General features: G+C 51.0%; 52 protein-coding genes, 1 other RNA gene and 2 pseudogenes (2 of these 55 cut by a window edge). 47 read left to right on the top strand and 8 right to left on the bottom strand.

Features of this window, described 5'->3' with window-relative positions; genetic code table 11:
* From ACM67B_RS00280 to ACM67B_RS00300, 5 genes are all read left to right on the top strand, one after another.
* Positions 1-581: the 3' portion of an electron transfer flavoprotein subunit beta/FixA family protein gene (locus ACM67B_RS00280; RefSeq protein WP_416189686.1), read on the top strand. Its footprint begins 169 nt before the window's first position; the window shows 581 of its 750 coding nt (coding positions 170-750); the start codon falls outside the window, past its left edge; it ends in the stop codon at positions 579-581.
* Positions 582-593: 12 nt separating this feature from the next.
* The gene (locus tag ACM67B_RS00285) at positions 594-1,529 is read left to right on the top strand and encodes an electron transfer flavoprotein subunit alpha/FixB family protein (RefSeq protein WP_416189687.1); all 936 of its coding nucleotides are present in this window, start codon (positions 594-596) and stop codon (positions 1,527-1,529) included.
* 68 nt (positions 1,530-1,597) lie between these two features.
* On the top strand, positions 1,598-2,212 hold the full coding sequence (locus tag ACM67B_RS00290) for an IMPACT family protein (protein ID WP_416189688.1): 615 nt from the start codon (positions 1,598-1,600) through the stop codon (positions 2,210-2,212).
* 144 nt (positions 2,213-2,356) lie between these two features.
* Positions 2,357-3,628, top strand: coding sequence for a phosphoribosylamine--glycine ligase (gene purD, locus ACM67B_RS00295; RefSeq protein WP_416189689.1), 1,272 nt, complete (start codon positions 2,357-2,359; stop codon positions 3,626-3,628).
* 206 nt (positions 3,629-3,834) lie between these two features.
* Positions 3,835-4,407, top strand: coding sequence for an L-threonylcarbamoyladenylate synthase (locus ACM67B_RS00300; RefSeq protein ID WP_416189690.1), 573 nt, complete (start codon positions 3,835-3,837; stop codon positions 4,405-4,407).
* Positions 4,408-4,496: 89 nt separating this feature from the next.
* Here the strand turns inward: ACM67B_RS00300 and ACM67B_RS00305 are convergent, their stop codons facing one another.
* The gene (locus tag ACM67B_RS00305) at positions 4,497-4,934 is read right to left on the bottom strand and encodes a surface-adhesin E family protein (RefSeq protein WP_416189691.1); all 438 of its coding nucleotides are present in this window, start codon (positions 4,932-4,934) and stop codon (positions 4,497-4,499) included.
* Between the two features lie 159 nt (positions 4,935-5,093).
* On the opposite strand from ACM67B_RS00305, the pseudogene recQ reads away from it, so the two are divergent.
* From recQ to ACM67B_RS00325, 4 genes and pseudogenes are all read left to right on the top strand, one after another.
* Positions 5,094-6,885: pseudogene (recQ, locus tag ACM67B_RS00310) on the top strand (DNA helicase RecQ); the annotation flags it as partial.
* Positions 6,886-6,962: 77 nt separating this feature from the next.
* A complete protein-coding gene (locus tag ACM67B_RS00315) occupies positions 6,963-7,412 on the top strand; it encodes an HRDC domain-containing protein (RefSeq protein WP_416190567.1) in 450 nt (149 codons plus the stop codon).
* Between the two features lie 122 nt (positions 7,413-7,534).
* Positions 7,535-9,694: an ATP-dependent DNA helicase DinG gene (dinG, locus tag ACM67B_RS00320; protein ID WP_416189692.1), complete on the top strand. Its 2,160-nt coding sequence runs from the start codon at positions 7,535-7,537 to the stop codon at positions 9,692-9,694.
* A 100-nt stretch (positions 9,695-9,794) separates the two neighbouring features.
* Positions 9,795-10,562: pseudogene (locus ACM67B_RS00325) on the top strand (DpnI domain-containing protein).
* 154 nt (positions 10,563-10,716) lie between these two features.
* On the opposite strand, the gene ACM67B_RS00330 reads toward ACM67B_RS00325, so the two are convergent.
* Together ACM67B_RS00330 and bioH are read right to left on the bottom strand one after the other, a co-directional pair.
* Entirely contained in the window at positions 10,717-11,505 is a 789-nt protein-coding gene (locus tag ACM67B_RS00330) for a methyltransferase (RefSeq protein WP_416190568.1), read from the bottom strand.
* Between the two features lies 1 nt (position 11,506).
* On the bottom strand, positions 11,507-12,250 hold the full coding sequence (bioH, locus tag ACM67B_RS00335) for a pimeloyl-ACP methyl ester esterase BioH (protein ID WP_416189693.1): 744 nt from the start codon (positions 12,248-12,250) through the stop codon (positions 11,507-11,509).
* On the opposite strand from bioH, the gene ACM67B_RS00340 reads away from it, so the two are divergent.
* The 12 genes from ACM67B_RS00340 to purB all read left to right on the top strand — a co-directional run bounded on the left by ACM67B_RS00340 (position 12,249) and on the right by purB (position 23,582).
* Positions 12,249-12,974 carry a ComF family protein gene (locus ACM67B_RS00340; RefSeq protein ID WP_416189694.1) on the top strand — a complete coding sequence of 242 codons (726 nt, stop codon included), beginning with the start codon at positions 12,249-12,251 and terminating at the stop codon, positions 12,972-12,974. The two genes, bioH and ACM67B_RS00340, sit on opposite strands and share 2 nt — an antisense overlap.
* 64 nt (positions 12,975-13,038) lie before the next feature.
* Positions 13,039-13,503: a tRNA (uridine(34)/cytosine(34)/5-carboxymethylaminomethyluridine(34)-2'-O)-methyltransferase TrmL gene (gene trmL / locus ACM67B_RS00345; RefSeq protein ID WP_416189695.1), complete on the top strand. Its 465-nt coding sequence runs from the start codon at positions 13,039-13,041 to the stop codon at positions 13,501-13,503.
* A gap of 173 nt (positions 13,504-13,676) precedes the next feature.
* Positions 13,677-14,525, top strand: coding sequence for a septal ring lytic transglycosylase RlpA family protein (locus ACM67B_RS00350; protein WP_416189696.1), 849 nt, complete (start codon positions 13,677-13,679; stop codon positions 14,523-14,525).
* A gap of 51 nt (positions 14,526-14,576) precedes the next feature.
* Entirely contained in the window at positions 14,577-14,963 is a 387-nt protein-coding gene (locus ACM67B_RS00355) for a hypothetical protein (protein WP_416189697.1), read from the top strand.
* 188 nt (positions 14,964-15,151) lie between these two features.
* Positions 15,152-15,736 carry a Holliday junction branch migration protein RuvA gene (gene ruvA, locus ACM67B_RS00360; protein ID WP_416189698.1) on the top strand — a complete coding sequence of 195 codons (585 nt, stop codon included), beginning with the start codon at positions 15,152-15,154 and terminating at the stop codon, positions 15,734-15,736.
* A gap of 80 nt (positions 15,737-15,816) precedes the next feature.
* Positions 15,817-16,173 (top strand): helix-turn-helix domain-containing protein, encoded by a 357-nt coding sequence (locus ACM67B_RS00365; protein ID WP_416188879.1) that lies wholly within the window; start codon positions 15,817-15,819, stop codon positions 16,171-16,173.
* A gap of 23 nt (positions 16,174-16,196) precedes the next feature.
* Complete coding sequence (locus tag ACM67B_RS00370) at positions 16,197-16,970, top strand: IS3 family transposase (RefSeq protein ID WP_416188878.1); 774 nt, start codon at positions 16,197-16,199, stop codon at positions 16,968-16,970.
* A 243-nt stretch (positions 16,971-17,213) separates the two neighbouring features.
* Entirely contained in the window at positions 17,214-19,070 is a 1,857-nt protein-coding gene (locus tag ACM67B_RS00375; RefSeq protein ID WP_416189699.1) for an ABC transporter ATP-binding protein, read from the top strand.
* Positions 19,071-19,197: 127 nt separating this feature from the next.
* Positions 19,198-20,106 carry a patatin-like phospholipase family protein gene (locus ACM67B_RS00380; RefSeq protein WP_416189700.1) on the top strand — a complete coding sequence of 303 codons (909 nt, stop codon included), beginning with the start codon at positions 19,198-19,200 and terminating at the stop codon, positions 20,104-20,106.
* Between the two features lie 120 nt (positions 20,107-20,226).
* Positions 20,227-21,330, top strand: coding sequence for a peptide chain release factor 2 (gene prfB, locus ACM67B_RS00385; RefSeq protein WP_095502835.1), 1,104 nt, complete (start codon positions 20,227-20,229; stop codon positions 21,328-21,330).
* A 51-nt stretch (positions 21,331-21,381) separates the two neighbouring features.
* The gene (locus ACM67B_RS00390; protein ID WP_229436916.1) at positions 21,382-21,984 is read left to right on the top strand and encodes a YdcF family protein; all 603 of its coding nucleotides are present in this window, start codon (positions 21,382-21,384) and stop codon (positions 21,982-21,984) included.
* 227 nt (positions 21,985-22,211) lie between these two features.
* Positions 22,212-23,582 (top strand): adenylosuccinate lyase, encoded by a 1,371-nt coding sequence (gene purB, locus ACM67B_RS00395; protein WP_416189701.1) that lies wholly within the window; start codon positions 22,212-22,214, stop codon positions 23,580-23,582.
* 71 nt (positions 23,583-23,653) lie between these two features.
* Here the strand turns inward: purB and ACM67B_RS00400 are convergent, their stop codons facing one another.
* Positions 23,654-24,739, bottom strand: coding sequence for a hypothetical protein (locus ACM67B_RS00400; RefSeq protein WP_416189702.1), 1,086 nt, complete (start codon positions 24,737-24,739; stop codon positions 23,654-23,656).
* Between the two features lie 443 nt (positions 24,740-25,182).
* On the opposite strand from ACM67B_RS00400, the gene rsgA reads away from it, so the two are divergent.
* From rsgA to rnpB, 4 genes are all read left to right on the top strand, one after another.
* Positions 25,183-26,049, top strand: a complete 867-nt coding sequence (rsgA, locus tag ACM67B_RS00405; RefSeq protein ID WP_416189703.1) for a ribosome small subunit-dependent GTPase A — start codon at positions 25,183-25,185, stop codon at positions 26,047-26,049.
* 103 nt (positions 26,050-26,152) lie between these two features.
* Positions 26,153-26,380: an exodeoxyribonuclease VII small subunit gene (locus ACM67B_RS00410; RefSeq protein ID WP_095503528.1), complete on the top strand. Its 228-nt coding sequence runs from the start codon at positions 26,153-26,155 to the stop codon at positions 26,378-26,380.
* Positions 26,364-27,260, top strand: coding sequence for a polyprenyl synthetase family protein (locus ACM67B_RS00415; protein WP_416189704.1), 897 nt, complete (start codon positions 26,364-26,366; stop codon positions 27,258-27,260). The genes ACM67B_RS00410 and ACM67B_RS00415 overlap by 17 nt, the downstream gene beginning before the upstream one ends.
* An 86-nt stretch (positions 27,261-27,346) precedes the next feature.
* Positions 27,347-27,791: RNase P RNA component class A (gene rnpB, locus ACM67B_RS00420), an RNA gene on the top strand.
* A gap of 73 nt (positions 27,792-27,864) precedes the next feature.
* On the opposite strand, the gene sstT is transcribed toward rnpB, so the two are convergent.
* A complete protein-coding gene (gene sstT, locus ACM67B_RS00425) occupies positions 27,865-29,085 on the bottom strand; it encodes a serine/threonine transporter SstT (RefSeq protein ID WP_416190484.1) in 1,221 nt (406 codons plus the stop codon).
* Positions 29,086-29,434: 349 nt separating this feature from the next.
* On the opposite strand from sstT, the gene ACM67B_RS00430 reads away from it, so the two are divergent.
* The 6 genes from ACM67B_RS00430 (at position 29,435) to ACM67B_RS00455 (ending at position 39,141) form a co-directional block, all read left to right on the top strand.
* Positions 29,435-31,285, top strand: a complete 1,851-nt coding sequence (locus tag ACM67B_RS00430) for an autotransporter assembly complex protein TamA (protein ID WP_416189705.1) — start codon at positions 29,435-29,437, stop codon at positions 31,283-31,285.
* A gap of 80 nt (positions 31,286-31,365) precedes the next feature.
* Entirely contained in the window at positions 31,366-31,827 is a 462-nt protein-coding gene (locus tag ACM67B_RS00435; protein WP_416189706.1) for a YybH family protein, read from the top strand.
* 125 nt (positions 31,828-31,952) lie between these two features.
* Positions 31,953-36,122, top strand: a complete 4,170-nt coding sequence (locus ACM67B_RS00440; protein WP_416189707.1) for a translocation/assembly module TamB domain-containing protein — start codon at positions 31,953-31,955, stop codon at positions 36,120-36,122.
* 224 nt (positions 36,123-36,346) lie between these two features.
* Positions 36,347-37,237 (top strand): homocysteine S-methyltransferase family protein, encoded by an 891-nt coding sequence (locus tag ACM67B_RS00445; protein WP_416189708.1) that lies wholly within the window; start codon positions 36,347-36,349, stop codon positions 37,235-37,237.
* Between the two features lie 68 nt (positions 37,238-37,305).
* Positions 37,306-37,476, top strand: a complete 171-nt coding sequence (locus ACM67B_RS00450; RefSeq protein ID WP_416189709.1) for a hypothetical protein — start codon at positions 37,306-37,308, stop codon at positions 37,474-37,476.
* A 60-nt stretch (positions 37,477-37,536) separates the two neighbouring features.
* A complete protein-coding gene (locus tag ACM67B_RS00455; protein ID WP_416189710.1) occupies positions 37,537-39,141 on the top strand; it encodes a tannase/feruloyl esterase family alpha/beta hydrolase in 1,605 nt (534 codons plus the stop codon).
* Between the two features lie 229 nt (positions 39,142-39,370).
* On the opposite strand, the gene ACM67B_RS00460 is transcribed toward ACM67B_RS00455, so the two are convergent.
* Complete coding sequence (locus ACM67B_RS00460; RefSeq protein WP_416189711.1) at positions 39,371-40,000, bottom strand: tellurite resistance TerB family protein; 630 nt, start codon at positions 39,998-40,000, stop codon at positions 39,371-39,373.
* Positions 40,001-40,220: 220 nt separating this feature from the next.
* Here ACM67B_RS00460 and ACM67B_RS00465 point away from each other — a divergent pair, with 220 nt between their 5' ends.
* The gene (locus ACM67B_RS00465) at positions 40,221-41,651 is read left to right on the top strand and encodes a basic amino acid/polyamine antiporter (RefSeq protein WP_416189712.1); all 1,431 of its coding nucleotides are present in this window, start codon (positions 40,221-40,223) and stop codon (positions 41,649-41,651) included.
* Positions 41,652-41,756: 105 nt separating this feature from the next.
* Here the strand turns inward: ACM67B_RS00465 and ACM67B_RS00470 are convergent, their stop codons facing one another.
* Positions 41,757-43,619: a ribonuclease catalytic domain-containing protein gene (locus ACM67B_RS00470; RefSeq protein ID WP_416189713.1), complete on the bottom strand. Its 1,863-nt coding sequence runs from the start codon at positions 43,617-43,619 to the stop codon at positions 41,757-41,759.
* Positions 43,620-43,797: 178 nt separating this feature from the next.
* Between ACM67B_RS00470 and ACM67B_RS00475 the strand changes: the two genes are divergently transcribed.
* On the top strand, positions 43,798-44,715 hold the full coding sequence (locus ACM67B_RS00475; RefSeq protein WP_416189714.1) for a hypothetical protein: 918 nt from the start codon (positions 43,798-43,800) through the stop codon (positions 44,713-44,715).
* 62 nt (positions 44,716-44,777) lie between these two features.
* On the opposite strand, the gene truC is transcribed toward ACM67B_RS00475, so the two are convergent.
* Positions 44,778-45,482: a tRNA pseudouridine(65) synthase TruC gene (gene truC, locus ACM67B_RS00480; RefSeq protein ID WP_416190485.1), complete on the bottom strand. Its 705-nt coding sequence runs from the start codon at positions 45,480-45,482 to the stop codon at positions 44,778-44,780.
* Between the two features lie 138 nt (positions 45,483-45,620).
* Between truC and ACM67B_RS00485 the strand changes: the two genes are divergently transcribed.
* The 14 genes from ACM67B_RS00485 to nuoI form a co-directional block, all read left to right on the top strand.
* The gene (locus ACM67B_RS00485; RefSeq protein WP_416189715.1) at positions 45,621-46,352 is read left to right on the top strand and encodes a TIGR00730 family Rossman fold protein; all 732 of its coding nucleotides are present in this window, start codon (positions 45,621-45,623) and stop codon (positions 46,350-46,352) included.
* A gap of 109 nt (positions 46,353-46,461) precedes the next feature.
* On the top strand, positions 46,462-46,818 hold the full coding sequence (locus tag ACM67B_RS00490) for a helix-turn-helix domain-containing protein (protein WP_416188879.1): 357 nt from the start codon (positions 46,462-46,464) through the stop codon (positions 46,816-46,818).
* A gap of 23 nt (positions 46,819-46,841) precedes the next feature.
* Positions 46,842-47,615, top strand: a complete 774-nt coding sequence (locus tag ACM67B_RS00495; protein ID WP_416188878.1) for an IS3 family transposase — start codon at positions 46,842-46,844, stop codon at positions 47,613-47,615.
* Positions 47,616-48,035: 420 nt separating this feature from the next.
* A complete protein-coding gene (locus tag ACM67B_RS00500) occupies positions 48,036-48,392 on the top strand; it encodes an NADH-quinone oxidoreductase subunit A (protein WP_095503515.1) in 357 nt (118 codons plus the stop codon).
* The gene (locus tag ACM67B_RS00505; protein ID WP_066075530.1) at positions 48,383-48,862 is read left to right on the top strand and encodes a NuoB/complex I 20 kDa subunit family protein; all 480 of its coding nucleotides are present in this window, start codon (positions 48,383-48,385) and stop codon (positions 48,860-48,862) included. Before ACM67B_RS00500 ends, ACM67B_RS00505 begins: the two co-directional genes overlap by 10 nt.
* Positions 48,863-48,871: 9 nt before the next feature.
* Positions 48,872-49,462 (top strand): NADH-quinone oxidoreductase subunit C, encoded by a 591-nt coding sequence (locus ACM67B_RS00510; RefSeq protein WP_416189716.1) that lies wholly within the window; start codon positions 48,872-48,874, stop codon positions 49,460-49,462.
* Positions 49,463-49,529: 67 nt separating this feature from the next.
* Positions 49,530-50,714, top strand: a complete 1,185-nt coding sequence (gene nuoD, locus ACM67B_RS00515; protein ID WP_416190486.1) for an NADH dehydrogenase (quinone) subunit D — start codon at positions 49,530-49,532, stop codon at positions 50,712-50,714.
* Positions 50,714-51,187 carry an NADH-quinone oxidoreductase subunit NuoE gene (gene nuoE / locus ACM67B_RS00520; protein WP_416189717.1) on the top strand — a complete coding sequence of 158 codons (474 nt, stop codon included), beginning with the start codon at positions 50,714-50,716 and terminating at the stop codon, positions 51,185-51,187. The genes nuoD and nuoE overlap by 1 nt, the downstream gene beginning before the upstream one ends.
* Positions 51,188-51,236: 49 nt before the next feature.
* Positions 51,237-51,668 (top strand): hypothetical protein, encoded by a 432-nt coding sequence (locus tag ACM67B_RS00525; RefSeq protein WP_416189718.1) that lies wholly within the window; start codon positions 51,237-51,239, stop codon positions 51,666-51,668.
* Positions 51,669-51,835: 167 nt separating this feature from the next.
* Positions 51,836-53,131: an NADH-quinone oxidoreductase subunit NuoF gene (gene nuoF, locus ACM67B_RS00530; RefSeq protein ID WP_416189719.1), complete on the top strand. Its 1,296-nt coding sequence runs from the start codon at positions 51,836-51,838 to the stop codon at positions 53,129-53,131.
* A gap of 307 nt (positions 53,132-53,438) precedes the next feature.
* Entirely contained in the window at positions 53,439-53,753 is a 315-nt protein-coding gene (locus tag ACM67B_RS00535) for a GIY-YIG nuclease family protein (protein ID WP_416189720.1), read from the top strand.
* A 271-nt stretch (positions 53,754-54,024) separates the two neighbouring features.
* On the top strand, positions 54,025-56,286 hold the full coding sequence (gene nuoG / locus ACM67B_RS00540; protein WP_416189721.1) for an NADH-quinone oxidoreductase subunit NuoG: 2,262 nt from the start codon (positions 54,025-54,027) through the stop codon (positions 56,284-56,286).
* A 2-nt stretch (positions 56,287-56,288) separates the two neighbouring features.
* Entirely contained in the window at positions 56,289-57,365 is a 1,077-nt protein-coding gene (nuoH, locus tag ACM67B_RS00545; protein WP_416189722.1) for an NADH-quinone oxidoreductase subunit NuoH, read from the top strand.
* Between the two features lie 117 nt (positions 57,366-57,482).
* Positions 57,483-57,671: the 5' portion of an NADH-quinone oxidoreductase subunit NuoI gene (gene nuoI / locus ACM67B_RS00550; protein WP_095503506.1), read on the top strand. The gene runs 291 nt beyond the window's last position; 189 of the gene's 480 nt are visible here — the first part of the coding sequence; its start codon is at positions 57,483-57,485; its stop codon lies beyond the right edge, outside the window.

Genomic DNA, 57,671 nt, shown 5'->3' on the forward strand with positions numbered 1-57,671 from the left:
AGATTGTGACTGTGTCTATCGGTGAAAAAAAATGCGAAGATACCTTGCGCACAGCCTTGGCAATGGGTGCAGACCGCGCAATTCACATCGAAGCCGATGTCAAGCTCGAGCCTTTGGCTGTGGCCAAATTATTGAAAACCGTTGCCGATAAAGAAAACCCACAAATTGTGTTGCTGGGTAAGCAGGCGATTGATGACGATGCTAATCAAACCGCGCAAATGCTGGCTGCTTTGTTGAATGCGCCGCAAGCAACATTTGCCTCTAAAGTAGAATTAAACGACAACGAAGTCATCGTGACCCGCGAAATTGATGGCGGCGAAGAAGTGATTGCATTGAACCTGCCTGCAGTGATCAGCGCCGATTTGCGTTTGAATGAGCCGCGCTTTGTGAAATTACCTAATATTATGGCGGCCAAGAAAAAGCCGCTGGAAAAAGTCGCTTTGGCCGATTTAGGCGTGGATACTGTCGCACGCGTCAATGTGGTGAAAGTATTGGAGCCTAAAGCACGTCAAGCTGGGGTGAAAGTTGCCAGCGTGGCCGAATTGGTTGAGAAATTGAAAAACGAAGCTAAAGTGATTTAAGGGAGCGGAACGATGAGCGTATTAGTGATTGCTGAACACAACAACCAGCATTTGAATCCTGCTACCCTGCATGCGATTAAAGCGGCTGAAAAATTAGGTGAAGTTCATGTGTTGGTGGCCGGCAACAGTGCTGCCGTAGTGGTGGAAGAAACCAAGCAAGTAGCCGGTGTCGCTAAGGTATTGGTTGCCGAAGCCGTGCATTATGCTGAAGGCTTGGCTGAAGAGTTAACGCCATTGGTGGTAAAACTGGCTGCCGATTACCGCTATGTTGTCGCAACGGCCACCGCATTCGGTAAAAACCTGTTGCCGCGAGTGGCTGCGGTTTTGGATGTGCCGCAAATTTCCGATTTGACGGAGATTGTGGATAACCAAACTTTTGTGCGTCCGATTTATGCCGGTAATGCTTTTGAAATGGTACAAACGCCGTCTGAAAAATTGGTGCTGACTTTCCGTGCCACGGCTTTTGAAGCTGCGGCTGTCACCGGTGGTAATGCAGAAGTGGTGAATGTTGCCGCGTTTGAAGCGCAAAATATCAGCCGCTTTGTGAAACGCGAATTGGCGCAATCCGACCGCCCTGACTTGACTCAAGCCAATGTTGTAGTAGCCGGTGGCCGTGCATTGGGCAGCGCGGAAAACTTCAAACAAATTTTGACCCCATTGGCAGATGTATTGGGTGCAGCGATTGGTGCATCGCGCTCTGCAGTTGAAGCCGAATATGCGCCGAATGATTTGCAAGTCGGCCAAACCGGTAAAGTGGTTGCGCCTCAGCTGTATATTGCGATTGGTGTATCTGGTGCGATTCAACACGTTGCCGGCATGCAAGACAGTAAAGTGATTGTGGCGATTAATAAAGATGCTGATGCGCCGATTTTCAATGTAGCAGATTACGGTATTGTCGGCGATTTATTTGAAGTTGTGCCGCAATTAACTGAAGCATTAAAAAACTAAAGCGTTTCACGTGAAACATTTCCAGACGGCCTGACGAAAAGGCCGTCTGAAATTTTTCCAGAGTAATCATGACTGTTACCACTTATTCCACCATTGTCGCACCTGTTCAGGCTGAGCTCAAAGACAAAGGCAGCCGATTTATTGCCTATGTGTATCCGATACACAGCGTGGCTCAGGTTAAGCAATATGTCGACGCTTTGCGTGAAGAGCATCACAAAGCGCGGCATTGGTGTTACGCTTACCGCTTGGGTGTGGATGGTTTGCAGTTTCGTGCCAATGATGATGGCGAACCATCCGGCAGCGCAGGCCGGCCGATCCTTGGTCAAATCGATTCAGCAGGCTTGACTGATGTTTTGGTGGTGGTGGTGCGTTATTTTGGCGGCACATTATTGGGCGTACCAGGCTTAATTCAGGCTTATAAAAATTCAACCGCCGAAGCCTTAGCCATTGCCGAAATCATTGAAAAAAACATCGAAAAAACGGTTTGGATTCGTTGTGAGTATCCAGTGTTGAATGATGCAATTCGGATTGTCAAGCAGCATCAGGGCTATATCGTCGAACAAGATTTGCAATTAGATTGTAAATTAACCGTGCGCCTACCGTTGGCGAGTTACGAAGCATGTGTGGCTGCATGGCAGCACACGCGGCAAATTGAAGTTAATTTAGAAGAAGAAGCATTTTAGCCTGCCGTCTGAATTATTTCAGACGGCCTATTTTGTTTTAATTAAGTTTAAAACCATAGTGATTTAACGCTGTTTAAGTATGTGAATATAGGCTATAATTTCGCTTTAATCTGATTCAGAAATCAATGTTTTAAAGGAGAAAGCATGAAATTGCTGGTTATTGGCAGTGGTGGTCGCGAGCATGCATTGGCGTGGAAGTTGGCGCAATCCGAGCGCGTAGAAACCGTATTTGTGGCACCCGGTAACGCAGGCACGGCGATTGAACCGAAGCTGCAAAATATCGCTTTAACCGCGCATGCTGATTTGATTGATTTCTGTAATAAAGAAAACATTGCGTTTACTGTAGTAGGTCCGGAAGCGCCATTGGCCGCAGGTGTGGTAAACGATTTTCGCGCACAAGGTCTGAAAATTTTCGGCCCTACTCAATATTCGGCGCAATTGGAAAGCTCCAAAGACTTTGCCAAAGCGTTTATGGCTAAATACGGCATTCCGACCGCGCAATACCAAACCTTTGAAAACGCGGAAGCCGCGCATGATTACATTAATCAAAAAGGCGCGCCGATTGTGATTAAAGCCGATGGTTTGGCTGCCGGTAAAGGCGTAATTGTCGCCCTCACCTTAGATGAAGCGCATGCCGCCATTGATGATATGCTGCTCGGCAACAAAATGGGCAATGCCGGCGCGCGCGTGGTGATTGAAGATTTCCTGCAAGGCGAAGAAGCCAGCTTTATCGTGATGGTGGATGGTGAAAACGTTTTACCAATGGCCACCAGCCAAGACCACAAACGATTGCTGGATAACGACCAAGGCCCAAATACCGGCGGTATGGGCGCATATAGTCCGGCACCGGTGGTCACTCAAGCCGTGTACGAGCGCGCCATGAATGAAATTATTTTGCCGACCGTAAAAGGTATGCAGTCTGAAGGCCATCCGTTTACCGGCTTTTTATATGCCGGCTTGATGATTGATGAAAACGGTGCGCCTTATACCATCGAATTCAATTGCCGTTTTGGTGATCCGGAAACGCAACCGATTATGAGCCGCTTGGATACTGATTTGGTTGGTTTGGTTGAAGCGGCGATTGACGGTAAATTAAATGAAGTCAGCGCCGAGTGGAATCCGCAAACCGCTGTCGGTGTGGTTTTGGCCGCAGAAAACTATCCGGAAACGCCGAAAAAAGGTGATGTGATTTCCGGTTTGGACGAAGCCAACCAAATTGGTAAAGTGTTCCATGCCGGTACATCTATGAACCAACAAAACCAAGTTGTGACCAATGGCGGCCGTGTATTGTGTGTGGTTGGTTTGGGTGACGATGTGGTGGCAGCCAAAGCCAAGGCTTATGCAGCTTTGGAAAAAGTCAGCTTCAACGGCATGCAATACCGCAAAGACATTGCGGATAAAGCAATTAACCGCTAATCTGTATTTTATAAAGGCGGAGACCTTTGCAAAATCCTAGATTTGAGCACAGTTCAAAGTTGTAGCGAGGAGAAAGTGAAGACATATCATCAAGATAGGTAAGCTTTCGAGCAGCGTACAATGAAGAAATGTGCCAAAGATAGGGGTTTTGCAAAGGTCTCAGGCCGTCTGATCACTCAGACGGCCTTAATTATTTAGAAAAGATCATGAAACCGTTTCCCCGAATCTTATCTGCCAGCCAACAAAGAAAGCTCAGTGCCCATTTGAAATCAGGTGGTGTGGTGGCGTATCCGACCGAATCTTGTTACGGTTTGGGTTGTTTGCCGAAACATCCGCAAGGATTGAAGCGGGTGGTTCATCTGAAAAAAAGGCCACAGCATAAGGGTATGATTGTGATTGGCAGCGATTTAGACCAGTTGCAACCTTTGATTAAAAGGCCGTCTGAAAGCATGCGAGCTTTATTGCAGCAAACTTGGCCGGCAGCGAAAACGTTTTTATTGCCGTCTGAAAAAAGCGTGTTGCCATTATTGCGCGGTAAAGGCAGGGAAAAACTGGCTGTGCGCGTGCCCGATCATGCCGCTGCACGTCGATTATGTCACGCTTTGAATACAGCTTTGGTTTCTACATCGTGTAACCGTGCCGGAAAACGCGCCTGTAAAAGCGAGCGCGAAGTCAGAAGACAATTTGGTCGAAAAGTGTGGATTATCGGCGGTTTAATCGGTCGTCAGAAAACACCCAGCCAAATTATTGATGGTGAAACGGGTAAACGTTTGCGCTAATAAGTTTTAAAAATCAGCTAATTATGAAAAAGCCGTCTGAAAACATGATGTTTTCAGACGGCTTTTTAATTTGTGGATAATTTTGTGGATTAAAGTTTTTTACCACACACCAATTCATATTGTTTTTCAGTAATCGAGCCGCTCATCACGCTCATCGGGCGCAAATTGGTGGCGGTGTAGCGTTGGTTGGTGACTATTTGGCCGCGGTCATTCAGCAATTGTAAAGCCGTCAGGCGGTAGGTTTTATTGCCGCAATGTATTTCCCAATCGGCCAATGCTGTTTTATACGCCGGCGTGTTGACGAATCTTTCTTCACTGGGTTTGGAAATCACTTTACGGTCACGGAATGTCACCAACTGCCCATTTTTTTGGATGCTGCTTTTATCCACCGTCACTTTAATGTTGCCGTTAGAGGTAGTACCGATATTTTGCCAATTGCCGCTGCTTGAACCATCGGATGACGCACAGGCAGCCAAAATCAATGCCAAAGAAGCAGCCATACCCAAGCGATACCATTGCATATTCATGTTTATCCTCATGTTTAAATCAATCAGCGCTATTATGCGTGAAGAATTAAGGTGAAGTAAACTGGCTTTGCAAACCTTACCTTCAGGCAGTATAAATGAAGCCATGCATACGGCGGATAAAACAGTTAAAATAAAGCTTTTCAGTCAAACGGACGCATCATGAGCCAGCCCACAGCCCGACAAATTTTGCACGAAATATTCGGTTATCCCGAATTTCGTGGCAATCAGGAAGCGGTGGTTAATACCTTGGCTCAAGGCGAAAGCCTGATGGTGCTGATGCCCACCGGCGGCGGAAAATCGTTGTGCTACCAGATTCCGGCTTTGATGCGCGAAGGTGTGGCCATTGTGGTGTCACCTTTGATTGCACTGATGAATGATCAAGTCGCAGCCCTGCATGCTGCCGGTATTGAAGCGGCCAGCGTCAACAGCAGCACCAGCGGCGATGAAGCGCGTGAAATTGCCGATAAATTGGCGGCAGGCCGTCTGAAACTGCTATATGTTGCCCCCGAACGCTTGGTTACCGACCGCTTTTTGCGTTTTCTCGATCAACAAAAAATCAGCCTGTTTGCCATTGATGAAGCCCATTGCGTGAGCCAGTGGGGGCATGATTTCCGACCCGAATATCAGCAGCTGGGCATGTTGGCGCAACGTTATCCACAGGTGCCACGCATTGCCTTAACCGCTACCGCCGATGCCGCCACACGCGCCGATATCAAGCATTATCTTCAGCTCGAGCAATCGCCCGAATACATCGCCAGCTTCGACCGCCCGAATATCTATTACCAAGTCATCGAAAAAAACAACGGCAAAAAGCAGCTGCTTGATTTTATCCACAAGCAAATGAGCGGCCAAAGCGGCATTGTGTATTGCCTAAGCCGCAAAAAAGTCGAAGATGTGGCGCAGTTTTTGTGCGACAACGGTTTAGAAGCCATTCCTTATCATGCCGGATTAAGCATGGACGTGCGCGAAGCCAATCAACGCCGTTTTACTCGCGAAGACAATGTGATTGTGGTGGCGACGGTGGCTTTCGGCATGGGAATTGATAAGCCCGATGTGCGCTTTGTCGCCCATCTCGATATGCCGCAAAGCATTGAGCATTTTTACCAAGAATCCGGCCGTGCGGGGCGGGACGGTCTGCCTGCCGCAAGTTGGTTGTGTTACGGCTTGAATGACTGGGTGTTATTGCGTGAACGCATTGCCGAAGGCAACAGCGACGAAGCGCAAAAGCAAGTTGAAATGCAAAAGCTCGATGCCATGCTGTCGGTGTGCGAGACCACTGAGTGCCGTCGCGTACTGCTGCTGCGTCATTTCGGTGAAACTTCGCAACCATGTGGCCATTGCGACAACTGCCTGCATCCGCCGACCCGTTTTGATGGTACGGTGTTGGTGCAAAAACTATTAAGCTGCGTGTATCGTGTCGGCCAAAGCTTTGCGGCTGGATACGTTACCAACGTGTTGCGCGGTAAAAGCGATGAATGGATTCAGCGCAATCAGCATGATCAATTATCCACATTCGGCATCGGCGATAACCTTACTGACAAAGAATGGCGCAGTGTGATCCGCCAGTGCATCAGCTTGGGCTATCTCACCGTCAATACCCAGCAATTTCAATCTTTACAGCTCACCGACGATGCCCGCAAAGTATTAAAAGGCGAAGCCGAAGTATGGTTACGCCCGCTCAAACGCGACAAAGCCGCTACGCAGAAACCGAAAGAAGAATGGCTGCGTACCGAGCGCGAAGAACGCATCTGGCAGGCGCTGCGTAAATGGCGCATGGAAAAAGCCAAAGCGGCGGAAGTGCCGGCTTATGTTATCTGTGGCGACAAAACGTTGCGCGATGTCGTGGAAAAGCTGCCGCAAAATCTAACCGAATTGCACGAAATCTACGGCTTGGGCGAAGCAAAAATCAACAGTTTCGGCTTGGAAATCTTGGAAGTCTGCCAAGCAGCCGTTAATGAGCAAGGCACGCCGTCTGAAAACACAAATGAAAACATTTCAGACGGCCTGACCAGTGAACGCGATAAAATCATGTGGCAAACTCTCACCGCATGGCGCGACAAACAAGCCCAAACCGAAGGCGTGGCCTTAAGCAAAATCTTAAGCGACGACACCCTGCTTGACCTGATCCGCCTCACCCCGGAAACCGATTTAGACTTACAAGGCATACACGGCTTGGGCGAAGTCAGAATCGGCCGCTACGCCACCGACATCTTATCGGCCTGTTATCCCTTCGCTGATTCACTGGACGATGAAGCAGTCAGTATGCGCAAACTTATGCGCGAATTGCTCGAATGGTGCAATAAAACTGCCCGCGTTGAAGACATCGAGCCACACCAAATTTTCAGCAAAGTAACCCTGCGTGCCATTGCCGCGAAACAACCGCAAACCATGGCAGATTTGGCGGAAATTCATGGGGTAAACGAAGAGAAGCTGGAGAAATATGGGGAAACGATATTAGAGATTGTGGGTGAGTTTTAAATCAATCAAAGAGGCCGTCTGAAAATAATAGATTTCAGACGGTCTCATCACTTATCCACAACCCTTGACTCACAAAAATGCTAAAATAACACCTTATTTTCCAAACCTTTTCAGACGGCCTCATGCTCACCGATTTAGAAAAAAACGCCATTCGCGACCACTACCAAAACATCAGCAAAAGCCTGCCGCATTTCCGTCCGCGCGCCTCGCAGAGGGAGATGATTGCGGCCATTGCCAATGCCTTTTCGCGCACGCAAACGCGTGAAGAGGGCGGCGAGGCACCGCAGCGCGAAGGCGAGAGCATTGCCGTGATTGAAGGGCCGACCGGCGTGGGCAAATCGCTGGCCTACCTGTTGGCCGGCGGCATCATGGCGCAAACGCGCGGCAAGCGGCTGATTGTGTCGAGCGCGACCGTGGCCTTGCAAGAGCAGCTGGTTGAGCGCGATTTGCCGTTTTTAGTGGAAAAAAGCGGTTTGGAACTCAGCTTTGCCTTGGCCAAAGGGCGAGGCCGCTATCTTTGCCCCTACAAACTCTACCAACTCACCCAAGGCAATGCGCAGCAAAACCTGCTTGGTTTTGAAGCGCCAACCGTGTTGTGGGACAGCAAACCCAAGCCCGAAGAAATCCAGCTTTTGCGCGAAATGGCCGATGAATTCGGCGCGCGCCGCTTTAATGGCGACCGCGATACATGGCCGGAAAAAATCGATGATGTGATTTGGTTTAAAGTCACCAACGACCGCCACGGCTGCCTGAAAGCAGCTTGCCCCAACCGCGCCGAATGCCCGTTTTATCTGGCACGCGATACGCTGGAAACAGTCGATGTTGTCGTTGCCAACCATGATTTACTGCTGGCCGACATCAGCATGGGGGGCGGCGTGATTCTGCCTGCGCCGGAAAACAGTTTCTACTGCATAGACGAAGCGCATCACCTGCCGAAAAAAGCCTTAAGCCAGTTTGCCGCCGAGCATTCATGGAACACCGCCGTGTGGACTTTGGAAAAACTGCCGCAAATCACCAATAAAATCGCCGCCCTCACCAACAAAACCGAGCTGGCGAACTTAGCCGACGAAGCCGCCGTGTCGCTGCTCGACAGCCTGCACGAATGGCAATTCCACCTTGCCGAAGAACCCAAACTCGGCCTCAACGCCGGCGAATACGACAGCGACACCGGCCGCAAAAGCAGCGAACCGATGTGGCTGTGGGAAGACGGCAAAATCCCCGAAGATTTGGAATTGTTGGTGTCCAACACCGGCGTGGCCGCGCGCAGCCTGCTGAAACACGTTTACGGCCTTAACGATGCCCTATCCGCCAGCCGCCGCGACAAAGAGCAAGACGGCGCATTGGTCGACCGCCTAAGCAGCGAATTCGGCCTGTTTGTCGCCCGCATCGAACAAATCGGTGCCGTGTGGGATTTGTTTTCCACCGTGCCGAAAGAAAAAGAAGAGCCGTTGGCCAAATGGATTACCCGCCGCGTAGACGACAAAAACGACTACATTTTCAACGCCAGCCCCATCAGCAGCGCCAGCCACCTTGCCAACAGCCTGTGGCGCCGCGCCGCCGGTGCCGTGTTGACTTCGGCCACCCTGCAATCTTTGGGCAATTTCAACCTGCTGCTGCGCCAAACCGGCCTGATTTGGTTCCCGCAAACAACCACCCTCGCGCTGCAAAGCCCGTTTGACTTTGAAGCACAGGGCGAGCTTTACATCCCGCCGATTTACGCCAGCCCGAAAGACCCCCATGCCCACACCGCCGCTATCGTCGAATGGCTGCCCAAGCTGATTGCCGCCGACCAAGCCATCGGCACGTTGGTGTTGTTTTCCTCGCGAAAACAAATGCAAGATGTCGCCCTACGCCTGCCCGAAGAATACCTGCCCCTGCTCTTGATACAGGGCGAATTGCCCAAAACCGTGCTGCTGCAACGCCATTACCAAGCCTTGAATGAAGGCAAAGCCAGCATCATCTTCGGCCTCGACAGCTTTGCCGAAGGCCTTGATTTACCCGGTGAAGCCTGCGTACAGGTCATCATCGCCAAACTGCCGTTTTCCATGCCCGACAACCCGATTGAGAAAACCCAAAACCGCTGGATCGAACAGCGCGGCGGCAACCCCTTTATCGAAATCACCGTGCCCGAAGCCAGCATTAAACTCGTCCAAGCTGTCGGCCGCCTGATCCGCACCGAACAAGACTACGGCCGCGTCACCATTCTCGACAACCGCGTGAAAACCCAACGATACGGCCAGCAGCTTTTGGCTTGTTTGCCGCCGTTTAAGCGGATTGGGTAGCTGTTGGGTCGAAGAAAGGCCGTCTGAAAAGTTAAGATTTACAGGCATCTATTTAGTTAACTTATTAAACTTTCAAATTTTAAAAAGAAAAAACATCATAATGAATTTACGGTTTAATACAGATTTAATCGCAGGTTATCATAGCTCAAGTCAAATTATTAGGCGGTTGTCAGAAGACTGGCTGGCACATAACGGTTATTGTCCGAATTGTGGCAAGCATCCTATACAACCGTTTCCTAACAACACAAAAGTGGGTGACTTTTTTTGTTCGGAGTGTAATGAACAATTTGAATTGAAGAGCAAAAACGGTCTTTCGATGGGTAATAAAATCCCCGACGGTGCCTATAACAGCATGATTGATCGTATATAGGCTCAAAACAATCCGAATTTTTTGTTCTTAGCCTATAAAAAAATTGATTATTCTGTGCAGCAACTTATTTTAGTTCCCAAACATTTTGTAAGCGTAGATATGATTGTCCCGCGTACAAAACCATTGAAAGGCCGCGCAAACTACCTAATGTGTGATATGGACATCAGCAGATTACCTGAAAGCGGTAAAATTCTGTTGATTGATCAAGCCCGAGTGATCGATTCTGAAAAAGTATGCCAACAATGGCAATCTCATTTGTTTATGCGTCAGCAACAAAGTAAGAATAAAGGATGGCTACTTGCCATTATGAAGTGTATCGATCAATTACCTGACCAATTCGATTTGCAGCAAATGTATGCATTTGAACAAATATTATCGTGGCAATTTCCTGAAAATCAGCATATTAAAGAGAAAATCCGCCAACAACTACAAATTTTGCGCGACAATGGTGTTATTGAATTTTGGGCTCGGGGAAAATATCAAAAAATGAAGCCTTAAGTGTTTAAAAGCCCAATAAATTTATAGCCGTAATAATTATGTTTCAATAATCTATATTATAAGGTATAGTTTTTGCTACTACTTCTGAATGAGAAAGGCCGTCTGAAACAAATCGTTTCAGACGGCCTTTTATCATTCAAAACCAATCAACAACCTACCCCTTAGGATAAAACTGTACCAAACTTTCCCCCTGCGGCAAGGCCAGTTTTTTCACTGCGTGGCCGTACACTGTTTCCAGCGTGATGTTCAGACGGCCTTCTTCAGCAAAAATCCGGTTCACACAATCTTTGGCGGTTTGCGGATGGGTGAATTGTAGTGCCTGCCAAATGCCTAAGGTGTCCATGTCCTGCCAAAAGGTGGCGGCTTGGTGGTAGCTCAAATCGAGTTTGGCGGTGTCCATCACGGGGTCGTAGAAGCCGTTGTCGGCGAGCATATCGCCGATGTCGTGCATATCCATAAAGATTGGTGCGGCGCAGGCAATACCGGCGGCGTTCAGACGGCCTATCAGCTCAGCTAAGGTGTCGCGGCCGAAGTGGGTGAAAAACAGCAAACCGTCGGTTTTCAAGGCGTTTGCCCAGTTTTGGAAGATGACGGGCAGCGCTTCGGTGGCGGTGGGTAGGCTGAGGTTGGCCCACAGCATATCGGCGGCGGCTTCGGGCAAAGCTTGGCTTAAAGGTTGGCAATATTGCTCAATCTGTTTGCCGGTGAGCTTTTGCCAGAAACCGCTTTTGCGCTCGGCTGCGGCCGTCTGAAGAAAATCGGCGCGCGGGTCGTATTCGCTGAAGACGGCTTTGGGGTAACGTGCGGCCAGTAGGCTGCGGCTGATGTCGGCATCGGCGCCGACCAGCAGGATGTGTTGCGGGATGTGGCGCACCAATGCCAAGCGTTCGTCGGTTTGTTGGGCAAGGTGGCGGTGGATTTGCCAGCGTGGGTCTTGATTCATTTCAGACGGCCTCGATAAAGCGTTGATACACATCGGCAAACTCATCGGCATGGCTGAGAAACGGCGCGTGAGCAGCTTTTTCAATGAGATGCAGGCGGCTGTCGGGCAGATGGCGGTGTAAGTATTCGCCCATGCGCGGCGGGGTGATGGCATCTTTTTGGCCGTAAACGAGCAACACAGGCTGCTGAATGTTCGCTAAAAACGGTCGGGCATCGGCGCGGTTAACCGCATCCAAGGCGGCTTGCAATGCTTGTGGTGCGCCGTGTCGGATTAAATCGGGCAATACTTTGTGCAAAATGGTGTCGGCATTTTGTGTGTTTAGTAATTGTAATTGTAGAAACTGTTTAATATGTTTGGCATAATCCTGCTGAAACGCGCCGACCATTTTCGCCAAAGCAGGATGGCTCAAGCCTTCGGGATAATCGGCTTCGGCGGTGAATTTGGCAAAGCTGGCGGTGAGACACAGCGATTTCACTTTGTCGGGGTGGCGGGCAGCCAAATAAAGCGCGACCAAGCCGCCGAGCGACCAGCCGAGAATATGCGCCGGTGTATCGATTTGTGCAGCGTAATGGTCGGCAATAGCGGCAATGTCGAAATCATCGGCAAAAGGTGCATCGCCGTGGCCGGGCAGGTTTAGCGCGTGTGCTTCCCAATCGTGCGGCAAACGCGGTATGAAATCGTCGAAAACGTGGCGGTTGGCCGCCCAGCCGTGAATCAGATAAACTTTTTTCGCAGAGTGTGGCATGGATGTTCTTTCTTTTTGGCGCAGAATGAAACAACGCTCGTGGTGGCGCGCCCATCGCTGTGTATTATGCCACGATTCCGCTTCAGACGGCCTGTGTGGTGGCTGCTTGGCTGATTTGGCGGAACACTTCACCGATGCGGCCAACAGCTGCCCTTTATGTTTCCGGCAGGTTGTCGGTGGGGCGGTGTGCGGCCAATGCCAGAAAAAGCCGCCGAAATTTGAGCGGATGTGGGCTTCGGTGTATTATGAAGCGCCGGTCAGCGGCATGGTGCATCAGTTCAAGTATTTGGGCGACATGAGCATGCGGCGGCCGTTGGCCGATTTAATGCGCCGCCATGCGCCCGATTGGCTGGATACCGCCGAAATTGATTGCGTGTTGCCCATGCCGTTGAGCAAGGCCAGACGGCTTTATCGCGGTTTTAACCAAAGCGAAGAATTGGCCGAAAGTTTGACGCGCGAATATGGCTGGCAAGTATTGCCGCGCCAAACCATCGAACGCGCCCACAAACCGCCCCAAAGCACGCTCAAAAGTGACGATCGCCGGCGCAATGTGCGCAACATTTTCAAGCTAAACAAGCCCTTGTCTAAACATTGTAAGATATTGTTAATCGATGATGTAGTGACCACCGGCGCAACATTAAATGAATTGGCGAAAATGCTGAAAGCATCGGGCGCAAGCGCGGTTTATTGCTGGTGTTTGGTACGTTCGCAATTGAAAAGATAGCTAAAAACTTTGACACCGCCACGTTGCTGTGGCATCTTATTCGACTGCTAAGTGACTGATTTATATGTTTACTATTGTTTTGTATCAACCTGAAATCCCCCCGAATACGGGTAATATCATCCGATTGTGTGCCAATACCGGCGCGGAATTACACTTAGTCAAACCACTTGGATTTCCGCTCGATTCCACCAAAATGAAGCGCGCGGGTTTGGATTATCATGAGTTTGCAAAACTGACGGTACATGAGGATTTCGAAGCCTGCTTGAAGGCGCTCGAAGGCCGCCGTATTTTCGCGTTGACGACCAAAGGCAAAACCCGCCCCGATAAAGCCGAATTCCGGCCGGGTGATGTGTTTTTGTTCGGTCCTGAAACACGCGGTTTGCCGGCGGAAATTCTCGATACCTTGCCAGCCGGGCAAAAGCTTCGCTTGCCTATGCTGCCGGATAGTCGCAGCATGAATTTATCTAACACTGTTGCTGTGATGCTGTTTGAAGCATGGCGGCAAAACGATTATCAGGGCGGTATGTAAACAGCCGAGACCTTTACACAACCCTTAAGTTTGCGTGCATCACGAAGAAATGCATCAAATGGCCAGGGTTGTGCAAAGGTCTCGATACCGTCTGAGAAGTCGTGATTGAAGTGCCGGTGTTTATATTGCAACATCATGTACTTTTCGTGATTAACTCAAGAATGGATTTTGTTTTGACCTTAACCCCCCACACTTTATTTGCCACGCTGACGGCAGCTGCCATCGGCATTTTTTCTATCAGTAACGCATCAGCGCAAACCGCCAAAGGTGCGTTGTTGGCCAAGCAGGCCAACGATATCATCGTCACTCAGCAAGACACCATCGTACGTGCTGAGAAACTGCATCCTTCTGCCAACCGCAGCTACAAAGTAGCAGGCAAACGTTACCAGCCGATGACTAAAGTATCGTCGTTCAGCCAAAGCGGCAACGCTTCTTGGTATGACGGCAAATTCCACGGCCGTAAAACCGCCAGCGGCGAGCGCTACAATATGCATGCCATGACCGCCGCACACCGCACCCTGCCGATTCCGAGCTACGCCAAAGTGACCAACACCCGCAACGGCAAAAGCGTGATCGTGCGCGTGAATGACCGCGGTCCGTTCCACGGCAACCGCGTGATTGACGTATCAAAAGCCGCCGCGCAAAAACTCGGTTTCATCAACCAAGGTACGGCTCATGTCAAAATCGAGCAGATTGTGCCGGGCGTGAAAACCCAACAAGCGGCCGCACCTAAAGCCGTTACTCCGAAAAACACTGCGCCGGCCGCGATTGCTGCCTTGTCACCGGCACAAGAAATCTATGTGGATTTGAAAGCCTTCGGTACCGAGCGTGATGCACAAGCCTACATCGACCGCACGACCGAACAGCTGGCTTCTTCTTTGACCAGCCCGAAAATGGCGGTTGAAAAACGCAGCCATGAATATGTGGTGCGCATGGGTCCGTTTACCGCACAAGAGCGTGCGGATGAAGCTGAAACCCGTATCCGCAGCTTGGCATACAGCAGTGTAGGTTCTGCAATTTAATTCTTTCAGACGGCCTGTCTCATTGCAGGCCGTTTTTCATGGAGGCTGACGATGTTATCATTCAGTATTTACGACATGACTTTGGCCGAGTTTGAAGGTTTAAACCGGCAATTCCGTTGTCAGGAAATCAATCCGTTACAATACCAACATGAGTTGGCTCGGCGTTTGGTTGTATCCGGTTTCGACAGCGACACCGCCCAATATATTGTCAGCCTGCAACAGCAAGGCAAAGCCGATACCGTTGCCACGTCGCCAAATGCATGGACTACGCATTTGGCCGTAAAAGCCGGATTATTGCATGATAAACTGACCGAGCGGGTTCAATACATAGAGCGTGAACTTTTACGGGACATCCGCCAAGTCAACAAACCGCTGCTCAAGCAACTGGCAAGTTACCCTGCTCAGGAGTTGACTGTGGTATTGCTGGAAGAAAATTGATACCGGTAATTTTATTTATATGAATGCCATCTGATCAACTTATAGCCGTTTCAAATAGAAAGTAAGACAAGGCGACAGCAAACACTTTGTACATCCAGTACATCAGGGCATGGGCAGCGCCATATTATTTTTATTTAAAATGACGATCAATGTTCAGACGGCTTTTTCCACCTAACCCAGAGCCTTTTATGATCAGCAGACTCACCGGCAAACTCATCGAAAAACAGCCGCCGCAAATCGTCATTGATGTCAACGGCGTCGGCTATGAAGTCGACGTGTCGATGCAAACCTTTTACAACCTGCCTGCATTGAATGAAACCGTGCAGCTTTATACCCAATTAGTGGTGCGCGAAGACGCGCATTTGTTGTTTGGCTTTGCCTCCGCGGCCGAGCGGGAGACCTTCCGCCAATTGGTGAAAGTGAGCGGTATTGGTGCCAAAACAGCCTTGGGCATTTTATCTGCCATGAATGCCGACGAACTGGCGCAAGCTGTGGCCGAAGAAGACGTGAAACGCCTGTCTTCCGCACCCGGTATCGGCAAGAAAACCGCCGAGCGCATGGTGTTGGAATTGCGCGGAAAATTGGTGTCGGAAAATATTTCAGACGGCCTGTTTGCCCCGACCCCGAGTACAGACGAAACCGACGATATTGTCAGCACTTTATTAGCCTTGGGCTACAACGAGCGTGAAGCCAAAGCGGCGGTGAAAGGCATTCTGAAAGGCACCGACGTCGGTGAAGGGGTACGATTGGCGTTAAAGAATTTGCTGAAGTAATGGCAGGCCGTCTAAAAATCGTTGAACTGCACCCCAAAAGTTGGACACTTCCCCCCAACTTAAAAAGGTGCAGTTTTCTTATGTCCAAATATACACTAGACTTCAAATACCGAGCCGTACTCCATTACCATCAAGTGCACAGCCAACAGCGTACCGCAGACCATTTCAACGTCTCACGCACCCACCTGCGCCGTTGGATTGCCGCCTACCGTCAAGGCGGTATAGCCGCACTTCAGCACCCACAGGCTACGCTTATGAAGACTACGCAGACCAAACGCAACAATCCCTTTATCGTCGACAAACCCGACCATGAAAAAACTCAGGCAGAGCTGATTGAAGAGTTACGCTACATGAGGGCGGAGATCGACTACCTAAAGCACATGAAAGCCCTCAACGAAAAGAACGCCACCAAAGTTGCGAAACCGTTCAAACGCTGAGGGCGAAGCACCCGCTGAAATACTTGTTGCACAGTGCCGGCATACCCAAAAGCAGTTTCTACTACCACATCGGTAAATCCGATCCCGATATGGAAGCCAAAGCGGCGGTGAGTGAAGTTTATCACCAACACAAAGGTCGCTACGGCCAACGGCGGATTGGAGCTGTATTATCGTGGAATAAAAAGAAAGTGCAGCGTATTATGGGATTATTGGGTTTGAAAGCCAAAGTGCGCAACAAAAAATCCTATCGTCCGCAAGTTATAGGAGAGACGTCGAAAAACATCCTTAAGCGTGCATTCACTGCTGATAAAGCGGGAGATAAATGGTTGACCGATGTGACCGAGTTTAAATGCACCGACGGCAAACTGTACTTATCGCCGATATTGGATGTATTCAATCGTGAGATTGTGGCTTATGAGCTCAGTAGAAAGCCGGACAGCAAGATGGTCATGCAGATGCTGGATAAGGCATTCGGCCGTCTGAAAGGGCAGACCCCGCTGCTGCATTCTGACCAAGGTGTGCTTTACCGAACTCAGGCTTATCGGGAAAAGCTGGCGGAGAAAGGCATTGTGCAGAGCATGTCGCGCAAAGGGAATTGCTGGGACAATGCACCGATGGAGAGTTTCTTCGGGACATTAAAAGTGGAAAGCTTCTATCAGGAAGGTGTGTTATCGGTGGCAGAGTTGACCAAAGTGATAGATGATTACATACGTTACTACAATTATGAACGTATTAGTTTGAATTTAAAAAAGCTGAGTCCTGTGGCTTACAGGACCCAGCTTGAACAGGCTGTTTGAGAAAGATTTTTAATTTGTCCAAGAATTGGGGGACAGTTCATCGTTCTTCAGACGGCCTTTTAACCTTTTCATTTTCGCTAAAACCGCTGTTGTTCGCTGCACCAACATGACTGCTACACTGGATGTAGGGCAGGGCTGCTTCCGGTTTAAATTCGCCTTGACCTTGTTTTTCCCGTAAAATTACCCATATCGTTTTCACAGACATTTTTTCTGAAACATTTGATTTTAAAAACACATAACAAGATGATTAATAAAATATTTTCATGGTTTGAGGCACGTATCGAGCCCTATCCGGCCGATGCGCCCACTACACCGGAAAAAGGCTTGTGGCGCTTCATTTGGAGCAGCATCGACGGCGTGCGCAAATGGATTGTGGTGCTGGCATTGGCGACGGCAGTGATCGGCGTGATGGAAGCCTTGCTGTTCCAATTTATGGGTAAAGTCGTCGATTGGCTCGGCCAATACACACCCGAAACGCTGTTTGCCGAAAAAGGCTGGGCGTTGGCCGGTATGGTGGCGATGATGCTGTTTTCGATGGTGTGGACATTTCTCGCCTCCAATCTGCGTCTGCAAACGCTGCAAGGTGTGTTCCCGATGCGTTTGCGCTGGAATTTCCACCGCCTGATGCTCAATCAAAGCTTGGGTTTTTACCAAGACGAATTTGCCGGACGCGTTTCAGCTAAGGTGATGCAAACTGCGCTGGCCTTGCGCGATGCGGTGATGACTATTGCCGATATGGTGGTGTATGTGCTGGTGTATTTCATCACCTCCGGCGTGATTTTGGTGGCACTCGATTCACGCTTGTTGCTGCCGTTTCTCGGTTGGATTATCGGCTTCTCGCTGGTGATGCGCTTTTTGATTCCGAAGTTGGGTAAAACTGCCGCTGCCCAAGCTGATGCCCGCAGTCTGATGACCGGCCGCATCACCGATGCCTATTCCAACATTACTACTGTCAAACTGTTTTCCCACGGCGCGCGTGAAGCGGCCTATGCCAAGCAGTCGATGCAGGAATTTATGGTAACGGTACACGCGCAAATGCGTTTGGCAACACTGCTGCACACCTGCAGCTTCTTCGTGAACACCGCGCTAACGCTTTCCACTGCCGCTTTGGGCATTTGGTTGTGGCAGCAAGGTTCGGTCGGCGTGGGTGCGGTAGCAACTGCGACCGCCATGGCCTTGCGTGTGAACGGTTTGTCGCAATACATCATGTGGGAATCGGCGCGCCTGTTTGAAAACATTGGTACCGTCAACGACGGCATGTCCACCCTGACCAAGCCGCACACCATTCTCGACAAACTCAAAGCGCTGCCGCTTAAAGTCGATCATGGCCAGATTAAATTTGAGCATGTTGATTTCTCTTACGAAACCGGCAAACCATTGTTGAACGGTTTTAACCTGACCATCAAGCCGGGTGAAAAAGTAGGTTTAATCGGCCGCAGCGGCGCGGGCAAATCGACCATCGTCAATCTGCTGTTGCGCTTTTACGAACCGCAAAGCGGCAGCATTTCGATTGACGGTCAGAATGTGAACGATGTCACCCAAGAAAGCCTGCGCGCACAAATCGGCTTGGTGACGCAAGACACATCGCTGCTGCACCGTTCCGTGCGCGACAACATCATCTACGGTCGCCCTGAAGCCAGCGATGAAGAAATGTACCAAGCAGCCGAGCGTGCCGAAGCCGCCGACTTCATTCCGAATCTTTCCGATTCCAAAGGCCGCCGCGGCTATGATGCCCACGTTGGCGAACGCGGTGTGAAACTTTCCGGCGGCCAACGCCAACGCATCGCCATCGCCCGTGTAATGCTGAAAGATGCGCCGATTCTGTTGCTTGACGAAGCCACCAGCGCGTTGGATTCGGAAGTGGAAGTGGCGATTCAGGAAAGCCTCGATAAAATGATGGAGAATAAAACCGTCATTGCCATTGCCCACCGCTTATCCACCATCGCCGCGATGGACCGCCTGATTGTGCTGGACAAAGGCCGCATCATTGAAGAAGGCTCACACGCCGAATTGCTGGCCAAAAATGGTTTGTATGCCAAATTATGGTCACACCAAAGCGGCGGTTTCCTAAGTGAAAACGTGGAATGGCACCAAAGCTAAAGTCTGCAGGCATCAAATAAAATGCCGTCTGAAAATTAATCTAAATTTTCAGACGGCATTTTCGTATTGTGCCATAATTTCATTTTCCGCTACCACTGGATTATTCATCAAAAGGCCGTCTGAAATCATGAACCTGTTCCCTACCGCATTCCGTTATGTGTTGCTGTCTGCCGGCGCGCTGGCTTTAGCTGCTTGTACCACCGATTCGCCGAAAAACCAACCGGTGGCCACGCCGAAACCGGTTGTCAAAGCCAAACCCAAAGCCGTTGTCGGTTTGGCACTCGGCGGTGGTGCATCGAAAGGCTTTGCCCACATCGGCATCATCAAAGTCTTGCAGGAAAACGGCATTCCCGTGCATGTGGTGAGCGGCACATCGGCAGGTTCGATTGTCGGTAGTCTGTATGCTTCAGGTATGTCGCCCGACCGCATGGAATTGGAAGCCGAAATCTTGGGCAAAACCGATTTGGTGGATTTAACGCTCTCGACCAGCGGTTTTATCAAAGGCGAAAAACTGCAAACCTATATCAATCAAAAAGTCGGCGGCAAACCGATGGAACGCTTCCCGCGCAAATTCGCTGCGGTGGCGACTGATTTTGAAAGCGGCAAAGCGGTGGAGTTCAGCCGTGGCAATGCCGGTCAGGCTGTACGCGCATCGGCTTCGATTCCGAACGTGTTCCAGCCCGTGGTTATCGGCGGCCGACGCTATGTGGACGGCGGTTTGTCGCAACCCGTGCCGGTGACCGCTGCCAAAAACCGCGGCGCCAATTTTGTGATTGCAGTGGATATTTCCGCCAAACCGGTAAAAAACGTCAGCCGCGATTTCTTTTCGTATCTCGACCAAACGCTCAACATCATGAGCACCACCTCGCTGCAAAACGAATTGGGCAAAGCCAGCGTGGTCATCAAACCGCAAGTGTTGGAATTAGGCTCTATCGGCGGCTTTGACCAGAAAAAACGTGCCATTCAATTGGGCGAACAAGCCGCCCGCGCCGCTTTGCCGGAAATCAAACGCAAATTGTCGGCGTATCAGTATTGAGGTTTGAGGCCGTCTGAAAAACCATGTTTCAGACGGCCTGTTACCTGGTTTTGTCATATAGAAAAAACTACGCAAATCCAGTACAATACGCCCCTAAAATTTTGAAAGCACAAGAAAATCATGGAAGCTGAAGTTATTAATCAGTTGAACAACACCTTAGACGATTTGGAACAGCGCAGCGCCGACATCCGCGTGTATATGGATTACCAAGGCAAAAAAGACCGCTTGGAAGAAGTAATCGGTTTGTCGGAAGATCCCGAATTGTGGAACGACCCGAAAAAAGCCCAAGAAATCGGTAAAGAGCGCAAAATTCTCGAAGGCATCGTGTTGACGCTGGACAACATCGCCACCGGCATTGACGACAACCGCATGCTGATTGAAATGACGGTTGAAGAAAACGACGAAGAAGGTTTTGCCGCCGTGCAGGAAGACGTGGCCGGTTTGGAAAAACAAATGGCCGACCTCGAATTCAAGCGGATGTTTAACCAGCCGGCCGACCCGAACAACTGCTTTATCGACATCACCGCCGGTGCGGGCGGTACCGAAGCAGAAGACTGGGCGGGCATGTTGCTGCGCATGTATTCGCGTTTTGCCGAACGCCGCGGCTTCAAAGTGGAAATCTTGGAAGAAGACGAGGGCGAAATCGCCGGCATCAACCGCGCTACCATCCGCTTGGAAGGCGAATACGCCTACGGCCTGTTGCGCACCGAAACCGGCGTGCACCGCTTGGTGCGCTACTCGCCGTTTGACTCGAACAACAAACGCCACACCTCGTTTTCATCGGTGTTTGTCTATCCTGAAATCGACGACAGCATCGAAGTGGAAATCAACCCTGCCGATTTGCGCATCGACACCTACCGCGCATCCGGTGCCGGCGGCCAGCACATCAACAAAACCGACTCCGCCGTGCGTATTACCCACGAACCGACCGGCATCGTGGTGCAATGTCAAAACGACCGTTCGCAACATGCCAACAAAGCCGCGGCGATGGATATGTTGAAAGCCAAGTTGTATGACTTGGAAATGCGCAAACGCAACGAAGAAAAACAAGCCTTGGAAGAAGGCAAATCCGATGTGGGTTGGGGCAGCCAAATCCGATCGTATGTGCTGGATTCGTCACGCATTAAAGACTTGCGCACCGGCTACGAAGTCGGCAATACCAAAGCCGTATTGGACGGCGATTTAGACGGCTTTATCGAAGCCAGTTTGAAACAGGGTGTGTAAGGCTTAATAATGTAAAGGTAGGCCGTCTGAAACGTTTCAGACGGCCTCTTCATGAAAACCTTAAAAATGATTGTTTATTTGCTGATTTTGGCCGGTCTGATCTTCTTTGCCGCGCTCTACGCCGTGTACCGCAGCGAACAACATGCCGTGCGCCAATCCGAGCAGCATCCGCCGCACAAAGCCGATGTGGCGCTGGTGTTGGGCAATATCGTCCACCGTCGCGGTAAGCCTAATCCGTGTTTGCGCAGCCGTGTCGAAGCGGGTGTGTGGCTGTATCGGGCGGGCAAAGTCGATTATCTGCTGATGAGTGGCGGCACCGATGCCGATGGCAGCAACCAAGCCGAAGCCATGCGCGAGATGGCGGTGAAGCTTGGCGTGCCGTCTGAAAACGTGTGGCTGGAAAACCAATCCGAAACCACCTATCAAAACATCAAATTCAGCACCTTGCTTCTCAAAGATCATCACGACATCATTATCGTCAGCGACGGCTTCCATTTACCACGTGGCTTGTGGCTGGCACGACACCAATGGCCGGAAAAAAATCTGCAAACCTTCGCTGGACGCAATTGCGGTGATTCGGCGGCGGTGATGTGGCGCAAACGCATTCGCGAAGTGTTGGCATGGGTAAAGGCGCTGGTGTTGGATCATGATTAACCAAAATCTCAGGCCGTCTGAATGTTCAGACGGCCTTTATTCATCTCAAAACCACAGTCAAATCAACCGAAGCAAACACATTAAGTTACCCTATTATCAGGATTTTTACGCAAAATTCGCGTATAATTCTCACCAATTTCGTCGGCAGCCGTCTGAACCCGACTTCATCGCGTTTAAAGCTGCCGCTTTTCCTGATCCGAAATCCACCGTTCCCATAGGAAACCATCATGATTAACCCGATTGCCGCCCTTTCCCCGTTAGACGGCCGCTACGCCAAATCCGTTGAAGCCCTGCGCCCGATTTTTTCTGAATACGGCCTGATGAAAGCCCGTGTCAAAGTCGAGCTGGAGTGGCTCAAAGCCTTGGCTGCTGAACCGAAAATCAGCGAAGTGGCTGCATTCAGCGACTTCACCATTGCCGAAATCGACAAAGTGATTGCCGGTTTCTCGCTTGACGATGCGGCGGCGGTTAAAGCCATCGAAGCCACCACCAACCACGATGTAAAAGCCATTGAATACTGGCTGAAAGAGCGTTTTTCCGGTGTGCCGGAAGTGGCGGCGGCGAGCGAATTTATCCACTTTGCCTGCACCAGCGAAGACATCAACAACCTGTCACACGCCCTGATGCTGCAAGAAGCGCGCGAAGCCGTGTTGCTGCCGAAATTGGACGAAATCATCGCCAAGCTCACCGAAATGGCGCACGAATTGGCGGCTGTGCCGATGATGAGTCGCACCCACGGCCAACCGGCTACCCCGACCACTGTCGGCAAAGAAATCGCCAACGTGGTGTACCGTCTGCAACGCCAAGCCAAGCATCTGCAAGCGCAAGAATTTTTGGGCAAAATCAACGGCGCAGTCGGCAACTACAATGCCCACATGGTCGCTTATCCTGATGTGGATTGGGAAACCCATTGCCGTCATTTCGTTGAAATCAGCCTCGGCCTGACTTTCAACCCATACACCATCCAAATCGAACCGCACGACTACATGGCCGAGTTTTTCCAAGCCATCAGCCGCGTGAACACCATTTTGATCGATTTCAATCGCGACGTATGGGGCTATATTTCACTGGGCTACTTCAAGCAAAAAGTCAAAGCCGGCGAAGTGGGCAGCTCGACCATGCCGCACAAAGTGAACCCGATCGACTTTGAAAATTCCGAAGGCAACCTTGGCATGGCCAACGCCGTATTGGGCTTTTTGTCGGAAAAACTGCCGGTTTCCCGCTGGCAGCGCGACCTGACCGACAGCACCGTGTTGCGCAACATGGGCGTGGGCGTGGGTTATACCGTATTGGGTTTGGTTGCCCATTTGCGCGGCCTGAACAAGCTCGAAGTTAATCCAGTTGCCTTGGCCGCCGATTTGGATGCCACTTGGGAACTCTTGGCCGAGCCGATTCAAACCGTGATGCGCCGCTATGGTGTCGCCAATCCATATGAAAAACTGAAGGACCTGACCCGTGGCAAAGACGGCATCACGCCGGAAGTGTTGAAAGTGTTTGTCGAATCGCTGGAGATTCCTGCCGATGCCAAAGCGCAATTGCTGGCTTTGACCCCTGCGCTGTATGTGGGTAAAGCGGAAGAATTGGCAAACCGCATTTAAGCTTGAAACATCATCAAGGCCGTCTGAAAACCAAGTTTTCAGACGGCCTTTTTAATCAATCATGATTGAAGTTAGTATCGCGTCACCACGGCCAAACCACGGTCGGCATGTTCGCCTAAGGCTTCACTATCGACAAAGCGCACACGGCCACCAGCTGCCAATACTTTTTCAATCATTTCATCGACAATGTCTTCATAAGCGCTCTCGCCTTTGGCATCTTCGATGTTGATTTCAGTAAGCTTGCGACCGTCTTCGCTGACTTGAGCCGGAATGTGCAAATCTTCTTCCACCACCAGCAATTCAGCACGGCCGTCTGTCACCGCCTGCCATACTTCGTTCAGGCCGCCGACAAACAGTTTGTTGCCCTTAGCATTGTTCAATTCATCGAACACTTTGGCGCGTTCGGCTGTCAATGCTTCTTTGATTTCCGGCCAAAGGGCTTTGCCCAGTTCGTGCGGGTTGTCGCTGTTGTGGCCGCTGTGGATAGACAGCATCACGTCTTCGCTGATGCCTGAGCCGTCGTTAAAGTGGCCGATGTTGCGGTCAACGCCCACCACCACAATCGGGGCAGACAATTGCTTTCTAGCTTCCAACAAAGCTTGGCCGACTTCGCGCATTTTATCGGTGACGATTTGATCGCGCACATGGCTGATGTCTTGGCTCGGGTTGGCTTCGGCAACTTCGTTTTCCACGCTGAACGGGAATCCGAAATCATGTACTTCATTCAAATGTTCTTTGCGGCCGACAAACAAGCGTGTGCTGTGTTCGCTCAAAACAGTTAACAAATACAGCGGGCTGCGGTTCATGGCAAACACCAAATCGCGGGTCAGGAAATTATCAGCGATGGTCACGCGCTCTGGCACACGGAAAGGCAGGCGGAACAATTCGGCATATTCTGTGCTGGCAAAAATCACCAAGCCGTCGAGATTGTATTGGTTGTCCACCGATTCGGCCAAGCGGTTGATTTCATCGACGATGTGTGCTGTTTCACGTTTGCCGAATTCTTCTTGCAGACGAGTTACCGCTTCCGATACCAAGTTTTTCAAACGAATAATGTCTTTTTCATTGTCGGGCGAGGTGCGGTAAGTTGGCAGGGTAATCGTCACGCTCGGGTAAGATTGTTTGGATTGGATGGTTTTAATGGTATTCAGATTCATCGCATGATCCTTTCGGTCGGATGGGTGGGAGACGTTTCCGGCAAAGTGTCCGGCAAACTGCGTAGGGCTGATGTGAAAGAAAGTTATTCATTCAACATCAAGGGATTAGGTCGAAGTTGAAAAGCGGTGTGTCGGTATCGACCTGATGGCTTTAAGTTAACATTCGACACGGCAAGCTGCAATTACATACAATTACATTAACAAACGCTTAGCGCTGTCATTTGTTTTAAAACAATTATTTTTGGTTTTAATTAATTGAAAATAAAAGATAAATACATTTCTTTTCACAATGTTGACAAAGTTTGTTTGATTACTTTTATTTACGGAACTTAAAACGTTAAACCCTAAATCACCTCAAATCATCAGGCCGTCTGAACGCCAAGTTTTCAGACGGCCTGCCGCATATTCCTGTAAAATAAGCTTTTTTCCAACCAAAGCCAGACATGAGCCACACCGCCCAAATCATCACCAGCTACGGCCGCCGTTACATTGTACGCACGCCCGACGGGCAAACCTTTGATGCCACCACGCGCAAAAAGCGCGTCGATTTTGCCTGTGGCGACCAAGTTAAAATCAGCCCGATTAACGCCGAGCAAGTGGTGATTGAAGATTTTCTGCCGCGCCAAAGCCTGCTTTACCGCCAAGATGCGTGGAAAACCAAGCTGATTGCAGCCAATGTCAGCCAATTGCTGATTGTCACCGCTGCCGTGCCCAGCCCGAGCGAAGCCCTGTTGCAGCGCGCTTTATTGGCGGCGGAAGCGGCGGAGATTGAAGCGGTGATTGTATTGAACAAGGCCGATTTGTCCGAAACCGCCCAATGGCGCGACAAACTCGCCTTTTACGAGACCTTAGGCTACCGCGTACTGGAAACGCGCGCGCTGGAAGGGGCAGAAACCTTAAAGCCGGTTCTGCAAGGCCACACCAATATCTTTTTGGGGCAAAGCGGCATGGGCAAATCGACGCTCACCAATGCGCTGTTGGGCAACCAAGCCGCGCGCACCGGCGACATTTCCACCGCGCTCGATTCCGGCAAACACACCACTACCCACGCGCAATTGTATGATTTAAATGAGGAAACCCAGCTCATCGATTCGCCCGGTTTGCAGGAATTCGGTTTGCACCATTTGGAAGCGGCTGATTTGCTGCACTATTTCCCCGATTTGCGCCACTTGGCCGGCCAATGTCGCTTCCACAACTGCACCCACCGCGCCGAACCCAACTGCGCCGTGAAGGCCGCTGCCGAAGCCGGTGAAGTGAAAGCCGAGCGTGTGGAGTTTTTGCAGTGTGTGACGGATGAATTGCTGCGGTAAGCTGGTTATGAAAACAAAGGCCGTCTGAAAGTATCGTTTTCAGACGGCCTTTTCACGTTTAAAAATGCTACAATAAGCCTTTGATTTTTCCTACCCGATACCCATGAAAAAAGCCGCCCCAAAATCCTTTGAAGAAGCCCTGAAACGCTTGGAAACCTTAACCCAAGCCATGCAGAGCAGCGATATGCCGCTGGAAGACGCGCTCGCTGCCTATCAGGAAGGCAACGAATTGGTGCAATATTGCCAAGAAAAACTGGCCGAAGTCGAACAAAAATTGCAGGTTTTGGATGCCGGCGAACTGAAGGAGCTCAACCTTGACCCAAGCGAATGATTTAAAAGCATGGCAGCAAAAAGCCCAAGCGCAAACCGAATTGCTGCTGGAGCGTTTCTTGCCGTCTGAACACACCAAACCGGCCAAGCTGCACGAAGCCATGCGTTATGTTATGCTCGGCGGCGGCAAGCGTTTGCGTCCGCTGTTGGTGTTGGCCGCATCTGAATTGGGCGAGGCCGACAATACCGCGGTCGAACAAGCCATGGCCGCGATTGAGATGGTGCACGTTTATTCCTTGGTTCACGACGATATGCCGCCGATGGACAACGACAGCCTGCGCCGCGGCAAACCGACCTGCCATGTACAATACGACGAAGCCACCGCGCTGTTGGTCGGCGATGCGCTGCAAACACAAGCATTTGATGTGTTGAGCCGCGCCACCGAATTGCCTGCGGCGCGCCAGTTGGCCATGTTGGCGACGCTCGCCAAAGCCAGCGGCAGCTTAGGGATGGCCGGCGGACAGGCGATTGACTTGGCCAATGTCGGCAAAGCAATGAACCAAGCCGAACTAGAAGAAATGCACGGCCTGAAAACCGGCGCGCTGATTCGTGCCGCCGTGGTATTGGGTGCGCTGGCCTGCCCTGATTTGAGCGACGAACACATCGCCCGACTCGACCAATACGCCACCAAACTGGGCTTGGCCTTCCAAGTGATTGACGATGTGCTCGACTGCGAAGCCGACACCGCCACGCTCGGCAAAACCGCCGGTAAAGATGCCGACAACGACAAGCCGACCTATGTCAAACTGATGGGCTTGGCCGAAGCGCGTGCCTACGCCGAAAAACTGACCGCCGAAGCCGTGGCCTTGCTGCAGCCGTTTGGCGACAAAGCCGCCCACTTGCGCCGGTTGGCGGAATTTGTGACGGCGCGTAAGCATTGAGTTTGCTGTTGTGAATTGAAACAAAGCCGTCTGAAACTGCTAAACCCAAGTTTCAGACGGCCTTGTGTTATAATCGCTTCCGCATACAGGCCAGACAGACAGTCGCCGCGTAACGCGTAAGGCTTACGGGGAGGAAAGTCCGGGCTCCAAAGAGCAGAATGCCGGCTAACGGCCGGGCGTGGTAACACGACGGAAAGTGGAACAGAGAGCAGAACCGCCGATGGCCATGATTCCCGCCAGCCTTTTGTATCATTGCAAAACGAAATGCCACAGTCATGAGTATGGCAAGGCAAGCAGGGTGCAAAAGGCTGGCGGGAAGGCACAGGTAAGGGTGAAAAGGTGCGGTAAGAGCGCACCGTGCGGCTGGTAACAGTCCGCAGCAGGCTAAACCCCATTCGGAGCAAGACCAAACAGAACGCATTGACGCGGCTCGCCGAGCGTTCGGGTAGGTTGCTGGAGCGTATCAGCAATGGTGCGACTAGAGGAATGACTGTCCAACGACAGAACCCGGCTTATCGTTTGACCTGTATGCACAGAATAAATCAAGGCCGTCTGAAAAATCATCAGCAGATTTTTCAGACGGCCTTTCATGCATCAGCTATGTTTATTCGCGGTTGCGGCTCATATCCGCTGCAGCAGTAAACAATACGTCGGTGGACGAGTTCAGCGCGGTTTCGGCTGAGTCTTGCAACACGCCGATGATGAAGCCCACAGCTACCACTTGCATGGCCACATCGTTGGAAATGCCGAACAAGGCACACGCCATCGGAATCAGCAGCAGCGAGCCGCCGGCTACCCCGGAAGCGCCGCAAGCGCCGGCGGTGGCCACCAAGCTCAACAGCAGCGCGGTGAAGAAGTCAACTTGAATGCCCAAGGTGTGCGCTGCTGCCAGTGACAATACGGTAATGGTAATTGCCGCGCCGCCCATGTTGATGGTGGCACCCAATGGAATCGAGATGGAGTAGGTGTCTTCGTGCAAACCGAGTTTCTTCGCCAAGGCCATGTTCACCGGAATGTTGGCGGCAGAAGAGCGGGTGAAGAAGGCGGTCACACCGCTTTCACGCAGGCAGGTTAGCACCAACGGATACGGATTGCGGCGGATTTTCCACCACACAATCAGCGGGTTCACTACCAATGCGATAAACAGCATACAGCCGAGCAACACGGCGAGCAGTTGGGCATAGCTGGCCAAAGCGCCGAAGCCGGTTTCGGCCACAGTAGAAGCCACCAAGCCGAAAATACCCAAAGGCGCAAATTTAATCACCCATTTCACCACAGTAGAAATCGCTTCAGCCAAATCGGCCACGACTTGACGGGTGGTGTCCGAACCGTGATTGCGGATGGCAAAGCCCAATACCAAGCCCCAAGCCAAAATGCCGATGTAGTTGGCATTGGCGATGGCGTTCACCGGATTGGCAACCAAGTTCATCAATAAGGTTTTCAACACTTCGACAATGCCGGATGGCGGGGTAGTGGAAATATCGCTGGCGCTGGATAAAACGATATGGGTTGGGAACATCATACTGGCCAATACCGCAACCAAAGCAGAGGCGAATGTGCCGACGATATACAAGCCGATAATCGGTTTGATGTAGGCTTCGTTGCCTCTGCGGTGTTGGGAAATGGCTACGACCACCAAGATAAACACCAAAACCGGTGCCACGGCTTTCAATGCGCCGACAAACAGGCTGCCGAGTAAGCCGACAGCCAGGCCTGCATTAGGTGCAATCCAGCCGACAACAATACCGATCACCAAGCCGATGGCGATTTGTTTCACCAGGCTGACGCTGTTGACTGCGTTGAGAAGAGGGTTTTCACTGGACATCATTCATCCTTGTGTTAAAAGTATGTTAAGAATAAATTACATTCTAAAATAAAACCTTACCTTCGGTGAAGATTTTGATCATAAATCAGATAATTTAGCATAAAATTCTTATATTTTTATAAATATAAGAATTTACAATCAATAATATATTAATTTTAATATTAAATTTTTTTGGTAAATTGCATAATATGTAGCATGGATGAAAAATTGTTGACGATTTTTGCGCCCGATAAACATTTGCTGATTTTCAGACGGCTTGGAGCATTGTAAGCGCAGGATTCGGCTGTTAAAAGAAGGCATAAATAGTGTTAGAATCAGAAACCTCCGAATTTCCGTACTGTTTGGCAATATGAACAAGCTGACCCCACCGATTCTCCTTACCACGCTGTCGCTGGCCTGTGCGCAGGCATTTGCGGCCGATGCGTTTGTGCCTCAGGCCGATGATTACGAGCCTGTGCCCGAATCGGAACGCACGCCGCCGCCGGGCATGAGCACGGAAACGGTCAAACTTGACCCAAAATATCCGGTTAAAGTTGAAACTGACAACAGCGAAGTCAAAGAAATGGTGGAAACCCATTTGCCGCTGATTACCCAGCAACAACAGGAAGAGCTGGATAAAGAGCAAGTCGGTTTTTTGGCGGAAGAGGCGCCGCAAAACGTGACAACCATGTTGCGCACCAAAGGCTATTTCAACAGCCAAACCAGTATTCGTGACGATCGCGCCACCGATGGTTATGTGGTCAACATTATTCCGGGCCCGCGTACCACAATCGATAATGTCAGCGTGGCGATTATCGGCGATGTGTTGTCTGAAGGCGATGTCGGTGATTATTATAAAAACGCCATGCAAAACTGGCAGCAGCCGGTGGGCGACAATTTCGACCAAGACCGCTGGAGCAGCAGCAAAACATCTGTGCTCGCAGCGGTCACACGTAAAAAATACCCGTTGGCTAAAATCGCTAATTCACAAGCGACTATTGATCCCAATCGCAACATGGCCGACTTGGAAGTGATGGTGGAGAGCAACCGGCCGATTTATTTCGGTGATTTCCAAATTACCGGTACCAAACGCTATCCGGTGACCGTCGTCTCCGGCATGGCGCGTTTTGAACCGGGTGATCCTTACGACTTGGATAAACTGCTCGATTTTCAGCAGGATTTGGAGCAAAACGGCCATTATTCAGGTGCTTCGGTACAGGCCGATTTTGACAATCTGAACCAAGACCGCGTGCCGGTGAAGGTGACGGTGAGCGAAGTGAAGCTGCATAAATTGGAAACCGGTATCCGTTACGATTCGGAATACGGTTTGGGCGGCCGCATCGCTTACGATTACTACAATTTGTTCAACCGCGGCTACATCGGCTCGGTGGTGTGGGACATGGATAAATACGAAACCACCTTGGCTGCCGGTATCAGCCAGCCGCGTAAAAGCAACGGCAAATACTGGACCACCAATCTGGCCTACAACCGCTCCACCACACAAAATTTAGAAAAACACGCCCTCACCAGCGGTGTGTGGTATGTGCGCGACCGCAATAATATCGATGCCCGTGTCGGTTTGGAATTTATTATTGAAGAGCGCAAAGTCCCCGATACCGATTACGATTTGGGCCGCAGCCACGCCACCATGCTCACTGCCTCATGGAAGCGCCAAGACATTGAGACTACGCTACGCCCTGAAAACGGCTACTATCTCGACGGCAAAATCGGCGCTACTTTAGGCAAAGTGTTGTCGTCCACCATGATGGCGCGCGCCCATGCTCGAGCCGGCTATTTCTTCACACCGGAAAACAAAAAAATCGGTACCTTCATTGTGCGTGGCCAAACCGGTTATGTGTATGCCAATGAAGGCGAAGAAGTGCCATCAAGTTTGTTGTTCCGTACCGGTGGTGCATCATCGATTCGCGGTTATGAGCTCGACAGCATTGGCTTATCAGGCCCGAATGATTCGGTCTTGCCGGAACGCGCTTTATTGGTCGGCAGCTTTGAATACCAATATCCGGTAACTAAAAGTTTCTCTGCCGCCTTGTTCCATGATGTCGGCGATGCGGCACCAAACTTCAAAAAAATGACCATGAAACACGGTACTGGTTTGGGGGTGCGCTGGTTTAGTCCGGTAGCACCGTTCTCGTTTGACGTGGCTTATGGCCATCAAGACAAAAAACTGCGTTGGCACATTAGCTTAGGCACGCGTTTTTAATGCTTCAGACGGACTTTGAGGCCGTCTGAAAGTGTCCTACTCTGCTGTGATAAGTGATTTCCGTTAGATGGAGACCCCCTATGATGACACCTCAAGAAATCGAAACACTCGTTGATTTCGAGCAGCAAATACAGTGGCGGTGGAGTAGTGGCGATCCGACGGCCTATATGGATGCATTGGCGGAAGACGTTATTTATGTCGATCCCCTTGCCCAACATTTTCTTGTGGGACGTGAAGCAGTACGCCAACATTTTAAGCGTATTCACTCAGGTGACGACACCGGTATAGTGCGGCAGGCATATCACAATCAAATTTGCCGAGTGTTGAGTGAAAATGAAGTATTGCTGACATTTGGTTTTACAACTTATAAGCAAGACGAAAACGGCCAAGAAGAAATTTTCTTATCGTGGAATATGTCGCTTATTTTCCGTAAGACCGACAGCAAATGGTTGATGACGCATGGACATCTGTCTCTGCGGCATGCATTTGATCCGGATAGCATTCCTAAGCTGCGTGAAATGTGGGCGCATGATGATTTATAAAATAAGCTCCTAAAATTATTTGTTTAATATTACCAATATAGTTTCACCGAAATTTTTCATGTTCAGACGGCCTATCAAATGCATGAAGGCTGCTGAACATAAACCTTCTTTTTTGTATCGTAACCATGACCACAGAACAAGCACCTACCGCTGCGGTGGACACGCCGCCAATCGACAACAGGCCGTCTGAAACGCCGCCTAAGCGCAAACGCCGCTGGCTGCACGTGTTGGCATGGCTGCTGTTGTGTGTGTTGGTGTGTCTGCTCGGTTTGGTGGGGTGGGTGGCCAGCACCGAATCCGGCTTGCGCTTCGGTCTCTACAAAATCCCATCATGGTTCGGCGTGAACATCAGCTCCAAAACCTTACAAGGCACCTTGATTGATGGTGTACGCGGTGATGAATGGCTGATTGAAACCAAAGGTGCCGACATCAAAATCAGCAAGCTCACGCTGCAATGGGTGCCGTCTGAATTAACCCGCCCGAGCCTGCACATCAAAGAATTAATCGCCGGTGACATCGCCATTGTCACCAAGCCGACCCCGCCAAAAGAAGACAAACCTTCAGACGGCCTGCCTGAGAGCATCGACTTGCCGGTGACCGTGTTCGTCGATCATGCCGAAACCGGCAAAATTACGTTAGGCCCTAACTTCGATGAGCAAACCGTTTACATCGAAAAACTCAAAGCTGCCTACCATTACGACCGTAAAGAACACCGTTTGGACTTGGCTGAAGCCAAAACGCCGTGGAGCGAATCGGCCGGCGCGGTGGTATTGGGCTTACAAAGCCCGTTTCCACTCAATACCGCGATTTATACCAAAGGTGAATTAGAAGGTGAAACCTTCCACGGTACCACCCGCTTCTGGGGCAGCCTGCAAGACGTGAAGACGCAAATCCTGCTTGATGGCAAGCAGGTGCATTTGCATGCCAATTCCATTATGCATCCGTTTGCCTCAAAACTGAATGATATGGTGGGCGAAGTACATGTGAAGGGCATCAACATTAATCCCGAAGCATTTATGCCGTCGCTGCCTAAAGCCAACTTGACCTTTGATGCCATTCTCGTGCCTTCGTTTACCGACGGTATTGCCTTAGATGGTGCGCTGGACTTGGGCAACAGCCAAGCCGACTTTGCCGACAACAACGGCATTCCCGTGCGTGCCGCCTTAGCAGAATTCACGATTGACGAGCAAGGCATGGTCAAAATCAATGAAGCGGAATTTGAATTGCTGCAACAAGGCCGTCTGAAAGCAGCAGGCAGCATCGATACCGTCAAACAGCAATTGGATTTGGCCGTCGGTGTAGAAAATGTCGCCGCCGCCGATGCGGTGCAGCAAAACATTGCCGGCCGTCTAAACGGCAACATCAACATCAAAGGCGAGACTGCATCGCCGAACATTGATTGGTTGCTCGACAGCGGTTTTGCCCGCACCACCGGTCTGCTTTCCATCCTGACCGACAAGCAGCAAGGCCAGCGTACACTCAAGCTTTCGGATGTGAGATTAACACCGCAGGATGGCGGTGAAATTACAGCCGGAGGTGAGCTTCAGTTCTTTAAAAATCAACTGCTTAAACTCGATATTGTGAGTAAAAATTTCAATCCGAGCAAGATGGATAAACAGCTTCCGATAGGCAATATCAACGGTAATATCGCGCTGACGGGCGAACTAGGCAAGCAGAAATTCGGCGGCAAAATGCAGTTTGGCCCGAGTACGCTCAATGGCGTGTCCTTGAGCGGTAAGGCTGATATTTTGTATGAAGACCAACACCTGCCGCGTGCGCTGACCGACCTTAAGCTCGGCACCAATGTTATCAATACCAGCGGCAGCTTCGGCAAAAAAGGCGACCGCCTGAATCTGAATATCAGCGCCCCCGATTTATCGCGCTTCGGTTTCGGTTTGAGCGGTTTGCTCAATGCCAAAGGCTATTTGGGCGGTGATCTTTCAGACGGCATCAAAACTTTGGAAACCGATTTATCCGGCGAAGCGCGCGCCCTGCGTGTGGGTGATTTGTTCAATGTGCGCGATTTGGATTTCAAACTCAAAGGCTCACCTGATGTGACCAAGCCGCTGACGGCAGAAATTTCCGGCGATCGGATTGTGTTTGCAGGTGAAGCACCGACAGTGATTGATGCCATCAACCTGAGCATGAACGGTACCGGCCTCAACCACCGCATCCGCGGCACCGGCAATATGGTTTTAGACAGCAAACCTTACAAGCTCGACCTTGATGCCAATGGTGGTCTGAATCAAGACCTAGATCAATGGAAAGGCGTGGTGAATGCGCTCGACATCAGCGGTGCGTTTAACCTCAAGCTGCAAAATCGCATGAACTTGGAAGCCGGCGCCGAACGCGTGGCGATGAGTCCGGCGCGATGGGCGGCGATGGGCGGTGTATTGAATCTGCAAAGCTTCGTGTGGGATAAACGCAGCGGCATCACCACCAAAGGCAGCGCGCAAAACCTGCACATGGCCGAATTGCACAATTTCTATCAGCCGCCGGTGAGCCATAATCTGGTGTTGGGTGGCGATTGGGATATGTCGTACAGCGAAAACGCCCGCGGCTACCTGAATATCATGCGTCAGGGCGGCGATGTGATTCTGCCGCAAAACAACCAGTCTTTGGGCTTGAGCAACTTATCCTTGCGCACCCGTTTCCAAAACAACCGCATCGATGCACAGCTCGACGGCAACAGCCGTTTCGGCCGCGTTGATGCCGATGTCGGCATCAACCAGCAATTCGGCGGCAATTTGGCCAATGCGCCGCTCACCGGCCGCGTGAACGCCAATATTTCCGATTTAACCGCTTTACGCCCGCTCTTGCCGCCATCGGCACAAAGCTTAAGCGGCAGTTTCGTTGGCAGCGCAGTGTTGGGCGGGCGCGTGGCCACGCCGAGCATCGCGTCTAATCTGAAACTCAACACCAATTATGGTAACGGCGACGGCATCATCAATATTGGTCAGGGCAACAGCTTGGGTACTTCGCCTTTGAGCGGCCGCATTAATCTGAATGTTGCCAATTTGGAAGTGTTCCGCAATTTCATTCCGGTCGGCCAAACCATCAAAGGCCGTCTGATTGGCGCGGTGAACTTGGGCGGCAGTGTCGGCGATCCGCTGTTTAACGGCACGCTCAACGGCGACAATCTCTATTACCGCAATCAGGCACAAGGTTTGATTTTGGACAACGGCGTATTGCGCTCGCGTCTGCAAGGCCGCCATTGGATCATCGACAGCCTGAAATTCTATCGTGGCGGCACAGTCGAATTGAAAGGCCGAGTCGAATTGGAAGACGTGAATCCCGATGTCGATGTCGATATCGTGTTCGATAAATACCGCACACTTTCCCGACCGAACCGCCGTTTGGCGTTAAGTGGCAGGGCCAAAGTGCTGTATAACGTGCAGCGCGGTGTGTCTTTGGTGGGCGGATTAAAAGCCGACTTCGGCCAATTCGGTTTCCAAGAATCATCCATGCCGACCTTGGATGACGATGTGGTGGTATTGGGCGAGCCGCCGAAAGAGCAAGCCGCCACTACGCCGATTTTCATGGATTTGGATTTGGACTTGAACGACAGCGTGCGCTTTGTCGGTGAAGGCTTGAACGTGACCTTGGGTGGCACATTGAAGCTGACTGCCCGACCGGGTGAAACGGTACAGGGCATCGGCACGGTGAAGGTAGTCAAAGGTCGCTACAAAGCCTATGGTCAGGATTTGGACATTACCAAAGGCACGATTTCTTTCGTTGGCCCACTGGGTGACCCGAATCTGAATATCCGCGCCGAGCGCCGTCTGTCGCCGGTGGGCGCGGGTGTGGAAGTGCTGGGTAATTTGAGTGATCCGCGCATCACCTTAGTGGCCGATGAAGCCATGAGCGAAAAAGACAAACTCTCGTGGCTGATTCTGAACCGTGCCAGCAGCGGCAGCGATGGCGATGAAGCGGTATTGTCTGCCGCCGCCGGTGCTTTGTTGGCAGGGCAGCTCAACGACCGTTTGGGTTTGGTGGACGATTTCGGCATGACCAGCAAACGCAGCCGCAATGCCCAAACCGGCGAACTCAATCCGGCCGAACAGGTGCTAACCGTGGGCAAACAATTGTCGCAAGAGTTGTATCTCGGGTACGAATACGGCCTAACCAGCGCCGAGCAGTCAGTCAAACTGATTTACCAACTGACCCGCTCGATTCAAGCGATTGCCCGTGTCGGCAGCGAATCATCAGGTGGTGAATTGAAATACACCATCCGCTTTGACCGCTGGTTTAAAAAAGCCGACAAAGAAGAAGCAGAAAAAGAAAAACAACCTTAAATAAGCAGGCCGTCTGAAAAGTTACAAAGTTTTTCAGACGGCCTGAGACCTTTGCAAACTCCCCATCTTTGGCACATTTCTTCGTTATGCGCTGCTCGAAAGCTTGCCTATCTTGGTGATATGTCTGTACTTTCTGCGCTGCTCTAACTTCGAACTGTGCTCAAATCTGGGGCCTTGCAAAGGTCTCAGCCTTTATAATGAAACCGCTTATCAGAAAGACAAACATGAAACCCATTATTTTAGATGGCGGCATGGGGCGCGAGCTGCACCGCCGTGGCGCACCGTTCCGCCAACCCGAATGGTCGGCACTTGCCCTGACCGAAGCACCTGATATCGTGCGTGATACCCATGTCGACTATATCCGCGCCGGCGCTCAAGTGATTACCGCCAACAGCTATGCGGTGGTGCCATTTCACATTGGCGAGCAACGCTTTTCAGAAGAAGCCGAAAGCTTGGCCGCCACCGCCGGTCAACTTGCCCGAGAAGCCGCCGACCAAAGCGGCAAAGACGTGAAAGTGGCCGCTTCATTGCCGCCGTTGTTTGGTTCATACCGCCCTGATTTGTTCGACGCTTCGGCCGCCCCCGAGTTGGCGAAACCATTAATCAACGGCTTGAAAACCTATAACGATATTTGGCTGGCGGAAACGCAAAGTAGCATTGCCGAAGCTGAATTCTGGCGCAGCTGCCTGCCGGATGACGGCAAACCGTTTTGGGTGTCGTTTACCTTGGAAGATACGCACGAACACGATGCGCCGGTGTTGCGTTCGGGTGAGTCGGTGGCAGAGGCGGCGCAAGCCGTAGCCGCTTTAGAGGCAGAGGCTTTGCTGTTTAATTGCAGTCGTCCGGAAGTGATGTTGGCGGCAGTCGAATGCGCTGAATTAGCGTTAGAAAAACAAGGTAAGTCATTGAAAATAGGTGTTTATGCCAACGCCTTCGAACCGGTGGAAGACGAGATGAATGCCGCCAATGACGGCTTGGACGAAATCCGTAAAGATACCACGCCGCCGAACTATTTGCGCTGGGCGCAAGAATGGGTGGCGGCAGGCGCAGGTATTGTCGGCGGCTGCTGCGGCATCGGCCCTGAACATATTCAGGTATTGGCCGAACAATTATAAATCGCGTTTTAGACGGCCTCATTTTAGGTGAGGCCGTCTGAACATATGGATACTCAAAACGGATTAATATGCGCCCTACTCTTGTGATTAATATTATCGGCAACCTTATCGGCTGGGGGCTTTATTTTCTGTTGCTGCGCCGCTTGCCCCTGCCCGGTATCGTGCAAATTATCTTGGCGTTTGTGCTGTGTTTTGCTGGGATTAAAATCGCCGAAAAAATCTACCGACGTTTGAACTGAGTTATCTTTCAGACGGCCTAATGATGGTTGGTGTTTTCTAAACAATCAAAAGGTAAACCCATGAACCCGAAACTTGCTTTTGTCCTTTCCGCCGCCTTTGCGGCCACCGCCTGCAGCAGCCCGAATCAGCCTAACAACGCGGCCAATCCGCCGGCCGCCGAACAATGCCTTGCCTTAAAACAAGCGCAGATTGAACACACTAAAATTACCAAAGCAGAATGGTCAAACGATGGGCTGGTGGGCGCTGACCGCATGTCGTCACTCACCAGAGGCTCGACCGCCGGCAAACAAGCAGGGGCGCATTGTGTGGTGGAAGGCGAGATTGGCACACGCACCGGTGTGGATGGCAAACCTTACGGCACCAAATTCCAAATGCGTTTGCCGCAAAACTGGAACCGCAAGTTTCTGTTCCAAGGCGGTGGCGGGGTGGATGGTTTTGTCGCGCCGGCATTGGGCAGCATTCCGGTGCGCACCTCAACCGCTATGCCGGCTTTAACGCGCGGCTATGCTGTGGTCAGCATGGACGGCGGCCATCCGACGCCGACACCTGATTTCGGTGCTGATCCGCAGGCGCGTTTGGATTTCGCTTATCAATCCACCGGCAAAGTGACCAAAGTGGCCAAGCAGCTGATTCAAAAGCTCTATCAAAGCACACCGCAACACAGCTATTTTATGGGCTGCTCCAACGGCGGCCGTGAAGCGATGATTGCGGCGCAACGCTATCCGACTGAATTTGACGGCGTGATTGCCGCCAATCCGGGTTTTCGTTTGTCGCGCGCGGCAGTGGCCGAAGTGTGGGACACACACCAATTGATGAAAATCGCACCGAAAAATTCAGACGGCCATAAAATCTTGGCCAACGCACTGACTCAAGCCGATTTGGACAAAGTCAGCCAAGCGGTGCTCAATCGCTGCGATGCCAAAGACGGCTTGAAAGACGGCGTGATTAACGCATGGGAAAGCTGCGACTTCCGCCCTGAAATGGCCGGCTTGAGCCCTGCCAAAACCGCCGTACTCAAAGCCGTGTTTGACGGCGCGAAAAACAGCAAAGGCGAGCAGATTTACAGCGGCTGGTTTTACGATTCGGGCATCAACGGCGAAGACTGGCGCCGCTGGAAATTGGGCACTTCGCAAACTGCCGAACCGAATGCCCGCAATGTGACGCTCGGTTATGGTTCGCTGAAATGGTATTTCATGACGCCACCTGTGCCCGATTTTGATTTCAGCCGTTTTGATTTCGACACCGATACGCCGAAAACCTACGCCACCGGCAAAATCAACGATGCCACCGATACCGACATGAGTGCATTCCAAAAAAATGGCGGCAAGCTCATCATCGTCACTGGCATTTCCGATCCGGTGTTTTCCGCCAAAGACCAGCGCGACTGGTTTGTTGCCATGCAGCGCGACACGCCGAATGCGGAAAACTTCAGCCGCATGTTTATGGTGCCGGGCATGAACCATTGCGGTCGTGGTAAAGCGTTTGACGATTTCGACCCGCTCACTGCCTTGGAAAATTGGCACGACAAAGGCCAAGCGCCGGAGTGGTTGCTGGCAAAAGGCAAATCTTTCCCCAACCGCAGCATGCCGCTGTGTGCATATCCGAAAATCGCCGTATATAAAGGCGGCGATGAGCACAAAGCGGAAAGTTTTGTGTGTGAATAAAATAAGGCAATAGCAAAAGGCCGAGACCTTTGCAAAATCCCCATCTTTGGTACATTTCTTCGTTATGCGCTGCTCGAAATCTTGCCTATCTTGATGATATGTCTGCGCTTTCTGTGCTGCTATAACTTCGAACTGTACTCAAATCTGGGGTTTTACAAAGGTCTCAGGCCGTCTGAAAAATCATTTTTCAGACGGCCTTTATCATGTGTCATCAGTAGCAATCATCGGATTACAAACCCAATTGCTGCTCCAGTTTTTCTACCAATTCTTCGTCCAAATTCAGTGCTTCGGCCAATTGGGCGAGGAACACGATTTCTTTGCGCGACATATCGTCACACACCACGCGGGCGGCAAGGTAAGCGCCGGAAGCCAAAGCGCGGTCGTTGCCGACGGCTTGGGCGATATCGGCAATGCTGGCCGGATTGGCGTATTCGGCAGCCAACCAACGCAAGGTAGCCGGATCGTCGCCGCTCTCGTTGCTGATGAGCTGTTTCTCGTTTTCATCGATCAGGCCGTCTGAAGCGGCGGCGGCAATCATGGTACGCAATAACACGCGGCTTTGTTCTTCGGCCTTGCTTTCATTCGGCTCGAAATCGCTTTTTAAGGGCGCAGGCTTGGTCGGGTTGTTTTTCTGCCAGCCTTGATAGGCTTGGTAGGCCAGCATGCCCAGCGCGGCCAATGAGCCGACTTTTGCCAGCGAACCGGTGTTTTTCTTTTTCAACAACATCGACACCAAGCTGGCCGCTACGGCGCTGCCGCCCAATGAACCGAGCAAACCGCCGCTGTTGGCACCTGCGGCAGGTGTGTTGTTTTTCTGAACGCTGTTCAAAACCAAATTCAATAAGCTGTTTAAGTTCATGGTCGGTCTTTCTTAATGAGTGAGTTGTGTTCTTAACATATCGGTTTTCCGTGTCATTGCCAAGCTTGGCGAAGGTTAAGTATTTGAAAAGCCTGTTTACATTAGCGGCCGTCTGAATACGATTCCTGTGCTAAGGGTATGTTTCAGACGGCCTTTTTGAGCAGATTTTGTGTAAATCGGTTAAAATTGCCGCCCCCACAAAAAATTCAGAAAGAGATTAATGTCTTCCAAATCCACAATCGGGCTGGCCGCTCTCACGGCGTTGGTGATCAGCTCCATGATCGGCTCGGGCATTTTCAGCCTGCCGCAAAACATGGCCTCGGTGGCCGGATCGAAAGCCTTGCTCATCGGCTGGCTGATTACCGGTGTCGGGATTATTTTCTTGGGCATTTCGTTTGCGGTGTTGGCACGGTTGCGCCCAGATCTTGATGGCGGCATCTACACTTATGCACGCGAAGGCTTCGGCGACATGGTCGGTTTCTTTTCGGCTTGGGGCTATTGGTTGTGCACCACGGTCGGTATCGTCGGCTATCTGGTGGTGGCATTTGAAGCGGTCGGCACGTTTACCGATACACCCGATTTTGTGTTGTTTGGCAAGGGCAACACCTTTTGGGCGTTTCTCGGCGAATCGGCGGTAGCGTGGCTGATTTATTGGCTGGTGGCACGCGGCATTAAAGAAGCGGCAGGCGTGAACTTGGTGGCAACGTTTGTGAAAGTGTTCCCACTGATTGTGTTTATCGGTTTGGCGGCTTATTTCTTCAAAAGCGATGTGTTTATGGCTGATTGGACGGGCGCGAGTTTGGCCACGCCGGAAAATCCTGATGCCAGCATCATGAGCCAAGTGAAAAACACCATGCTGATTACGCTGTGGGTATTTACCGGTATTGAGGGTGCGGCGGTGTTGTCGAAACACGCCAGAAGCCGTGCCGATGTCGGCAAAGCGACCGTGTTGGGCGTGGTGTTGGTGCTGGCGATGTATGTAGCGATTACCGTGTTGGCGCAGGGTATTTTGCCGCGTGCCGAAATTGCCGAGATGGCCAATCCGTCGATGGCGGGCGTGTTGGCGCACATGGTCGGCCAATGGGGCAAAGTGTTGATTAGCGTGTGTTTGATTGTGTCGGTGTTGTCGTCGTATTTGAGTTGGACGCTGTATGCCACCGAAATCCCGCACTTGGGCGCGAAAAACGGCGCATTCCCGCCATCGTTTGTGAAGCTCAACCAAAACAGCGTGGCGCGCGGCTCGCTATTGTTTACCACGCTGACGGTGCAATTGTGTCTGTTTTTGGTTTGGCAGACCGGCAATAGCTATGAAACGCTGCTGCTGATTTCCACCTCGATGATTCTGATTCCGTATTTCCTCATCGGCGCGTTTTTGCTCAAACTCGCTTTCACACAGAATTTAAGCATCGGCATCAAACTTATCGGCCTGATTGCCACCGTGTACGCGCTGTGGATTGTGTATGCGGCGGGCACGGAATATTTGCTGTTTTCCGTGTTGCTGTATCTGCCGGGTGTGTTGCTGTATCTTTATTCGCAATACAAACATCATGGCCGTCTGAAACTCAAGGGCTTTGAAAAAGCGATTCTGCTGGTGTTGGCGGTCTTGGCCGTGCCGGCGGTGCAGCAGTTGGTGGCCAGCCTGTCGGCTTGAGGCGGAACAAAAACCGCCTGCTTTTTAGGCAGGCGGAAAACATTGATTTAATTACAAAAGGCCGTCTGAAAACGTTTTCAGACGGCCTTTGTATACTTTATTCAATCAAACCTGCGGTGCTACCGCTTTCACATAATTCAAACCGATAAACTGCTTTTCCGAATCTAATCCGGTGATGTTCAGCAGCACTTGCGATTTCGGCAAAGTGTCAAACGGAATGCCCACCGCGCGGGTTACCAGCGGCAGCCCTTCGATGCGCACCAAGTCTTCTTTCAACACCGTGGCGGTGAGTTCTTTCGTGCCTTGCTGTTCTAAGTACACCAAGCTCCAGTAGGCTTCCATTTGGCGTTGGAAATCGGCATAGGCGGAATAGGCGGTGTCGAAATCGCGCAGCGCGGCGAAGAGCTCGGCATCGTTTTTGTGGAACAGGGCTTCGCTGCGTTCGTCAATCAGGCTGATAAGCTGTTTTTGGTTGATGTAGTCGGCGGCGCGACGCAGCGGCGAGGTGAACCAGCCGTAATGTTGCACGCCCATGCCGATGTGCGGCTCGGATTGGGTGCTCATGCGCACTTTGCCGCTTGGCTGCACGCGGAACAAGCCCGGCAAATCGTTTTCATCGAGCATTTGCGCCCATGTGCTGTTGGCCAGAATCATCATTTCGCTCACCAGCGTGTCGATGGGCGAACCGCGTTCGCGGCGGGTAACGGAGACGATGCCGTCTGAAGCCACTTCCACGCTGTAATCGTATTGTGGTGCGCGGTTTTCTTCGTATTTGCCGCGTGCTTTTTGGCGCGCGATGGCAAACTGATGAAACCAAATCAAATCCTGATGATGGTTGAACATGGCTTCACCGGCGGCATCCAAGCCGGTTTCGGCGTTGAAATGCGGCTCAATCGCTTGAATACGCAGATTTTCGGCGATGTTGACCGCTTCGATTTTGTTCACCGGCTCGCCGACCAAGTTGAACTCGGCATCGACATTAAAATAAATGCTCACTGCCGGACGGTATGCGCCTTCGTCCAAGCTGAATGCGGCAATCCAGTTTTCCGGCAACATGGTGATTTTGCCGTTGGGGAAATAGGCCGTGCTCAAGCGGCTCATCACCGTTTTTTCAATTGCGCTGCCCGATTCAATCGCCAACGACGGCGCGGCGATGTGGATGCCGACGCGTTTCAGGCCGTTGCCCAAATCGGTCAGGCTCAAGGCATCGTCCACTTCGGTGGTGGATTCGTCGTCAATCGAAAACGCCGCCACATCGGCTTGAGGCAATTCAGGCAGCGGCGCAACTTCCATATCCGCCAACACCGCGCCTTGCGGATAATGCTTCATTTCAAACGCATCGAGCAGGTATTGCGGCAGCGACGTCACCGCGCCGGTTTGCTTGGCCAAATCATACGGCTGCAATTTCAATGCGTCCGCCGCTTTGATAAATGCCTTATAAGTCAAAGCCTGCTTGTCGGGCGCGTGTAAAATCGTTTTCAAATCCGCCGCGATTTCAGACGGCATTTCACCTGCCTGCAAAGCCGCCGCCCACGCATCAATTTGCGCATCTTGCTGCTTTTTGCGCTCAATCGCCGCCAAAGCTTGTTTTAAAGTTTCTTCCGGCGCGGCTTTAAACACGCCCTTGGCCTTTTTGTAGAAATACATCGGCGCGGCATACAGCGCAATCAAAGTCGCCGCCAATTCCGCTTGGCTCGGCGCGTGGCCGAAATATTCTTCCGCAATCGCTTCGGCAGAAAACTCGTCTTCCCCGCACACTTCCCACAGCAAATCCGTGTCAATCTCAGCCGCATCCGCCTGCGCTTTCTCCAAAAACGCCGCCATGTCGCCGCTAAACTCGGTAAACACATTATTCGCCTTCACCTTCGTGCGCTTGCCGTGTTGGGTATCGACTTGGTACGTGGCATCGTTTTTCTGCACGATGGCAGCAACTTTAAACTGGCCGGATTCTTCGTAAAAAATATTCATTTGCTTGCGGTTAGGTAAATTTTTAAGGTGTGGATTTTAGCAGAAAGGCCGTCTGAAAGCTTCATTTTAAAAATATATTTGATATTTTTAAAAAATCATATGATATATCTATTAGATATATGTTTGCATTTTTGAAAAATGATAGAATTACTCTTTTGGCATAGGAGTGGTTGTTTAAATGATTACACTTAATGTAAACAAAGAATTAGTCCGACATAGTAATTGGAGTGATTTGGCAGAACTTCCCGGGTTTATCCAAAATTTAAATCCACAAGAGAAAGAGCTAAAGGAAATTATTGGGCGCTATTATGAAAGTGAAGAAGTTAAGTGCGGATTATCAATATGCAGAACTCCTCATAAACGTGGGTATATAGTTTGTACTACTGATGGCTATATAACAAATATAGGGAATCATTGTGGGAAAAAATATTTCGGTGTTGATTTTGAAACAATGTCAAAAATGTTAGACCATGATTTGGATATGAAAGAGTACCGAGAAAAACTCAATTATTTTGATAGGAATGAAAGAAATGGATTAATTAATTGGGTTGAAAATAAGATACAGATTAGTAAGGATATTATAAGGTTCTTAAAATCAATAAATGGGGAAAGTGAGAGTCGTTTAGTTCCAAGTCTTATTAGTAATAAGATTCGGGATATGGCAAAAACAAGAAATAATACTTTAACAAAGGTTCGAGAATTAACGAAAGAGGAGAAGGATTTGGAAAGCTCTAGGAGAGGGGCTGCAACTAAGATGTCAAAAGATTTACAGTACAGGGAAGAAAAGATTGCTGATATTGCAGGCTTGGGTATTATGAGTTCAGTAGAAGGGCTTAGAGAACTATTAGTTTTGGAATTACAGGATAAGCTTAAAATATTTCCACATGAAAGAATTGATAAACTGACTGATCAAGAATTAAAAGATTGGAATAAATGGCATCAAAACATATCCTCTACCAAAAATAAGATTGAACAGTTAATTGAAGAAGGAATGCGCTTTTTTGAATATGACAATCTTAAACATTTTGAAAAAATTTTATATGATGAAACTGATAAGAGAATGTGGAATGAGTTCTTGACACCACTAAAGAAATAAATATGAAAAGGCCGTCTGAAAATCATGTTTCAGACGGCTTTCAATATTCAATCATTGTCTCATTACACAAACTTCTCCAACCAAACCGCCCATTGCTCATCAGTCGGCGCGGTAATCTTTACCGTTTCCCCGTTTTCCAAACTTTCAAACGATAATGCCCGCGCGTGCAGCATTAAGCGGTTGGTGCCCAAGTGTTCGGCCACGGCGTGGTTTTGGCGCAGGTCGCCGTAGTTGGTGTCGCCGACGATGGGGTGAAAAATGTGTTTCATGTGGCGGCGCAGCTGGTGTTTGCGGCCGGTGTGCGGAGTGAGTTCTACCCATGAATAGCGCGATGTGGGATAGCGCAAGGTGGATTGGAAGGGTAATTCGGTTTGCGCCAAGCAGCGGTAGTCGGTGACGGCATCTTGTAAGGTGGCTTCGGTGCGGCTTTCGGCGATTTGGTCGGGCTGGTATTTGAGCGGATAGTCGATGCGGTCGTGTTCGGGCAGGTGACCACGCACAATCGCCCAATAGGTTTTGGTGACGGTTTTGCGTTCAAATTGTTGCGTCAGTGTGCGTGCGGAATCGGGGTCGAGGGCGAACAGCAACACGCCGGAGGTCGGGCGGTCGAGGCGGTGCACGGGGTAAACGTGTTGGCCGATTTGGTCACGCAGGGTCTGCATGACAAAGCGGGTTTCGTGGCGGTCGAGCCATGAGCGGTGAACGAGCATGCCGGCCGGTTTGTTGACGGCGATGCTGTGGTGGTCGTGGTGGAGAATGTCGAGCATATGATTGGCTTTGGGGTTCAGACGGCCTCTATTGTAAACGAGGCCGTCTGAAACGCTGCTGTTTTTTGCACAATCTTTAGGCGTTGTATTTTCAGCCAAATCCGTTACAATCGGTTGAAACAGTTGAAGGAGAACGAGATGACGCTGCATAAAAAATTGCCGATGCCGATGTTGACCGATGAAACGCGCCGTGAAATTCATGGCCGCGAGTCGTATCATGTGCTGAAGATTATTTCTGAGTTTGTCGAGTCGGGCGAGGAATTGCGGGCGATTCAGCCGGCGGTGAGTATCTACGGTAGCGCGCGCACGCCGGTGGATCATGCGGATTATCTGTTTACCGAACGTTTGTCGCGCAAGCTATCTGATGCCGGTTTCTCGGTGATTTCGGGCGGCGGGCCGGGCATTATGGAGGCGGCGAATAAGGGTGCGTTTGCCGGTGCCAGTCCTGCGGTGGGCTTGAATATTGTGTTGCCGCATGAGCAGCATGCCAATCCGTATCAGGATTTGTCGATTAAATTCCAACACTTTTTCCCGCGCAAGGTGATGTTTGTGAAACACGCGGTGGCCTATGTGGTGATGCCGGGTGGTTTTGGTACGCTGGATGAATTGTTTGAAAGCTTAACTTTGGTGCAAACGGGTAAAATCCCGAACCGCCCGATTATTTTGGTCGGCAAAGTATTTTGGGCAGGGTTGTTGGATTGGATTAAAGACCAGCTGTTGGGCAACCGTTTGATCTCGCCGGAAGACATGGATTTGATTCAATTGATTGATGATGAAGATGAAATTGTGGAATACATTTTCGCGCATTATGAAAACCGCTTGGAAGATTTGTCGGATCAAGGCAACGATACTTGGTCGTTGGGTTTGTGATGAAATATTAATAAGTTATTAAAAAGGCCGTCTGAAAACGCATGAATGTGGTGAACTGCACCCCAAAAGTTGGACACTTCCCCCCAACTTAAAAAGGTGCAGTTTTCTTATGTCCAAATATACACTAGACTTCAAATACCGAGCCGTACTCCATTACCATCAAGTGCACAGCCAACAGCGTACCGCAGACCATTTCAACGTCTCACGCACCCACCTGCGCCGTTGGATTGCCGCCTACCGTCAAGGCGGTATAGCCGCACTTCAGCACCCACAGGCTACGCTTATGAAGACTACGCAGACCAAACGCAACAATCCCTTTATCGTCGACAAACCCGACCATGAAAAAACTCAGGCAGAGCTGATTGAAGAGTTACGCTACATGAGGGCGGAGATCGACTACCTAAAGCACATGAAAGCCCTCAACGAAAAGAACGCCACCAAAGTTGCGAAACCGTTCAAACGCTGAGGGCGAAGCACCTGCTGAAATACTTGTTGCACAGTGCCGGCATACCCAAAAGCAGTTTCTACTACCACATCGGTAAATCCGATCCCGATATGGAAGCCAAAGCGGCGGTGAGTGAAGTTTATCACCAACACAAAGGTCGCTACGGCCAACGGCGGATTGGAGCTGTATTATCGTGGAATAAAAAGAAAGTGCAGCGTATTATGGGATTATTGGGTTTGAAAGCCAAAGTGCGCAACAAAAAATCCTATCGTCCGCAAGTTATAGGAGAGACGTCGAAAAACATCCTTAAGCGTGCATTCACTGCTGATAAAGCGGGAGATAAATGGTTGACCGATGTGACCGAGTTTAAATGCACCGACGGCAAACTGTACTTATCGCCGATATTGGATGTATTCAATCGTGAGATTGTGGCTTATGAGCTCAGTAGAAAGCCGGACAGCAAGATGGTCATGCAGATGCTGGATAAGGCATTCGGCCGTCTGAAAGGGCAGACCCCGCTGCTGCATTCTGACCAAGGTGTGCTTTACCGAACTCAGGCTTATCGGGAAAAGCTGGCGGAGAAAGGCATTGTGCAGAGCATGTCGCGCAAAGGGAATTGCTGGGACAATGCACCGATGGAGAGTTTCTTCGGGACATTAAAAGTGGAAAGCTTCTATCAGGAAGGTGTGTTATCGGTGGCAGAGTTGACCAAAGTGATAGATGATTACATACGTTACTACAATTATGAACGTATTAGTTTGAATTTAAAAAAGCTGAGTCCTGTGGCTTACAGGACCCAGCTTGAACAGGCTGTTTGAGAAAGATTTTTAATTTGTCCAAGAATTGGGGGACAGTTCATGGTTTTCAGACGGCCTTTTGTTGGTTGGCACTCATAGGCTGTGGAATAGGTAAAATCCATCATTGCCCTAAAGGCTAGTATGCGGATAATTCTAAAGAATTAGGTTTGTATGTCGGAAAGTTTAAAATAAATACAAACAATAATCGTTATCAAAAAATGATTGAATTTATTGAGGTTTTTTTGTGCTTTTCACAATATTAATCTTTAAATGGCTTATAATTTTGGATAAAATAACCAATTATTTTTCGGTATTTTGTGTTATCGGCCAAAGCGGTGGCGGGGCGGATGGATGTGCCCTTGCGAGTTGTGTTGCGGCCGGCTGTTTGGGCGAACAAAATACCCTTGACCATGTTGCTCATCCACACACTCAGGTGCAAGCATGTTAGCCAGTTACTTTCCCGTTCTCATTTTTATCCTCGTCGGCCTGATTGCCGGCGTGGCCTTTCTCTTATTGGGCTCGATTCTGGGGCCGAAAAACCACTACCACGAAAAAGACACGCCGTTTGAATGCGGCTTTGAAGCCTTTGAAAACGCGCGCATGAAGTTTGACGTGCGCTACTATCTGGTGGCGATTCTGTTTATTTTGTTCGATTTGGAAGTGGCGTTTATGTTTCCGTGGGCGGTGGTGTTTAAAGAGCTGGGCGTTTACGGCTTCTGGTCGATGATGGTGTTTATCGTGTTGCTGACGGTCGGTTTTATTTACGAATGGAAAAAAGGGGCGCTGGAATGGGAATAGAAGGTGTGTTGAAAAAAGGTTTCGTCACCACCAGCGCGGACACGGTGTTGAATTATATGCGTACCGGCTCGCTGTGGCCGGTAACTTTCGGCTTGGCTTGCTGTGCGGTGGAAATGATGCACGCTGGCATGGCGCGTTACGACCTTGACCGTTTCGGCATTATTTTCCGCCCGTCGCCGCGCCAGTCGGATTTGATGATTGTGGCCGGTACGCTCACCAACAAAATGGCACCTGCCCTGCGCCGCGTGTACGACCAAATGGCCGAGCCGCGCTGGGTGTTGTCGATGGGCTCGTGTGCCAATGGCGGCGGCTATTACCACTATTCTTATTCGGTGGTGCGCGGCGCCGACCGCGTGGTGCCGGTGGATGTGTATGTGCCGGGCTGCCCACCAACTGCGGAAGCCTTGATTTACGGCCTAATTCAGTTGCAGCAGAAAATCAAGCGCACTTCAACCATTGCGCGCGATTAAGGAGACCGCATGGCAACGTTAAATCATTTATACGAGCAGGCTGTCGGCGTGTTGGGCGACAAAGCGCTAAACGTGATTCAGGATTTGGGTGAGATTACCGTCGAGTGTCTGCCCGAGCATTATTTGGACGTGATGACCACCCTGCGCGACCACGAAGCCTTACGCTTTGAATTGCTGGTCGATTTGTGCGGCGTGGATTACAGCACCTACCGTAACGACACGTGGCAGGGCAAACGCTTTGCCGTGGTCAGCCAGCTCTTGTCGGTGCAAAACAACCAGCGCATCCGCGTGCGCGTGTGGGCGCAAGATGATGATTTTCCGGTGGTGGAATCGGTGGTTGAGATTTACAACAGCGCCGATTGGTATGAGCGTGAAGCCTTTGATATGTATGGCATCTTGTTCAACAACCATCCTGATTTGCGCCGCATTCTGACCGATTACGGCTTTGTCGGCCATCCGTTCCGCAAAGATTTTCCGGTATCCGGCCATGTGGAGATGCGCTACGACGAAGCACAAAAGCGTGTGATTTACCAACCCGTTACCATCGAGCCGCGCGAAATTACGCCGCGTATCGTGCGCGAGGAGCATTACGGTGAGTGAAAACAAATTAAGAAACTACACCATCAACTTCGGCCCGCAACATCCGGCGGCGCACGGCGTGTTGCGTATGATTTTGGAATTGGAAGGCGAAACCATCGTCCGCGCTGACCCGCACATCGGCCTGCTGCACCGTGGCACCGAAAAGCTGGCCGAAACCAAAACCTACCTTCAAGCCCTGCCTTATATGGATCGTTTGGACTACGTTTCCATGATGGTCAACGAGCAGGCGTATTGCTTGGCGGTGGAAAAACTGGCCAATATTGATGTGCCGATTCGTGCGCAATATATCCGCGTGATGTTTGCCGAAGTAACCCGTATTTTGAATCACCTGATGGGTGTCGGTTCGCACGCGCTCGACATCGGCGCCATGACCGCCATTCTGTATGCTTTCCGAGACCGCGAAGAGCTGATGGATTTATACGAAGCCGTATCCGGCGCGCGTATGCACGCCGCCTATTTCCGCCCCGGCGGCGTGTACCGCGATTTGCCCGACTTCATGCCGAAATATGAATCGAGCAAATTCCGCAATGCCAAAGTATTGAAGCAGCTCAACGAAGCGCGCGAAGGTTCTATGCTCGATTTTATCGATGCTTTCTGCGAGCGTTTCCCGAAAAACATCGACACTCTCGAAACCCTGCTCACCGACAACCGCATCTGGAAACAGCGCACCGTCGGCATCGGCGTGGTGTCGCCCGAGCGCGCCATGCAAAAAGGCTTTACCGGCGTGATGCTGCGCGGCTCCGGCATTGCGTGGGACATGCGCAAAACCCAGCCGTATGAGGTGTATGACCTGATGGATTTCGACATCCCCGTCGGCGTCAACGGCGACTGCTACGACCGCTATCTCTGCCGCATGGCCGAAATGCGCCAATCCGTGCGCATCATCAAACAATGCGTTGACTGGCTGCGCGTCAATCCCGGCCCCGTGATTACCGAAAACCACAAATTCGCCCCGCCGAAACGTACCGACATGAAAGCCGGCATGGAAGATTTGATTCACCATTTCAAACTTTTCACCGAAGGCATGCACGTTCCCGAGGGCGAAACCTACACCGCTGTCGAACACCCGAAAGGCGAGTTCGGCGTTTACATCATTTCAGACGGCGCCAACAAACCCTACCGCCTGAAAATCCGCGCACCGGGCTTCGCCCATTTGCAAGGCATGGACGAAATGGCCAAAGGCCACATGCTCGCCGACGTTGTGGCGATTATCGGTACGCAAGACATCGTATTCGGAGAGGTAGACCGATAATGTTATCCACTGAATCTTTACAACAAATCGATACCGAGCTGGCCAAATATCCGGCCGAACAACGCCGCAGCGCCGTGATGAGCGCCCTGCGCATTGCCCAAAACGAAAAAGGCTGGCTCGCGCCCGAAACCATCGAATTTGTTGCCGACTACATCGGCATCCCGCCGGCGCAAGCCTATGAAGTAGCCACGTTCTACAATATGTACAACTTAGCACCGGTGGGTAAATACAAGCTCACCGTCTGCACCAACCTGCCCTGTGCCCTGCGCGGCGGCATCGATGCCGGCGAATACCTGAAACAAAAACTCGGCATCGGCTACGGCGAAACCACTTCAGACGGCCTCTATACCTTAGTTGAAGGCGAATGCATGGGCGCGTGCGGCGATGCACCGGTGATGCTGGTGAATAACCACAGCATGTGCAGCTTTATGACTGAAGAAGCGATTGAGAAGAAATTGGCGGAATTGAATTAAAGGCCGTCTGAAAACAGCAGCTGCACATTTAAAAACAGGGGAGTTAAATATGAAAAAAATAATTTTGCTATTTTCACTACTTACCTTATCGACCGGTTATGTATCGGCAAATCCAACTGAAACAGAAGCCAAAGCATTTATTTCTGAATTTTATAAGCAATATGTTTTTAGTGGGGCAATTGAAGAGTTGGATGCCAGCAGGGTTGGTACGCCTCGGTTTTTAAGAAAATTAGAACGTGCCTACACAGCGGAATATGATTGTGAGAAGGGTGCTTGTTATGGTGTCTGGGCGTTACGAACAGGGGCACAAGATGGTGAAGGAATAAGTATTATATCAACAATCCAACCGAAGTCTGGTGGTTGGTATCGTGTGAATTATCGTGACATGGGTTGGAAAGGTGTAACCGATGTCAAAGTTGTTGAAGTAAACGGGGTAATTAAACTCGATGATTATAAAAAGATTTATGACAATGTGCGTTGATATAGGATGGTGTGGACATCGCATGTAGTGTGGACATGACCCAACGTAATGACTGAAACCACACCCTCCCAACAAGAAATATTTTTTTCAGACGGCCTTAAATACCCAACACTCCAACAGGCCGTCTGAAAACAGAACCAACCCTAAAACCAAATAGGCAAACCCAAATGGCTATTTACCAAACCGGCGTGATTTTCGACCAAGTCGATGCCTCCCAATCCGATTGCTGGACACTCGACGCCTACGTCCGACGCGGCGGCTACCAAGCCCTGCGCCGCATTTTGACCCAGCCGATGACGCAAAACGAAGTTATCGAAGAAGTCAAAATCTCTGCCCTGCGCGGCCGTGGCGGTGCAGGTTTCCCGACCGGTTTGAAGTGGAGCTTTATGCCGCGCTCGTTCCCCGGCGATAAATACGTTGTCTGCAACACCGACGAGGGCGAACCGGGCACCTTCAAAGACCGCGACATCATCATGTTCAATCCGCACGCGCTGATTGAAGGCATGATTATTGCCGGTTTTGCCATGGGCTGTCCGGCCGGTTACAACTACATCCACGGCGAGATTTTCGAAGGCTACCAACGCTTTGAACAAGCCTTGGCCGAAGCGCGCGCCGCCGGTTTCTTGGGTCAAAACATCATGGGCACGGATTTTTCTTTCGAACTCTACGCCCACCACGGCTACGGCGCGTATATCTGCGGCGAAGAAACCGCCCTGCTTGAATCGCTCGAAGGCAAAAAAGGCCAGCCGCGCTTCAAACCGCCGTTCCCCGCTTCATACGGCCTGTATGGCAAACCGACCACCGTCAATAACACCGAAACCTTCGCCTCCGTGCCGTTTATCATTCGTGACGGCGGTAAAGTCTTTGCCGACAAAGGCGTTGCGGGTGCGGGTGGCACCAAATTATTCTGCATTTCCGGCCACATCGAACGCCCGGGCAATTACGAAGTGCCGCTGGGCACGCCGTTTGCCGACGTATTGGCGATGGCCGGCGGTATGCGCCACGGCAAAAAACTCAAAGCCGTGATTCCCGGTGGCTCATCTGCTCCCGTGTTACCGGCCGATATCATGATGCAGACCAACTTGGACTACGACTCGATTGCCAAAGCAGGCTCCATGCTCGGTTCCGGCGCGATTATCGTGATGGACGAAGACGTGTGCATGGTCAAAGCCTTGGAGCGTTTGAGCTATTTCTACTTTGAAGAATCCTGCGGCCAATGCACCCCGTGCCGCGAAGGCACCGGCTGGCTTTACCGCGTGGTGCACCGCATCGTGCAAGGCAAAGGCCGCATGGAAGATTTGGACCTGCTCGATTCCGTCGGCAACCAAATGGTCGGCCGCACCATCTGCGCCCTAGCTGATGCCGCTGTGTTCCCAGTACGCAGTTTTACTAAGCATTTCCGCGATGAATTTGTGCATTATATTGAACACGGCAAGCCGATGAAGCCGAATAAGTGGTGTTGAGTTTCAGACGGCCTTGGGGCTGAATAGGCCGTCTGAAAAATCAGGCTGCTTTAAATGCCGTCATTCCCGCGCAGGCGGGAATCCACGGTTGAGATGAAGCAGCTTATGTTTATTAAAGTTGCTCAAGGTCTGGGATGGATTCCCGCCTGCGCGGGAATGACGGCGGATAGGGTGCTTGAGCAAGTAGGTTTGGGGCGCGCCTCAACATTAAAACAAGCAAACCTACCTGCTGAATGAAAGAACTTTAAAAAAATTACTAAAGAAATCAGTTTTCAGACGGCCTAGAAGAGAAACATAAGGATAAAAAATGGCTAATCAGCCGCTTGTCAAACAACCTGTTGTCTATATGATGGCGAGCGGTAAAAACGGCACACTTTATCTCGGTGTAACCATGAATTTACGCGAACGGCTTTGGCAGCATAAAAACGGTATCATTCCCGATAGCTTCAGCAGCCGATATGGCGTAAAAAAGCTCGTTTGGTATGAATGCTTTGAAAGTATGCCCGTAGCGATTGCCCGTGAAAAAGCACTGAAAAAATGGCGACGTGAATGGAAAATCAGGTTGATTGAGGAGGATAATCCGGATTGGCTGGATTTATCACACACTGTGATGGCCGGGTAACTGGGCTTTGCCAATCCTCCTTGTGCCGTCATTCCCGCGCAGGCGGGAATCCATGGTTGAGATGAAGTAGCTTATGTTTATTAAAGTTGCTTAAGGTCTGAGATGGATTCCCGCCTGCGCGGGAATGACGGCGGAGAGGGTACTTGAGCTGTCTTAAAGAACCCAGATGTACTAAAAACAGTAAACATGCCGTTTGAAACCTAAAAGAAACTTTTCAGACGGCCTACCGAAAATATTTTTAATCAAAGAAAAAAGTAACTAGGAAACCACCATGTTACAAATCGAAATCGACGGCAAACACCTGACGGTGGAGCAGGGTACAACGGTGATTGAAGCCGCCAACCGGCTCGGAACCTATATTCCGCATTTTTGCTACCACAAGAAATTGTCCATCGCCGCCAACTGCCGCATGTGTTTGGTCGAAGTGGAAAAATCCAACAAGCCGTTGCCTGCCTGTGCCACGCCGGTGACCGACGGCATGGTGGTGCGCACGCATTCGCTTTTGGCCAAAACCGCGCAAGCCGGTGTGATGGAGTTTTTGCTGATCAACCACCCGCTGGATTGCCCGACTTGCGACCAAGGCGGCGAATGCCAGTTGCAGGATTTGGCCGTGGGCTACGGCAAACCGGCCAGCCGCTACACCGAAGAAAAACGCGCGGTGGTCGGCAAAGACATGGGGCCGTTGGTTTCCGCCGAAGAAATGAGCCGTTGCATCCACTGTACCCGCTGCGTGCGTTTCACCGAAGAAATCGCCGGTGTGCAGGAAATCGCCATGGCCGGCCGCGGCGAGCATTCGGAAATCATGCCGTTTATCGGCAAGGTGATTGAAACCGAATTATCCGGCAACGTGATTGATTTGTGTCCGGTCGGCGCGTTGACCAGCAAGCCGTTCCGTTTCGATTCGCGCACGTGGGAGCTCAATCGCCGCAAATCGGTGTCGGCGCATGACGCGCTCGGCTCCAACCTGATTGTGCAAACCAAAGACCACACCGTGCGCCGCGTACTGCCGTTGGAAAACGAAGCCATCAACGAATGCTGGCTGTCCGACCGCGACCGTTTCGCCTATGAAGGCCTGTATCACGAAAGCCGTCTGAAAAACCCGAAAATCAAGCAGGGCGGCGAATGGGTGAATGTGGATTGGAAAACCGCGCTGGAATATGTGCGCAATGCGGTGGACTGCATCGCCAAAGACGGCAACGCCGACCAAGTGGGCATTTGGGCGAACCCGATGAACACGGTTGAAGAATTGTATTTAACCAAAAAACTGGCCGAAGGTTTGGGCATCCGCCACATCGATACCCGCCTGCAACGCCAAGACAGCCGCGTTTCAGACGGCCTGTCGGGGGCGCAATGGTTGGGTCAGAGCATTCAATCGCTGGCAGAAAACGGCGCGGTGTTGGTGGTGGGCGCAAACCTGCGCCAAGAGCAGCCGCTGTTGACCGCGCGTTTGCGCCGTGCCACGCATGGCCGCATGAAATTGAGCGTGTTGGCGAGCCGCAAAGAAACGCTGCACATGCCTTTGTTTGCCCAAGAAGCGGTGCATCCGAATGAGTGGGCAGGCCGTCTGAACGAATGGGCGCAAGACTTGGATCAAGACGTGGCCGCCAGCCTGTCGAATGCCGAGCAAGCCGCGATTATTTTGGGTGCGGAAGCGCAAAACCATCCGGATTACCCTGCGATTTACGCCGCCGCGCAACGTTTGGCCGAAGCCACCGATGCCACTTTGGGCATCCTGCCGCAAGCCGCCAACAGCGTAGGTGCCGCTGCATTAAACGTTAACCAAGGCGACAGCATTCAAGCCATGATTCGCCAGTCGAAGCAGGCCGTTTTGCTGATGAACGTTGAGCCTGAAATCGATGTGGCCAACGGCGCGCAAGCCGTGGCTGCTTTGAAACAGGCCAAGAGCGTGATGGCGTTTACGCCGTTTGTCAGCGAGACTTTGCTGGATGTGTGCGACGTGTTGCTGCCGATTGCGCCGTTTACCGAAACTTCGGGTAGCTTCGTCAACATAGAAGGCCGTTTGCAGTCGTTCCACGGCGTGGTGCAGGGCTTCGGCGATTCGCGCCCGTTGTGGAAAGTGTTGCGCGTGTTGGGCAATCTGTTTGACGTAAAAGGCTTTGATTACCACAGCAGCGAAGAGATTTTGCAAGACGCGCTCAATCAGGAAATCGTGTCGGTGCAACTGAATAACCGCTCAACCTTTAATGGCGAAGCCGTTCAGACGGCCTCGAATCAATTGGTGCGTATCGGCGGTGTGGGTTTGTATCACACCGATGCCATTGTGCGCCGCAGCGCGCCGTTGCAGGCAACCAGCCATGCCGCGGTACCTGCTGCGCGCGTGCATCCGAACACCTTAGCGGCTTTGAATCTTTCAGACGGCCAGCAAGCCGTGGCCAAACATGATGACGTGGGTGTGAATGTGGTGGTGGTGGCCGATGCGGCCTTGCCGGAATATGTGGTGCATCTGCCGCTGCACAGCGACAACGCGGCCTTGGGTGCGATGATGAACACGATTGAATTGGCGGGGGCGTAAACATGCAAGAATGGTTCCAATCCCTGTTTGCCGTGACCTTAGGTTGGGGCGACATCGGCCTGAGCGTCGGCTTGGTGGTGTCGGTGATTTTGAAAATCGTGATTATCCTGATTCCGCTGATTCTCACCGTGGCCTATCTGACCTATTTCGAGCGTAAAGTCATCGGCTTTATGCAGCTTCGTGTCGGCCCTAACGTGACCGGCCCGTGGGGCTTGATTCAGCCGTTTGCCGACGTGTTCAAGCTGTTGTTTAAAGAAGTGACGCGCCCGAAACTGTCGAATAAAGCCTTGTTCTACATCGGCCCTATGCTCTCGCTTGCGCCCGCTTTTGCGGCGTGGGCGGTGATTCCGTTTTCCGAAGAATGGGTGCTTACCCACGTCAACGCGGGCTTGCTGTTTATTTTGATGATTACTTCGCTGTCGGTGTATGGCGTGATTATTGCCGGCTGGGCGTCGAACTCGAAATACTCGTTTTTGGGCGCGATGCGTTCATCGGCGCAAACCATTTCGTATGAAATCGCCATGAGTGCCGCGCTGGTGTGTGTGGTGATGGTGTCGGGCAGCATGAATTTTGCCGACATCGTGGCGGTACAGGCCACAGGCATTGCGGGCGGTTCGGTGTTGTCATGGAACTGGCTGGCTTTGTTTCCGGTGTTTATCGTCTATCTGATTTCCGCCGTGGCCGAAACCAACCGCGCGCCGTTTGACGTGGCGGAAGGCGAATCGGAAATCGTGGCCGGTTTCCACGTCGAATATTCCGGTTTCGCCTTTGCCTTGTTCTTCTTGGCCGAATATATTTTCATGATCCTGATTGCCGCCCTGACCGCGCTGATGTTTCTCGGCGGCTGGTTATCGCCGTTTCCGCAAAGCTGGGGTTTGGTCGGCACACCGAGCGCGTTTTGGATGTTTGCCAAAATGGCGTTTGTGCTTTACGGCTACTTGTGGATTCGTGCCACTTTCCCGCGCTACCGCTACGACCAAGTCATGCGCTTGGGCTGGAAAGTGCTGATTCCGATTGGCTTTTTGTGCATCGTGTTGCTCGGCGGCTGGATGATTTCGCCGTTGAGTTTGTGGAAATAAAATGGCGGGCTGATATCCCCCTGCCCGATTGAAACATATTGTTCAGACGGCCTGAAAGAATAGGCCGTCTGAAACCGAAATTGAACAAATAGAGAACCCGATTCAAAGGGAACACCAATGGCAAACCTAGTTAAAACCTTCTTGCTCGGCGAACTGGTCAAAGGCATGGGCGTGACGCTCAAAAACTTTTTCGCCCGCAAAGACACAATTTATTTCCCCGAGGAAAAAACGCCGCAATCGGTGCGTTTCCGCGGCTTACACGCGCAACGCCGTTATCCCAACGGTGAAGAGCGCTGCATTGCCTGT

Origin of the sequence: Neisseria sp. CCUG17229 (assembly GCF_047839235.1) — a bacterium.
Taxonomy (GTDB): domain Bacteria; phylum Pseudomonadota; class Gammaproteobacteria; order Burkholderiales; family Neisseriaceae; genus Neisseria; species Neisseria brasiliensis.

Coding starts and splice junctions, on each gene's coding strand:
- ACM67B_RS00285 (WP_416189687.1), top strand. CDS start 594: ATGAGCGTATTAGTGATTGCTGAACACAACAACCAGCATTTGAATCCT.
- ACM67B_RS00290 (WP_416189688.1), top strand. CDS start 1,598: ATGACTGTTACCACTTATTCCACCATTGTCGCACCTGTTCAGGCTGAG.
- purD (WP_416189689.1), top strand. CDS start 2,357: ATGAAATTGCTGGTTATTGGCAGTGGTGGTCGCGAGCATGCATTGGCG.
- ACM67B_RS00300 (WP_416189690.1), top strand. CDS start 3,835: ATGAAACCGTTTCCCCGAATCTTATCTGCCAGCCAACAAAGAAAGCTC.
- ACM67B_RS00305 (WP_416189691.1), bottom strand. CDS start 4,934: ATGAATATGCAATGGTATCGCTTGGGTATGGCTGCTTCTTTGGCATTG.
- ACM67B_RS00315 (WP_416190567.1), top strand. CDS start 6,963: ATGTGGCAAACTCTCACCGCATGGCGCGACAAACAAGCCCAAACCGAA.
- dinG (WP_416189692.1), top strand. CDS start 7,535: ATGCTCACCGATTTAGAAAAAAACGCCATTCGCGACCACTACCAAAAC.
- ACM67B_RS00330 (WP_416190568.1), bottom strand. CDS start 11,505: ATGAATCAAGACCCACGCTGGCAAATCCACCGCCACCTTGCCCAACAA.
- ACM67B_RS00340 (WP_416189694.1), top strand. CDS start 12,249: ATGGATGTTCTTTCTTTTTGGCGCAGAATGAAACAACGCTCGTGGTGG.
- bioH (WP_416189693.1), bottom strand. CDS start 12,250: ATGCCACACTCTGCGAAAAAAGTTTATCTGATTCACGGCTGGGCGGCC.
- trmL (WP_416189695.1), top strand. CDS start 13,039: ATGTTTACTATTGTTTTGTATCAACCTGAAATCCCCCCGAATACGGGT.
- ACM67B_RS00355 (WP_416189697.1), top strand. CDS start 14,577: ATGTTATCATTCAGTATTTACGACATGACTTTGGCCGAGTTTGAAGGT.
- ruvA (WP_416189698.1), top strand. CDS start 15,152: ATGATCAGCAGACTCACCGGCAAACTCATCGAAAAACAGCCGCCGCAA.
- ACM67B_RS00365 (WP_416188879.1), top strand. CDS start 15,817: ATGTCCAAATATACACTAGACTTCAAATACCGAGCCGTACTCCATTAC.
- ACM67B_RS00375 (WP_416189699.1), top strand. CDS start 17,214: ATGATTAATAAAATATTTTCATGGTTTGAGGCACGTATCGAGCCCTAT.
- ACM67B_RS00380 (WP_416189700.1), top strand. CDS start 19,198: ATGAACCTGTTCCCTACCGCATTCCGTTATGTGTTGCTGTCTGCCGGC.
- prfB (WP_095502835.1), top strand. CDS start 20,227: ATGGAAGCTGAAGTTATTAATCAGTTGAACAACACCTTAGACGATTTG.
- ACM67B_RS00390 (WP_229436916.1), top strand. CDS start 21,382: ATGAAAACCTTAAAAATGATTGTTTATTTGCTGATTTTGGCCGGTCTG.
- purB (WP_416189701.1), top strand. CDS start 22,212: ATGATTAACCCGATTGCCGCCCTTTCCCCGTTAGACGGCCGCTACGCC.
- ACM67B_RS00400 (WP_416189702.1), bottom strand. CDS start 24,739: ATGAATCTGAATACCATTAAAACCATCCAATCCAAACAATCTTACCCG.
- rsgA (WP_416189703.1), top strand. CDS start 25,183: ATGAGCCACACCGCCCAAATCATCACCAGCTACGGCCGCCGTTACATT.
- ACM67B_RS00410 (WP_095503528.1), top strand. CDS start 26,153: ATGAAAAAAGCCGCCCCAAAATCCTTTGAAGAAGCCCTGAAACGCTTG.
- sstT (WP_416190484.1), bottom strand. CDS start 29,085: ATGTCCAGTGAAAACCCTCTTCTCAACGCAGTCAACAGCGTCAGCCTG.
- ACM67B_RS00430 (WP_416189705.1), top strand. CDS start 29,435: ATGAACAAGCTGACCCCACCGATTCTCCTTACCACGCTGTCGCTGGCC.
- ACM67B_RS00435 (WP_416189706.1), top strand. CDS start 31,366: ATGATGACACCTCAAGAAATCGAAACACTCGTTGATTTCGAGCAGCAA.
- ACM67B_RS00440 (WP_416189707.1), top strand. CDS start 31,953: ATGACCACAGAACAAGCACCTACCGCTGCGGTGGACACGCCGCCAATC.
- ACM67B_RS00445 (WP_416189708.1), top strand. CDS start 36,347: ATGAAACCCATTATTTTAGATGGCGGCATGGGGCGCGAGCTGCACCGC.
- ACM67B_RS00450 (WP_416189709.1), top strand. CDS start 37,306: ATGCGCCCTACTCTTGTGATTAATATTATCGGCAACCTTATCGGCTGG.
- ACM67B_RS00455 (WP_416189710.1), top strand. CDS start 37,537: ATGAACCCGAAACTTGCTTTTGTCCTTTCCGCCGCCTTTGCGGCCACC.
- ACM67B_RS00460 (WP_416189711.1), bottom strand. CDS start 40,000: ATGAACTTAAACAGCTTATTGAATTTGGTTTTGAACAGCGTTCAGAAA.
- ACM67B_RS00465 (WP_416189712.1), top strand. CDS start 40,221: ATGTCTTCCAAATCCACAATCGGGCTGGCCGCTCTCACGGCGTTGGTG.
- ACM67B_RS00470 (WP_416189713.1), bottom strand. CDS start 43,619: ATGAATATTTTTTACGAAGAATCCGGCCAGTTTAAAGTTGCTGCCATC.
- ACM67B_RS00475 (WP_416189714.1), top strand. CDS start 43,798: ATGATTACACTTAATGTAAACAAAGAATTAGTCCGACATAGTAATTGG.
- truC (WP_416190485.1), bottom strand. CDS start 45,482: ATGCTCGACATTCTCCACCACGACCACCACAGCATCGCCGTCAACAAA.
- ACM67B_RS00485 (WP_416189715.1), top strand. CDS start 45,621: ATGACGCTGCATAAAAAATTGCCGATGCCGATGTTGACCGATGAAACG.
- ACM67B_RS00490 (WP_416188879.1), top strand. CDS start 46,462: ATGTCCAAATATACACTAGACTTCAAATACCGAGCCGTACTCCATTAC.
- ACM67B_RS00500 (WP_095503515.1), top strand. CDS start 48,036: ATGTTAGCCAGTTACTTTCCCGTTCTCATTTTTATCCTCGTCGGCCTG.
- ACM67B_RS00505 (WP_066075530.1), top strand. CDS start 48,383: ATGGGAATAGAAGGTGTGTTGAAAAAAGGTTTCGTCACCACCAGCGCG.
- ACM67B_RS00510 (WP_416189716.1), top strand. CDS start 48,872: ATGGCAACGTTAAATCATTTATACGAGCAGGCTGTCGGCGTGTTGGGC.
- nuoD (WP_416190486.1), top strand. CDS start 49,530: ATGATTTTGGAATTGGAAGGCGAAACCATCGTCCGCGCTGACCCGCAC.
- nuoE (WP_416189717.1), top strand. CDS start 50,714: ATGTTATCCACTGAATCTTTACAACAAATCGATACCGAGCTGGCCAAA.
- ACM67B_RS00525 (WP_416189718.1), top strand. CDS start 51,237: ATGAAAAAAATAATTTTGCTATTTTCACTACTTACCTTATCGACCGGT.
- nuoF (WP_416189719.1), top strand. CDS start 51,836: ATGGCTATTTACCAAACCGGCGTGATTTTCGACCAAGTCGATGCCTCC.
- ACM67B_RS00535 (WP_416189720.1), top strand. CDS start 53,439: ATGGCTAATCAGCCGCTTGTCAAACAACCTGTTGTCTATATGATGGCG.
- nuoG (WP_416189721.1), top strand. CDS start 54,025: ATGTTACAAATCGAAATCGACGGCAAACACCTGACGGTGGAGCAGGGT.
- nuoH (WP_416189722.1), top strand. CDS start 56,289: ATGCAAGAATGGTTCCAATCCCTGTTTGCCGTGACCTTAGGTTGGGGC.